The organism is Marinisporobacter balticus (assembly GCF_004345705.1).
GTDB classification, from domain to species: Bacteria; Bacillota; Clostridia; order Peptostreptococcales; family Thermotaleaceae; genus Marinisporobacter; species Marinisporobacter balticus.
The window spans coordinates 1-57,671 of sequence record NZ_SLWV01000011.1 but is presented as its reverse complement, the minus strand read 5'-3'; the positions used below and the strand labels follow the sequence as shown (position 1 = coordinate 57,671).

The window sequence follows — 57,671 nt, the reverse complement described above, 5'->3', positions numbered from 1 at the left end:
ATGCATCTTGATCAAAATCAGGTGCAACAACAATCTCTATAAAAATCTTATTAATCTCCTCAGCTGTTCTTTTATCCATGGTACGATTTGCAACAATAATTCCACCATAAATAGATGTTGGATCACTCTTATATGCTTTTAAATAAGCATCATAAATATCATATCCACTGCCTACACCACATGCATTTGTATGCTTTACGCCTACAACAGTAGGTTGTTCATATTCTTTTAATAATTCTAGCGCGCCATTTGTATCATTGATATTGTTAAAGGAAAGTTCCTTTCCATGAAGCTGTACCGCTTCTACCAAAGAACCTTCATTTACCCCTACTTCTTTATAAAATATTGCCTTTTGATGTGGATTTTCCCCATATCTTAAATCTTGTACCTTTTCAAAAGTCATTGTAAGTACATCTGGTAATGGTGCATCTATTTGTTTTCTCAAATACGCTGCTATTAATGCATCATAATGCGCCGTATGTTCAAATACCTTTAGAGCTAATCTATATTTTGTATCATTTGATACCTCACCCTTATTTTCTAATTCTTCTAATACCGATGTATAGTGATCTGGGTTGCAAATAACAACAACATCCCTATGATTCTTTGCAGCACTTCTTAGCATAGTTGGTCCACCAATATCAATATTTTCAATCGCTTCTTCTAAACTTACATCTTCTTTTGCAATGGTTTCTTTAAAAGGATAAAGGTTGATCACTATCAAATCAATCGGTGTGATATTTAGTTCTTCTAACTGTTTTATATGCTCAGGATTATCTCTCATTGCGAGTATCCCTCCATGTACCATAGGATGCAAAGTTTTTACTCTTCCATCTAAGCATTCTGGAAAACCTGTTATATCTGATATAGCGGTTACTTTTATTCCTTCTTCAATCAGTACCTTTGCCGTTCCACCAGTTGAAATAATTTCTACGCCCATCCCTTGTAATTTTTTCGCAAAATCAACAATACCACTTTTATCTGAAACGCTAATCAACGCACGTTTAATCACAATCAACACCCCTTCCAATAATTCATTATATTTCATTTTCCAACGTAACGCGTCTACCTATTACTTCCAATTTTCCTTCACAAAATAGTTCTACTGCTAATGGCAAAATCTCATGTTCTACCGCTAAAACTCTTTTAGAAAGAGACGCTACTGTATCATCCGCTTTCACTTGTACTGCCTTTTGTAAAATAACAGGTCCTGTATCCGTTCCCTCATCTACAAAGTGTACCGTAGCTCCTGTTACTTTTACCCCATAACTTAGTACAGCTTCATGCACTTTTTCTCCATAATATCCTTTCCCACAAAAACTTGGTATAAGGGAAGGATGTACATTTATAATTCTATTTTTATACATCTGTACAATTTCTTTATCTAAAATACTCATAAAACCTGCTAAAACGATCAAATCTATCTTTTTTTCTTTTAAAATTTCTGTAATTTTTCTACTTCTTTCTTTCAAATCAGGGTAATTTTTCTTTCCTATATAGCATCCTTCTATTCCGTGTTTCTTTCCTCGTTCTAATGCATAAGCATTTTCTTTACTAGATAATATAATTTTTATTTCCCCATCTATATTATCTTTTTCAATATGATCAATAATTGTCTGAAGGTTTGTTCCACCACCGGATACAAAAACGGCAATGCTTATTTTTGGCATAAGCTTACCCCATGGTTTTTAGCGACCTTTCCGATTATATATGCCTCTTCATCTAAACTTTCCAAATATTTCATTATTTTTTCTGATTCCTCTTTTGATACAACTAGAATCATGCCGATCCCCATATTGAAAGTAGCAAACATTTCTTCCGTTTTAATGTTTCCTAGTTTTTGCATCAGTTTAAAGATAGGTAGCACTTTCCAGCTTTCTAAATTAATTTCTACCCCTAATCCTTCTGGTAAAATTCTTGGGATATTTTCATAAAATCCCCCACCAGTCATGTGCACCATGCCTTTTACTTCATATTGTTCTATCACTTTACTACAAACATCCACATAAATCCGAGTAGGCTTAATGATTTCTTCTCCTAAAGTGCAACCTAATTCATCTATATACTGATCGATCTTATAGTCTAATTTATCGAAGAATAATTTTCTCACCAATGAATATCCATTGCTATGAATACCACTTGAAGGCAGTCCTATCAATACATCCCCATCTTTTATATTGGATCCATCAATCATTTTTTCTTTATCTACCATTCCTACTGCAAAACCTGCCATATCATATTCTCCATCACTATAAAAACCTGGCATTTCTGCTGTTTCTCCTCCAACAAGAGAGCATCTCGCTTTTACACATCCATCTGCTATGCCTTTTACAATATCCGCGATCTTTTCAGACTCTAATTTTCCTGTTGCCACATAATCTAAGAAAAACAATGGTTTTGCACCTTGACATAAAATATCATTTACACACATTGCCACACAATCTTGCCCTACTGTATCATGTTTGTCCATTAGAAATGCAATCTTTAATTTTGTACCTACGCCGTCTGTTCCAGATACCAATACAGGTTTTTTATATCCTTCTAAATCTAATTCAAATAATCCGCCGAATCCCCCTAAACCACATAATACATTTTTCGTAAAAGTCTTTTGTACATGTTTCTTCATAAGAGAGACTGCTCTTGCACCTTCTGAAACATCTACACCCGCATCTTTATAAGTTAGCATTGTCAAGTCCTCCCCTATCTTTTCTCAAATAGATATTTACTTCCTTGTTTTGGCACTTCCATCGGGTAATCGCCACTAAAACAAGCACTACATAGGCTACACTCTTCCATACTGGTTGACGCAATGAGTCCCTCTATACTTAAATAGCCTAAAGAATCTGCACCAATCATTTCTCTAATTTCTTCTACTGAATTGACTGCGCCTACAAGATTTTTTCTCGTTGGTGTATCAATACCAAAATAGCAAGAATATCTTACAGGGGGTGAACATACTCTTACGTGCACCTCTGTAGCTCCTGCTCCTTTTAATAGATCCACAATTTGTCTACTTGTTGTTCCTCTTACAATCGAATCATCCACCATTACAATTCTTTTTCCTGCTACATTCTCCTTTAAGACATTTAACTTTAACCTTACGCTTCTCTCACGCATTTTTTGATCTGGTTGTATGAAGGTTCTTCCTACATATCTATTCTTTATAAGACCTTCTCCAAATGGAATATTTGACTGCTGTGCATATCCAATGGCTGCAACAGTACCCGAATCTGGTACAGCGATAACCAAATCTGCCTCTATAGGATGTTCTTTTGCCAATATTTTTCCTGCATTTCTTCTACTTACATATACACTTTGTCCATCTAATACACTATCCGGTCTTGCAAAATAAACAAATTCAAAGGAACAAAGTGCTTTCTTTTCACCCACGCTATATTGAATGCTTTTGATCTCATGATTTTCAATAATAACCATTTCACCAGGTTCTACATCTCTTATAAATTCTGCACCAATTACATTAAAAGCACAGCTTTCAGAAGACAATACATATCCCCCATCCATCTTTCCTATACATAGGGGTCTAAGTCCATTCGGATCTCTAACACCAATAAGCTTTTCTCCACAAGTAATAACAAGCGCATACGAACCTCTAATTTGCTTCATCGTATTTTTTATTGCATTTTCGATGCCTTCTTTGTGTTGCCTAGCAATCATAGTCGCGATAACTTCACTATCAATAGATGTCTGAAAAATAACCCCTTCATCTTCTAGTTCTTCTCGAATCGTATTTGCATTCACAAGATTCCCATTATGCGCAAGCGCAAGCGCTCCCCCCTTATGGTGTACCACTAAGGGTTGCGCATTTGTTACATAGCTTTCTCCTGTAGTAGAATATCTTACATGACCTATTGCAATATCGCCTTGCAATCTTTCAATAATTTCATCTGAAAAAACTTCTTGTACCAATCCCATTTCCTTATAATAATGTACTTGTCCGCCTTTATTTATAGCAATCCCAGCACTTTCTTGTCCCCTATGTTGGAGTGCATGCAATCCAAAATAGGCCAATTGAGATGTATTTTTTGCATTGGGCGCATAAATTCCTATGACCCCGCATTCCTCTTTCAATTTATCTAAATCAAATCTGTTATACATAAGCTACCTCCTAAAGGTGTGTTTCTATTTATTAATTCTTTCTAAAACTTCCTGATACGTCTTTTCAACGTCTCCTAAATCTCTTCTAAATCTGTCTTTGTCCATTTTCTTATTCGTCTGTGCATCCCAAAGTCTACAAGTATCTGGTGAAATTTCATCTGCTAAAATCACTTTGTCTTCAAAGATCCCAAATTCTAATTTAAAGTCAATAAGCTTTAATCCTCTTTCCATGAAAAATCCTTTTAATACTTCATTTACTTTAAAAGCATATTCTTTTACCTTCTCAACCTGTTCCTTTGTCGCGAGTGACATAGCCTCTATATGATAATCATTAATCATAGGATCGCCTAATTCATCATTTTTATATGAAAATTCTAATACAGTTGATTTCATTTGAACGCCTTCTTCTATTCCTAAACGCTTCGACAATGAACCTGCTGCCACATTTCTTACAATTACTTCTAGTGGTAGTATTTTTACAGCTTTTACAAGGGTATCACGGTCATTTAATTCTTTCTCAAAATGAGTAGGCACACCTTTTTCTTCTAACATTGCAAATAATAAGTTAGACATTTTATTATTTACAATTCCTTTATCTGCAATAGAGCCTTTCTTCAATCCATTAAACGCTGTTGCATCATCCTTATATGCTACAATATATCTTTTCTCATCCTCTGTTTTATATACTTTCTTTGCCTTTCCTTCATAAAGCATCTCTAATTTTTCCATTTTCATTTCCTCCCTGTTTGATTTTATCTGTTTAAAAACATCTCGTCTTTTTCAATGACTTCTTTTTCTTGTTTTTCCCTAAATGCTTTTAGTTTTTCCCTTAAATCAACATACTTGGTAGATAATATTTGAATAGCAAGGAGCCCTGCATTTTCTGCACCATTTATTGCTACTGTGGCTACAGGTATGCCCTTTGGCATTTGAACAATAGAAAGCAGTGAATCAAGTCCATCCATTGTTGAAGATTTTATAGGTATTCCTATAACAGGTAGTAGTGTAAGCGCTGCCAAAACCCCTGGAAGATGTGCAGCCTTACCAGCAGCCCCTATAATTACCTCATAACCATTTGTTTCAGCATTTTTTGCAAATTCCATCGCACGGTCTGGTGTCCTATGCGCTGACATGACACGAACCTGTACTTCTACTCCAAAATCCTTTAGAATTTCCTCTGTCTTTTTAACAACCTCATAATCTGAATCACTTCCCATAATGATTGCAACCTTCATATGATATCCTCCTCTTCAAAATAAGTTTCTATTTTTATTAACACTTAAATATAACTATTTCCCATTACTTATTCTTTATTCTTTTTGAATTTTCAATCCTCTTTTTGTGAAATTATTGCTTCATTAACTTTATTTCTTTCTATACTAAATTTTACAGCAACTTTATCTATTTTGATATTTCCAACTTCAAAAGTTAAAAATATCAAAATGGATAAGAAAAGCCCGCTATAGACGCCTATCATCTATCTCGGGCTATTTAGTTTAACCAAGTACATGCTTTAATATAAATAGTGTTGTAATTACATACATCATCGGGTGTACTTCTTTTGATCTTCCTGCCATTACTTTTAATAACACATAAGAAATAGTACCAAAAACAAGTCCTTCTGCAATACTATAAGCTAAAGGCATCATAATAATTGTAAGAAATGCAGGAATTGCCTCTGTATAATCTTCAAAATTTATTTTTAGTATTGGGCTCATCATAAACATTCCTACTACAATAAGTACTGCTGCTGTAGCTTGTGGCGGAACAGTCGCAAAAATAGGTGCACATGCTGCAGATATTAAAAATAATACTCCTGTTGTAAGTGCAGTTAGACCTGTTCGTCCTCCTTCTGCAACACCAGATGCACTTTCTACATAAGTCGTAACAGTACTTGTTCCCATCATGGCTCCAGCTGTAGTCCCAATCGCATCTGCAAATAATGCTTGTTTTACTTTAGGTATTTTTCCATCTTTATCAATCATGTTTGCTTTTGTTGAAACACCAATCAATGTGCCTAATGTATCAAATAAATCTACAAATAAAAAGGTAAATACAACGATTACCATATTCCATGATAATACTTCTTTCATTGAAACAAATTGCCAGAAAATTGGTTTAATCGATGGAGGGGTACTAATAAATGTATCTGGTATTGCTGTTTTTCCTATAATTATACCACCAATCGTTGTAACAATAATCCCCATCAACAAAGCGCCTTTTATATTTTTAACAAGAAGTATCCCGGTTACTATAATTCCTACTAATGCTAACAGTACGCCTGGATCTTTTACATTTCCTAAGCCTACTAAAGTCGCTGGATTATCTACAATGATTCCAGCACTTTGAAATCCTATAAAAGCAATAAATAATCCAATCCCTACACTTACAGAATTTTTAATCACCATTGGCATTCCATTAATGATTGCCTCACGAACGTTTGTTAAAGTAAGTATAATAAATATAAGTCCTTCAATTAAAACTGCAGTTAAAGCAAACTGCCAACTATATCCCATTCCAATAACCACCGAAAATGCAAAAAATGCATTTAATCCCATACCTGGTGCTAATGCAAATGGTAGATTTGCCATAAATGCCATTAAAAACGTAGCAAACGCTGCTGAAAGGGCTGTAGCTGTAAATACTGCTCCTCTGTCCATCCCTGTCGCACTTAATATGTCTGGATTAACAATTAAAATGTAGGCCATTGTCATAAAAGTCGTAACCCCTGCAATGATTTCAGTTTTTATCGTTGTCTTGTTCTCTGATAACTTAAATAAGTTTGCAAGTACTCCTTTATTTTTGTTTGTAATTTCCACTTTCATCTTCCTCCTTTTGATTAGGGGATCTTGTTTAAAAACAAAAAAACAGACGGGAAGGTTTTTACTTTAAGTGAAACCTCCCCGTCCGGGTTTTTATCCCCACGGTGTAGTATTACATAGTAATACCCGTATCACTTGGACCAGTCATTAAAAAATCGGAACCCTAGATACGCTTTCACCCATAGCCAAGCAATTTACGGTTGCCTTGTAGAAACTTTCGGACCCTATTTCCGAAATTATATGAGTAGATGATTTAGTTGTCGTCTGTTTATCCTTGCACTATTATCATAACAAAGTAGCTTTTTTTCGTCAATACTTTTTCGAATGTTTATATGTGTTTTTTTAAATTGATTTGTATAAACACGAACATTAACTATTTTTATTCATTTTATAATTCCTGTTTTAATATATCTTTCATGATTTTTTCTTATTCATATTTTTACCATACTTTTTTCCTGTTCTCATTGTAACAATATTTGATCCTAGTAAAAAATTTTCGATCCTTTTTATAATGCTTTCCTTTCTTTTCATTAAATATTCTAATAAAATAAGCTATGCTATTTTCTTTATGCGTAAAGAAAAATAACATAGCTTATCATTTTATCTGTAGAAATAAAATAAAATTAAGGCACCTAATACAATTCTATAATATCCAAATACTTTAAAATCTTTCTTTTTTATATATTCCATAAAAAAGGATATCACAACCAAAGCCACTATAAACGAAAGTACCACCCCTACTAGTAGGGTAATCCATTCACTAGAAGTTATGTAGATCCCTTTCTTTAAAAGAGAATAGGCTGTAGCGCCAGCCATCGTCGGAATCGCTAAGAAAAACGAAAATTCAGCAGCTACTTCTCTAGAAGTGCCTAGCGCCATTGCACCAATAATGGTAGCAGCAGATCTTGATGTTCCTGGAATCATAGCCAAACATTGAAAAAACCCAATCACAAAAGCCATTTTATAGCTTATTTGTCCTATATGTGTAATTTTAGGTCTCTTTTCTCCTTTTTCTAAGATCAAAATCAAAATACCTCCTACAACTAATGCAACTGCAACCGTGATAGAATTAAATAATTTTTCTTCAATAAGATCATGAAATAATGCCCCTAAAACAGCAGCAGGAATAAATGCAGTCACTACTTTGCACCAAAGAGTAATCGTGTCTCTCTTTTTTAAAATACTTTTCCTTTTAGAAAAAGGGTACAATTTATCCCAATATAAAACGAGTACAGAAAGTATCGCTCCAAATTGAATAATTACATCAAAACTCTTTGCAAACGATCCTTGAAATTCAATCCAATGGTTTACTAAAATAAGATGCCCTGTACTACTTATTGGTAAAAATTCAGTAATTCCTTCTACTATAGAAAGTATCACTGCTTTTAAAAGATCACTCATCATGTTCCCTCCTTTAAAATAAATACTTTATTTATTATACATTATATAAAAATAAGTACAAGATAAAAATCAACAAACGGTATAATCTCCCTTTGCTATTACAGCATTTTGAAGTTTATACCGTTCATTGATTACAGAATTTTCTATAAAATAACCCTTTCTATCTTTTTATCACTTTGTCTAAATTCTATGTATTTTTCTATCTTTACACATTCAAATCATTCATTTGTTCTTTTATTACTTTGTTCATATCTATTTTGTTTATATCCACTTTATTTTTCAACAGATTTAACAAATTAATTCCGGTTGTCGCTTCCACAACTTCAGGCACTTGGGTGATCATATCTGTAACATACCCTGAAATTTTAGCGGCTCCTTTATTTTTTCCTTCTCCACCATTATCAATCACAACAATTTTTTCAGTTTTTGTCAGTGGTTCTGAAATGTTTTTTGCAATCTCTGGTAGTTTTTCAATAAGCATTTGAAGCACAGCAGCTTCATTGTATTGTTTAAAGGCTTCTGCTTTTTTCGCCATCGCTTCCGCTTCTGCAATCCCTTTTTCTGCTATAACTGTGGCTTCTGCTTGCCCTTGTAATCTTATCGCTTCAGATTTTGCCTCTCCTTCAAACTTAATGGCTTGTGCTCTTGCTTCAGCCTCTAATTTCATTGATTGAGATCTTTCTTCTGCTTCTTGAATCCCTTTGTATTTTTGTGCCTCTGCTTGTTTTTTCACACTTGCTTCAAGTTCTCTTTCTCGTCTTATCGCTTCTCTTTCTGCAATTTCAATGGATTTTTCCTTTTTAAGAAGTTCAACGGCCATTTCCGTTTCTGTCACTTCTTTTTTTACTTTATTTCCTTCGATTTCATAAGCAAGGTCCGCTTTTGCCTTCTCAGTTTCTTGCTCTTTTCTATATGATTGTACCTTCAATTCCTTATCCTTACTATACTCTGCTATTTCTGTTTCTGCTGCAAGTCTTGCTTTTTCTCCTTCTTTAAATGCAATCGCTGTATTTACTTTTGCTTCTCTTTGCGCCTGTGCTTTCTTAATATCCATTTCTGATTTTGCATTTGCTTCTGCGATTTCTGCATCTCTTTTCACTTCTGCAATTCTTTTCTTTCCTAATGCCTGTAAGTATCCATTTATATCAGATATATCTTTTATCGTAAATGCTTTTATTTCAAGTCCCATTCCTGCTAAGTCAACAGCTGCTACTTCTTGCACTTGTGCTGAAAATTTTTCTCGGTCTTTATGAATTTCTTCCACTGTCATTTTTGAAATAATTTCACGTAGCTTACCTTCTAGCACATCTTTTGCAGTTTCTTTGATAAAGCTAATGGTCTCAGCCTCACGACCTGTATTAAATTGCTCTACTGCTGAATAAATAGATTCTTCATCTGATTTTACTTTTAAAACCGTAACCCCATCTACGATAATTCCTACCCCTTCTTCTGTAAGTGCTGCTTCTGTTCTTACATCAATCTTCATATTTTCTAGCGAAATAATATCTGTTCTTTCAAACAATGGAATAACCAGTCCACCACCACCAGATATTACCCTCTTTTTCATACCTGTTACTACAAGAGCCTTGTCTTGTGAAACTTTTCTCCACATAGACAAGATACTGATCACCAAAATAAGAATCACGCCTACAATTGCTGCAGGTATTAAATAATCTATCATTATTTCCATCCCCTTTTATATTTTTGTTGTAATATCATAATAAAAATTCTTTCTTTCTACATAATAGACATGCTTCTTTATATCTACTATAAAAACTTTTGTTCCAGCTTCAATAAAATCGCCCTTTATATGCTTTGCAGGAGAATCATAGGTATTTCCTTTACTTACATAAGATATTTTTCCAAATCCATTTTCCATAATAGAAGACTTCACTGTTGCGTCTAATCCAATGATTTCTTTTTGTGATGCAGCACTTGTATTTTGTGCCTTATATAAAGGAACCACAACAAATCTGTAAACTAAAAAAGAAATAAAATAAGCGAATACCAAAGAAATCAATAGTGTAAATATAGTCGCTATCCCTCTTCTTGTACACATAATTCCGGCCCCCCCAAATACTGTAATAAACGTTACTACAGTAATCGGTTTAACAGGAAGTATTGTAAATAAAGGAAAATCTACATCCCCATCAAAATCTATAGCATCAAACAAATGCCCTAATATTAGTGAAACAACAGCATATAAAATACCTGTTATAAAAGTGATTTTATAGATGAGTATCATCTTCTTTATGATCACCTCCTTTTTGTCGTAACCTTACTAGAGAAGGTATCCCTCCTCCTTTAAAATTTAACTTTTCTTAGAACCACAAAATAGTTCCATAGGTAATATATTCATTATTTTTCTAATTATTCCTCTATTTTATCATAAATGTAATTTTTTTGTAATATTTTGTTCTATAAACAAATAGGTAAACACGGATATTTTTTCTTTCGTTTTGAGTTAATTGCTTTAAAAAAAGAGCTAATAGGATATCCTATTAGCTTATTCATTATTTCCTTCAAATGCTTCCATAGATTCTTTAAGATATTCATTAATCGTATTTTGTATATGTGAATCTTTAAGAATGATAGAAATTTCTATTCTTCTATTTTTTGCTTTTGCTCCCTCTGTATCACTACTAGAGATAGGTCTAAATTCTGAATATCCACTTGCAGCAAAATACCTACCATATTTGCTTTCTATCTTTTTATTGCTCTCCATAAGATAATTGACTACGGTTGTTGCTCTTTTAGCAGATAAATCTCTATTATAAGCAGGATTGCCCACATCATCTGTATGCCCTTGAATACTTATGGCATCAATATTAGCTCTCGTCTCTTTATCATCTAACACTCTTTCAAATGCATCTGCTAAATTTTTCAAAAGCGCTTTTCCTTCTGGCTTTAGCTTATAAGAGTTGTATGAAAAAACTACACCTTCATTGATTACAATATTTCCATTATCTCCAATGGATACAAGTTCGTCTCCCGCTTCATTTTTTTTCCCTAATTCATCTTCTATAGAACCTTTTACCTTTTTTAGAACATCTAATCTTAAAAGGGCAACCCCTTGTAATTTTGTTCTAAGCTGTCCTAGTTCTCTATTGCTTTGTGCAATAATCTTCTTTTGTTCTTCGATCTGCTCTTCCGAAAGTTTTAGTGCGATTGCCCCTTCTTCTACTTCAGCCATTGTCTCTTTGATTTCATCCTTTAATAGTTTTAGTTTTTTATCTGCACGCTTGATTTCCATATTCGATTCTTCAAGCTGTTTTTGGGTTTGTTGTATATTTTTCCCGAATATAATACTTTGCATATAAGCAAGCAGCATTAGAAAAAATAAAACCAAAGCAATGGTTGAAATCATATCCGTAAAAGAAGGCCAAAAGTTCTGTGACTCTTTGGTCTTTTTAAAATTTCTTTTTCTTATCTTCATCTACACATTTCTCCTCCCCCCCAAAGCTTTTCCTTATTCCTTTGTTTTATATGATTTTGATAAATCTTTAGAATACGTTTTTAAATCATTTGTTAAGTCTGCAAATCCTACATTCATTCTCTCTATATTTGTTCTAAGCTGATAGTTAAATTCAGAAAAATCTCTTGTATTCTCTTTAAAATCCTTTAGGGATTGATCAAATAATTGCACACTTTCAAGTAATGCTTTTGAGGAAAGTCCGATATCTCTTGTTGCTGCTGTAAACTGATTGCCTAGTCCATCTGCAACATATTTAATGCTGTTTTCCATTTTTCCTCCCAATTCCCTAAAAGTACCCTTTAAAGCTTCATCTAGTAATTCATATTCTGTTTTCTTTTCCTTTGAAAATGCTAATGCCACATGATTATCCAAATATTCTTCCAATACTATCATTACAGCTTCTCTTTCAGTCTCAACATCATAGATGATATTTAATATGGTAAATATGATAGAACCTGCAATTCCAAACAAAGATGTAACAAATGCAACAGACATCCCTTTTACAGAATTCATCAATCCTGAAACAATTGATTCCATACTATTCAGCATGTCCACATTTCCACTAGCACTAAGCATTTCTACAAGCTTTCCAATAGATAATGTTAGTCCATAGAAGGTTCCTAAAAGTCCTAATATGATCATCAAAGATACGGCATTCTTGATAAATCTTTCTCCTAAATTTAAACGACTTAACTCACTATTAAAATTTCTTTCGATAATGGCTTGTGTGTTTACTTCTTGATTTCCCTTTGCAGCCCTTTTATAATCTTCGATAATTAGATTTAATACCTTATAATCATATTTACTATTTTCTCTATTTTGTGCATCTAATAAATCCTCACGAATATTCATGTATTTTTTTCGAATCACAACAGTCGCAACAAATCCCACCATAAATACACCAATAATTGCTACGATTAAAACAATCGCCAATGGATTTAGTTTTCCTAGTACATTAAACAATGTAATTCCCCCTCTAAAAATAAATTTTTGCATACACAGAACGACCTTCTTAAAAAAACACCCTATCTATTGATCTCGAAACAATTTTTGATTATTTTTTAGTCAATCTTTCCTCGATCACAGTCCATATATCTTCTGTTTCAAACCCTCTTCTCCATGTTGCAATACCAGCGAGATCATACTTAGATACAAAATCAGCTCTTAATTGCATAGATTTTTCATCTTCAATCCATATTTTATGAAGAATATTATTTTCAACATATTCCACATAATTTTGTCCACTTTCTTCATCCCATACTTTTTCTATGCCATCTTTTTCTAGTATTTCATTAACAGCCTCCATCTTCACTGCTTTTGACTTCACATTCATTTTATTTGGATCTTCATTCGTTGGGGTTTCCATCCAGATTCTTGTATAAAAAGGAACGCCTAGTATAAGCTTCTCTGATGGTACTTCTTCAAGTAAACCTTTTATTCCTTTTTCAACCCATCCCATTGAAGCTACTGAACCACTTACAGGACTTGATCCCCAATGTTCATCATAGGCCATTAATGCGATATAGTCTACCACTTCTCCTAGCGCACCCCGGTCATAGCACTGTGACCAATTTTCACTACCTCCCCTTACGGTTACATCTATAGAAACGACCAAGTTATTTTCATGAAAAACAGAAGTAAGTTCTCTTACAAAAATAACAAGTCTTTCTTTATCCTTTAAATAAACATTTTCGAAATCTATATTGATACCATCCATATTGTTTTCTTTCACCAATTTGGCTAAATCGTTAATTACCTTTTCTCTTGTACCCGCATTTTGAAAGAATTCATTTGTCATATCTGGATTGAAATCATTTGTAAATAATGGCCATATCTTATAGCCTCTACTTTTTGCCCAATATATATATTCGTTGCTTATTTTGTTTTTAATCGTTCCAGAAGCATCTGTAAGCGTAATCCACGTTGGAGATATCACATTTACGCCTTCCAATGCTCCTATTTTTGAAATTTCAGGATTTTTGCTAAAAACATGCTCCCAAGTCAAAATAATTTTTCCACTTTCCGGCTTCCAGACTGGTTTGTTTTTATCTGCTAACCCTAGTACTTCTTGTTGATCTTTTAGTTCTTTTTTTTGTACATATCCAGTTTTCCCTCTAGGGGTTAATACTTTTACCCATTCGCCTTCTTCTTTTAAAACTTCTACTGCTTCATCTTCTTGCAAAAAATCATCTTCATGCGACCAAGAAGTTGCTTCAAATCTTACATTCACATTATTTTTCACTGCCTTTGCAATAATTTTTTTATCCATTTGATTTTCTAAAATAATAGAACCATTTTCTTCAACAAAAGTATATTTTATTCTTAAATTCTCTGCTATTTTATTTATTGGTATGAAAATCTTTTCATCCATCTTTTTCATAGGTGGGATATTTTCTACTATATTTTGATTCATTTTTACTTTTCCATCTTGATAGAATCGAATAATTTTATCCGTACTTGTGATCACTAAAACCCCATTATTCGCATCATAATCTGTGAGGATCTTCAAATGATTTGATATGGTATCTAAATCTATATAAACATTTTCATCTTGGCGCTTTACAACCTCATCATAATTTTCGTATGTGGTCATATTCTCCTCTTCTTTTATCATCAATACAGGGCCCTGATAGTCTTTGGATAGAGATGCTGCTAAAACATAATGCTTGGTAAGCATAAATCCAATCAATATAGCAAAACACCCTAGCACCATATAAATGTCTTTCTTTTTCAAAATATCACTCCTTTTACTGGATTTGAGAAAAGCTTTCATCTACTTTTTCTTCACTTATAGAAAGTAATCGACCTTACGGATTAAAAGGTGAGGCCTTGCAAACTCTTTCTTTAATTATACCTTATCCCCCTATATTTCTCTATGTACTATTACAAATTTCCAAAATATACTCTTTTCTACTTTTTTATATAATTATTCTATCATATACTATTTTTTGCTACTATTTCTATTTAATTACTTATTCATGACAGTTTTATGACAGAAGCATCTCTCTAAAAGATATCCTCCTATATAACCTATATAACCTACAAATTTCATTTAATTTTCAAATATCTGTTTTATCCAGTAAAATCATCATAAATATGCGCACATGAAAATAAGACATGCATAATGCATATCTCATTTTCATGACTCTTGATTATTTATATATTTATTTTTCGATCTATTAAATAACCTGTTATCATGAACAATGCACCTACAATACAAATCTGTAATAAAAAATATTCATTGGTGACCGTAGGAAAATGTGCATCTCCATACATTTCCACATACACAACCGTCTCTGTAGCTTTACCAATATAACTTGTAATCTTTCCTACAACTTGTGCAATCATAATAAAAAATATAAAAGATAATAATTTTCCATAGCGTACAGCCGAAAAAATACTTCTTGCCAATACCATCGCTAGATAGATCATTAATAACAATGTGATATACCCAAATAATATTAACATAAAAAATTTGAATAGATTAATCACTATTTCAGCAGGAATTTCAGAAGTAATCTCTATTTCTGGAAATCTATTCAAAAGGATTTTATAATCTATAAAAAAAAGTATCCCTCCTAAAAAAGTAATCCCTAAACACTCTAAAATAATTGTGATCAATTTACCCCCTAAAATACCATATCCACTTAAAGGTGTTGTAAATAAGAAATATCCTTCTTCTGTAAATAGACTTTTATACATCCTTCTTATATGGTCAATTCCTAAACCAATGCCAAAGGCAAATGCAAGCGCTATCAAAATACCTACATATAATATAGTCCCTTGATGCCCCTGATTTTTATTGATTATATTTCTTACAAGTTCTATATTCAGCAATATACAAACAACGAAACCCGCTAAGAAAAATTTAAAGCGGTGCATCCATTCATATTTGATTATTTTAAGCATCTTTATATACCTCCCTATATAACTCATCCATAGACATTCCTTTTTCTATTCTAAAATTTTCCGCATTTCCAGATAATACAACATTTCCTTTTTCTAAGAAAATCACTTCATCTAAAATCGTTTCTAATTCCTTAACCAAATGACTTGAAATAATCACAGTATTCTCTTCTTGACAAGCATTCAGAATCGTCTGCATGATTTTTTCACGAGATATAGGATCAATTCCATTTAAAGGTTCATCGAGTACATATAGTTTTGCATTTCTAGAAAGAACCAAACTTAATTTTAATCTCCCAAGCATTCCTGTTGAAAGAGCGCCTACCTTTAAATTTTCTTTTAGTCCCATAAAATCAATTAATTCTTTTGCCTTTTCTCGATCAAAATCTTCAAAGTAATCATCATAATACCCTATACACTGCTCAATTTTCATCCACTTAGGCAAATGGTTGCTTGTTGGCATATACGATACCATTTGTTTTGATTCTTTTCCTATTTTCTTTTCCATGATTTCAATTTTTCCACTACTCGGCTGTATGAGTCCTGCAATCATTTTCATAAGTGTAGTTTTTCCACTGCCATTGGGTCCTAGCAAACCATAGATTTTTCCTTCTTCTATGGTCATATTCATATTTTCTAAAGCTTTTTTAGTAATATATTTTTTTGTCACATTTTCGACTTTCAAAAGTTCCACGCTTACGCCTCCTCTATGTATTCATTCACATTTTCTATAATCCCTTCACGATCAAAGCCTAACTCTTTCATTCCTTCTACAAAACTTTTAATCAATCCCTGTGCCATATCATCCTTTATTTTCTGAATCATGCCATTATCCTCCGTAACAAAAGATCCCGTTCCTCTTTGTGTAAATGTAATCCCTTCCCTTTCTAATTCTTGATATACACGCTGCATTGTATTCACATTCACCTTCAGTTCACTTGCCATGCTTCTTACAGAAGGTAGTTTCTCCCCCCTTTGTAGCTTTCCTAATATAATTTCCTTTTTTATTTTTTCAATAATTTGAAAATAAATAGGTATTCTTGCATCAAAGTCCATTGATTCACCTCACTTTTGCAATTGTTATATTCAAATAGTACACTATGTCAGTATTTATGTCAAGATTCTTTGTTCAAACTTCTAATAAAAAAACACCCTCTTTTTTAAAAATCAGGTGCATGACATTTTTCTACTTACCATTTATCTACCATTATAAACAAATAAAACCGTCATCATCAAAAAAATATTCATAATGATATAATCTTTCCTTTTGAAATATATTTGTCCATAATAAGTCCGAACAGGTTGTTTTTTAAACCCTCTTAATTGTATCACATAAATAGTATCTTTCATTTCTCCCATAAAAACTAGTAAAAACAGGGTTGCTAACTGAATCATAAAACCAATTTCATAAGGTACTTTCAATTTTACTAATCCTAAAATCAATTCAGTTTCATTAGAATGGTATAAAATAAGTCCTGAAAAAAACATAGAGATAAATATCTTTACCCGAATATCAACATCTATCAAATGTAATTTTTCCTTCTTTCATCTTGATACTTCTCTTCCTTTCCTAAGAGAATCAAAACTGCTTCTAAAACTCCTCCTGCTATATTTCTCCCCTTATCACTAATGGAGAAACAGTTGTCTTTTTCTCCTCTTGGATCAATATCCCCTATTTTTTCATTTCTTTTAACAAACAATCCATGATGAATCAAGCCTCTTAAAACACCATCAATCGATGCTTTGATAACTTCATCTCCTACACATCCTATAGTTTCTCCCCTTTTTACCCGATCCCCTATCTTACGACTATTCTTTACAATCCCTTCACATGGTGCGCGTAACACTCTTTCAGATGTATATCCGTTAATATTTCCTGGAATGCCTGTGTTTGAAACTGCACATCCTCTAAAAATTACCCTTCCAAGATTATGCCCTCTCATTGTCTCTATCACTGCATCTACATCCACTTTTGCAGTAAATCCTGGCCCTAAACCTATAACGATCGGTGCATCATCTATCTTTGTTCCTAAATTTCTCTTTGCTAAAGTTGCATCGATAATAATATGTGGTTTGATTACATTTTTTATATTACAGGATGAATCAATGACTACTGGAATTTTTCTCTGCTTAACCATCTTCTCTACTGCTTCATCTTTTTCAACAAATACAGCCGTTACCCCTTCTACTGTCCATTCTTTTTCATAAATACAATTGGCAAAAGATACTGTACGCCTAACCATCATTGGCTTTTTTAATTCTGTTACTATCACTAAAAATCCAACTTGAAATAATTTATGGATCACAGCAGAAGCAAGATCTCCACCTCCTTTTACAATCACTTTTATATTAGAAAACATCCGTCTCACTTCCTACTTTATTTTTTAAAGATAAAACGTCTTTTTTGTATTTAATAGCTTGTTACTAGTCCCTCTCGGACTACTACCTTGCGCATTCACAATTGTAACCAAAGCTACATCTTCATTTTGATTTATTCTATGAATGAGCTCCTGTATAATAAATTTTTCCATCATTATTCCCATATCTTTTCAAAAAACATTTGATTTACTTAATAAGTTGCCCCCCAACAAATCTGAGGGGCAATGATTCCATATTTACTATTCATTTAATGATGCGATCACTTCAATCTCTAGTCTAGCATCTTTAGGTAATTTAGCAACCTCTACACAAGATCTAGCAGGATAATTTTGTGAAAAGTATGTTGCATATACTTCATTTACAGCTGTAAAATCATTTAAATCTTTTAAAAACACTAGAACTTTTACTACTTTTTCAATACTTGTTCCAGCTTCTTCTAATATGGCTTTAACATTTTCTAACGACTGTGCTGTAGCTTTTTTCACATCATCAATAAGCTCTCCTGTTTCAGGATTGATTGGTAATTGACCAGAAGTATAAACAAAATCCCCTACTTTAATTGCTTGTGAATAAGGACCTATCGCTCCTGGTGCTTTTTTTGTTGCTATTACCGTATTTCCCATAATAAATACCTCCTATATAAATTTTTTTCTACTATATGGTGTTTGTTTAATTTAAAGCAATTACTATGTCAAATCAAATTTTTATCCAGTATCTTTATGCTATATTTTAATATTTTTCTCTAGCTTTTGTATTTGATCATTTCTATTCTTTTCCTTATAAATTCCCTCCAGTCTACAACCCTTAATTTTTAAAACCATGACGCCTATTTTAGGCATACTTCTTTTTTAAATACGATCTTCTTTCTATTTTATTTAAACATATCCTTCTTATTGTTGGTCTTATAGCATAAATGCACCTTTTAAAAGTAGATTTTTCATACAGTAATGATCATTGTGATATTTATTTATCTAAACTTATTTATTTAAATTTCAGTATTGATCACAATGATCATTCATATTATTATTTTGATAACTATGCGCTGATATATAGCCCCATCTACTTTCTTAGTTTTTCTTAAAAGCCATATAATAATGTTTGTATTTGATACTACCTATAATGATCTTATCTATTTTATTTCTTTTTACTAGTAGCTCTACTAATTCCATTGCTAATTTTTTATATTTTTCATTTTCTACCTTGTTAATAAATAAAATTTTCTCTCCTAAAGCATTTTTAAAAAGTCCATCTGGATGATTCACCATAGAAACAAGATGCCCTATACAAATATCTTCATCTAAATAACTATCTGTAATTTTCGCAAATGCATTTACCCTATGTACATTGTTTTTATCAATTTTTTTGCCTATCACGCTTATATCTAGTATACCTATCGTTGTATCCGTTTTCTCACATACTACAGGTTCATATGGATTCCATCCTTTAATAGGTTTTTGTTTTGAGCCATCTGCTTCTACAATGGTTACATCAAAAAATCTATGACAATTTATCAAATCATTTTGATGCATTCCCATTAGTTTTCCATCTTTATTAATGCCATCCCCATAAACATAGATCCCTTTGTTTTTTTTATAATAAAACTGTGAAAATAGACTTTTATCCAAACATAGAAAATCATATTTATTTTTCTTAGGCATATATATCTTTGTCGTTGTCGTCACTAATATTTTTAATTCCTTTCTAAGTTCTTCTGCTAAAGTGAACATACAAGAAGTCTTTCCCCCTGCACCTACCAAAGAAATAATAGCATTTTTCTTGAAATCCATTAAGTTTTTCATAGATTATTCCTCTTGTAAAAAACAATTATATTTTTCTATCATTTTCTATACTTAAAAGCTTTTTCCTCTATCTTCTAGCAGTAGATATATTGTCAGTACACTGAACGAACACAACTTTCAAATAATTTCCTTCTCTAAATTCTTTTATAGTTCTAAAATCCTCTGGAAGTCTATATTCTTCTAATATTTTATATCCTTTCCCTAATTCTTCAAAGGCTTGATCAATAAAGCCTTTAAACTTCTTCATATCAAAACTAGCACAGTTTGTTGATGCAACAATAACCCCTTGATCCTCTGTAATTTTTATGGTTGATTTTAATAATTCTTTATAATCTTTTGCAGCACTAAATTTAAATTTCTTAGATTTTGCAAAACTTGGGGGATCTAAAATAACCAAGTCAAATTTCAATTCTTTCTTTCCCGCATACTTAAAATAATGAAATACATCTTCCACAATAATATCTTGTGTTTCATAGTCTATCCCATTTAAACTAAAATGTTCTATGGTCTTTGATAAACTACGATTAGCAAGGTCTACACTGGTAGTTTTTGAAGCACCTCCTACAGCAGCAAAAATAGAAAATGCTCCTGTATAGGAAAAAGTATTTAAAACTTCTTTTCCTTTTGCATATTTGTCTAAGATTTTCTTTCTTACGTCCCTTTGATCTAAAAATACACCTACCATAGCGCCTTCATTTAAGTAAATTGCAAAATTCACACCATTTTCTTTCACAATAATAGGCATCTCTGCTTCTTTTCCCCATACAAAACTATCTTCTTCTATAAATTTCCCCTGATTGTCAAACCTTTTTTTCTCATAAATGCCTATACCATCTGAAAGATTTTTTAGTGCTTCTATTACATAATCTTTAAAGTGATAGATACCTTTGCTATACCAATTAATCAAATAGTAACCATCAAAATAGTCAATTGTAAATCCTCCGATTCCATCTCCTTCTCCATTAAAAATTCTAAAAGCAGTTGTATTTTTATCCTTATAAAATTTTTCTCTACAGTTGATTGCATTAAATAGTTTTTTATTAAAAAAGGAATAATCTATTGTTTCTTTTTCATTTTGTGTTATAACCCATCCATAACCTTTATTCTGTATCCCATAATACCCCTTTGCGATAAATTTATTATTTTCCTCTACTAACCTTACAACGGTGCCTTCCTTTATCAAATCATCGCTATTTAATATTGTTTCTTTTTCTATAAGTGGATAACCACTTTTATACTTTTTTACAAACTTATTATGAATAATTAATTTCTTCTCCTTCATGATTTACCTTCCTTAATAAGAATTTAATCACTGTCTACTATTTTATAAATAGATTTTATCCTAAAATATTATATCATATGTAAATATTGTTATACAAAATATAAAATAACACCTATTACTTTTAACAGGTGCTATTGATAAACGTAAGATTTACTCTACTTGATTTAATTGTTCCATGATCATTTCTTCCATATTTATTAATTTGTCTTGTGCATTTTCTAACTTTTCTCCTTTTGTATAGAGATAAATTTTAATTTTAGGCTCTGTTCCTGATGGTCTAATTGCATACCATGATCCATCATCAAATATGAATTTTAATACATTGGATACAGGAATTTCAACAGTTTCTTCCTTCTGTTTTAGAAAATCGAAAGTGATTTGTTTTTGATAATCTATATATCTCGCTAATTTTTTCTCTCCAATTTCTGTAGGATAGTTCTTCCTATATTCTTTCATCATTCTCTCAATTCTATTTTGCCCTTCTATCCCTTCTAAAACCAAGGAAATAAGTTTTTCTTGATAAACTCCATATTTTTCATAAATTACTTCTAAAACATCTATTAATGTTTTGCCTATTGTTTTATAATAAGCTGCTGCTTCACAAAGAAGCTGAGACGCAATAACCGCATCTTTATCTCTTACAAATGTTCCTGCTACATACCCAATGCTTTCTTCATATCCAAATATAAACTGTTCTTGTCCTAACTTTTCTAATTCGTTGACAATTCCACAAATATTTTTAAAACCAGTTAGCGCTTCATAAGTCTTTACCCCATAAGATTTTGCAATCTGTTTTCCTAAATCTCCTGTTACAATAGATTTTACAATGTAAGAATGATTGCGCAATGTATTCTTTTCCTGCTTCATTTCTAATATATACTGGATCAAAATAGCGCCTGTTTGATTGCCATTTAGTGCAATATATTCTCCGTTTTTGTCTTTAACCATAGCAGCCACACGATCACAATCAGGATCTGTCGCAATTAATAACTCCGCATCTTCTTTTTTTCCTAATTTTTCTGCATAAGCAAAAGCTTTCACATCTTCTGGATTAGGATATCCTACCGTTGTAAAGTCTGGATCTGGTTTTTCTTGTTCAGGAACAACCATTATATTTTCAAATCCTCTTTCTTTCAATACCCTTCTTACAGGAATATTACCTGTTCCATTTAGCGGCGTATAGATAATCTTTATTTTTTTATCAATATCTTCTCTTAACCCTAATTCCTTTACTTTCTCAATATATGCATCATCCATTTCTTTCCCAATCATGATTAAAAATCCTTGTTCTAGCGCATCTTTTTCATCCATCTCTTTAACAATCGAAAAATCATTGATCTGATTAATTTTTTCCGTTACGCTATTTGCTATATCTGAAAGAATCTGGGCACCGTCTTCCCAATATACTTTGTATCCATTGTATTCCTTAGGATTATGACTCGCTGTTACCACAATCCCCGCAGCCGTATTCAGTTTTCTTACTGCAAAGGAAAGTTCTGGCGTAGGACGTAAATCCTCAAATAAATAAGCGCGAATTCCATTTCCTGCTAAAACTAACGCTGTTTTTTTTGCAAATTCTTTAGAAAAATGTCTGCAATCATACGCAATCGCAACACCACGATCCATATATTCTTTTCCTTTTTCAATAATAAAATCTGAAAGTCCTTGTGTGGTTCGTGCAATAATATATGTATTCATTCGGTTTATTCCTGCACCGATTTTCCCTCGAAGCCCTGCTGTACCAAATTCTAAATCTTTATAAAACCGGTCTTCAATTTCTTCTTGATGCTCTTTTATAGCCAATAATTCATTTTTTGTTTGTTCATCAAGATATTCATTGCTTAACCACTGTTCATATTTTTTCTGATAATCCATAAAATCACCTTCTCTTAAAAGATTTTTTGAAGATTTTTTTTTACTTTTTAATAAACTTCTGAAGATTTTTTATATGATTTTGTTTTTTTTCTATGATTTCACATAAAATTTTATACGTTTTCGTTTTATGATCTTCTTCTTTTTGTATTATTCTTCCTTGTATATCTATATAAAGCGCAACAACCTGTTTCTCAAAATCCAATGAAAATTTCAAAAGTTCTTCTGTATCTTGAATATCTGGACTTATAAACCTACGTTGAAATGTATTGATTAAAAATGAAATTTTATCATATATAAAAAAATCGATTTCTTCTTCATCCTTTTCAATTTCGATTTTCAATTGCTCATAGTAATCAATGGTTTTTTGCACATCTTTAACTAATATCGTGGCTACAACTGAAACTTTCATTGTTCTAGATGTTGAAAATCTAATTTTCTCATACATTTCTTTTCTTTTTTTTGCCACAAGTATTATTTTATTCATCAAATCTATTATGTTATATGCCAAATTTATCTCCTTTCTCCATTTTATTCTAATCAATTATTCATACTTTATCAACTATTTTAAAATATCTACCCTTATAGAAATAATTTTAAAACTCCTTTTATATTATATCAAACTTTCTCTTATTATCATTCCATAAAATGTAAAAAACAATGTATCCTATTATTATTTTTCGTATAAAAATCGAACCTATTCAATTATTCTCTTATACATGTCATATGAAATATAGATACCCATTTTTATAATTAGGTATTATTTATTGATAAAATACATTGTTCTATATTTTTTCAAAAAAAAGCTTCCCCTTTTTTTTGAAAAGAGGAAGCTTATATACTATCACCGTGTTAAGCATCTACTTTGTTTTTAATTCGTTGAACATGTCAAATGCTTCTTTGCTATCAATACCATCATGCACGATCGCACGTACAGCTTGAACCATTGCAAGAGGATCTTCTGATTGAAAAATATTTCTTCCCATATCTACACCAGCAGCACCCATTAATATAGCATTATAGCACATTTCAAGTGCATCTTTTTCTGGTATTTTTTTACCGCCTGCAATTACAATTGGAACAGGGCATGAAGCCGCTACACTATCAAAGTCGTCACAATAGTAGCTTTTTACAACTTGTGCACCAACTTCAGCAATGATTCGAGTCGCAAGTCTAAAGTACTTAGCATTTCTTTCCATTTCCTTGCCTACAGCAACAACACCCATTGTAGGTATTCCGTAAGTGTTACCAGCACAAATTACTTTTGAAAGATTATCGATTGATTTTGTTTGGTATGGTGCACCAATATAGACTTGCGTAGCCATTAAATCAGCGTTCATACGAATCGCTTCTGCAATATCAACTGAAACGATTTCATTGCTAAGATCATCATCTAAAATGGAGGAACCTGATGAAACACGAAGTGCAATGGCTTTATTTGCTGTTATTGCAGGATCAATGCAAGTTGTCATGCCACCACGCGTTCCCATAAAACAATCAATATAATCTACAAGCGATGGTATTTTTAAGTCTAATCTTTCTAATCCCGAAGTAGGTCCTAAGAAATAACCATGATCAAAAGCTAACATTAGAGATTTTCCACTCTTTGGGTTGAAAATTTTGCTAAGTCTTGATTTCATTCCCCATCCATAGTGGTTGCATCCTTTTACATGAAACCCTTCCGTTACTTGTGGTATACCAATACCAAATTCCTTTGCATCCTTGATTCCGTCTTTATCTGCCATTTTTGTTTTCCTCCTTTTATTTGTCTTCCACAATGAATTTATCTTGCAATTGGAAAGGTGCAAGCATAAATACTGCTTTTGCAACTTTGTTACTCGTGTTTACAATATAATGACTTTCGCCTGGTTCTGCTGTGATAAGATCCCCTTTGGCGCATTTTACAAGTTTATCATCAATATAAAAATCTAGTTCCCCTTCAATCATTAAAAAGCTTTCTTCCATAATTTTATGATGGTGCCCTTGAAAATCTTGACCTGGGTTAAATGCAACAATCCCTGCACTTAAGAAAGGTCCTTTGCGTAAATACTTTGGTCCACTATCTCCAAAACGATATTCTCTTTCTGATTCATTTACTTTTATCATGTTTTCACCTCATTTAAATTTTAAATTCCAGGAGCTCGCCACATGTGCTGTAAAAAACCATTATCACTGTTTTTAATTTGCGCTTCTGATAATTGTTTCCAGTTATTAAAAATTGCTTCATATAATGTATTATTTTCTGTATTCGGTATATATACATTTTCTATGTTTACATATTTTTCTGCAGCAGCCTCAAGACTAGGCACCCACCCGATACCAACACCAGCACAAAAAGCGGCGCCTAAAGCTGTAGATTCTTTTACAGTTGGTACCTTTATTGAGATGCCTAAAACATCAGCAACAATTTGACACCAAAGTGAGCTATTTGAAGCTCCTGATGCGAATATAATCGTATCAGGGAAACCTCCCGTGAGATCTTCAATAATTTTTTTATGTCCTAAAGTTACTAAGGCTGCATTTTCTAAAATTGATCTGTAAAAAGTTGCTTTGTTATATTTTTCAGGATCAATCCCGAAATTCGTAAAACATGGAGAAGGATGTTTCCACTGTTTATAGTCCATTATGCTTGAAAAGGAACAAAGAACACTATTTGAACCTACAGGGACATTTTCAGCTTGCTTGTTAAGTAAAGAATAGATACTTTCACCTGTTTTTTTAGCAAGGTCTGCTTCATATTGGCAAAAACAGTCTCTAAACCAACGGAGGACAAGTCCAGGATAAAAAGCAATCAATTCTTGTTGCCACATTTTGGGTATAGCATGGCAATTAACCCTAATACGACCCATTCTATCTATATTTGGTGATGATGTATTATATTCAAGTTGCCAAAAGCTTCCCCCTAAGAGTGCTGCTTGACCGCTCTTTACTACACCAACACCAACGCAGCCCATTTGAACATCGCCACCGCCTACAACAACAGTACAATTTTCACTTAGTCCTGTAATTTTTGCAATTTCTTTTGTAACCTTTCCAACAGGCGTACCACTTTCGTATATAGGAGGGTACATATCTTGTTTGAGCCCACATTTTTCTAAGATAGACATATCCCAGTTACGTTTATTGGCATCTAGTATTCCAGTAGTAGATGCATTTGAAGGCTCAATAGATAAAATGCCTGTTAACCGATAGATAATCCAGTCATTCAGCATTGTGATCGCCTTAGTCTTTCCATAGCTGTCTGGTAGATTATTTTTTACCCATAATAGTCTTGGAATGGCTCCCAACGCAAAAGTTTGACCTGAAATATCATAAATATCTTTTTCTATATTCTCAGAGATTTCTTTCAGTTCAAAAACTTCTTTAGAAGCTCTTGCATCAACGTTAGAAACAGCCCATATTTCATTCCCCTCTTCATCGTATAGGACAAAAGCCTCTCTCATGCTCGTTGTTGAAATTGCAAGAATATCTTCTCCATCAATACCTGAAGTCTTAATCACTTCTCGAATTGTATTAATCATTAATTTTGCATTGTTCTCAACATCAAAGTCAATCGCACCTTCATATCGTGAATCTTCTTTATGCGTCCATTCATGTTGCGCAACAGCAATTTGGTTAAAATTTTCGTCAAAAATAACAGAACGAACACTTCCAGTACCTGCATCTACTGCCATAACATATTTTTTCATTCTTTCACCTTCTTTACGATTTTTTTAAATAAATTTTAAAGGTGTATAAAAATAACTATTCATTTTTGAAATTTATTAAGCTATTAGCAGTATCTTCATCTGTAATTAAAACGTTGAGATACCCACCAATAAGAGCAGAATAAATAGCTTGAATCTTTTCTTTTCCACCTGCAACCCCAATTGTTTTATGAGAAGCTTTTAATGTGTCAAGTTTGATGCTTACAAGTTTTTTATGTAAATCAGATTGTAAAATATTACCATTTTTATCATAAAATTGACTTAGAATATCCCCAACAGCACCTTGCATTTCTAATAGAATACGATCCTCCTCATTAACAATGTGATATTTGAAAATGGTTGCATCATTTGAAACAGAACCAATGCCTACGATTGACATGCTCGACAATTCTGACATATTTATGATATTCTTAATACTCTTTTCATTTAAGAAGATGTTTGCCACTTCTTCTGATGAGGCCAATAAAGGAGCAGGAAGGATATGGATATTAGGTGTAATGCTTGTTGCAGTTCTTTTACGCGTGCCTGAAACAATAGAGGATGTATAATAGGAGACGCCCCCTGATAGTGTGACTAATGATATTGGCTTTTCTAAAGAATAAATTAGGTGATTAATTGTGCGAGAAACAGTGTTCCCATAGCCAATATTTATGAAAGTATTTGCTTCAACTTTTTCTTCTATATATTGAGCAGCACCTTTTGCAATATTGTGATTAACATTGCTTGGCGTAGATGGAACAACAAACACATCTTCTAAATGAAACTTTTCTATTAAATCACGTTCTAAATTAATATGTGCTTTCGCATCGGGATTCATCTTAAATTTAATAATACCATCGCTTTTCGCTTGATTCAGAAGCTTTACTACTTTCATTCTGGAAATACCAAGATGTTCTGCAATTTCTTTTTGAGTCATATTATCAGCATAATAGAACCAAGTTACCTTATAGATCAAATTGTCTTCGTACATAGTTTTTCTCCCTAATTATTGTAATTAATTATACAATATTGAATTGATAAGCATTAAAACAAATGTTCACATAAAAATAATTTGTTTTTATTTAAAAATATTATATCAATGCTTTAATTTGGTGTCAATAGGTTATTTAATATTGATTTCACTGCAAAAATCTATTGACAAATTGTGTAAAAGTGCACTATTATATAACTAACAAATGATTAATATCAACACAAAAGATTATAAACTTTAAGTAAATCATGAATTTTCAAAAATAATAAATTATAAAAAACAATGAGGTTGGGGGTATGATCAAATGAGTGAAAAAAAATCTCTAATAAGATTAAACGAGATATATAAATCATTTGCTGATAACGAAGTACTCAAAGGCACATCACTTGAGCTATCTGAAGGGGAGATTGTTGCTATTATTGGTGGTAATGGTGCAGGAAAAAGTACATTAATGAAAATCATTATGGGCATATATCCTCTTGATAGGGGCGAAATTTATATAGAAGATAAAAAGATCAATATGAGTTCGCCTTCGGTAGCACTTGAGAAAGGAATTTATCTAGTACCTCAAGAACCTCTCCTTTTTCCTAATATGACGGTTGAAGAAAACGTTGTCATAGGATTTAATCAAAATAAATCTGAGTTAGGGGAAAAGCTTAGAAATTTGATTAAGCAGCTAGGGTGGAATATCTCTTTAAGTAGAAAGGCAGCTACGCTTTCTATCGCAGAACAACAGCTTGTTGAAATTTTAAGAGGTCTACTGAGGGAAGCTAGAATTTTAATTCTTGATGAACCCACATCTACACTTACATTTAATGAAATTCAATCTTTCTTTAAATTGATGAAGGATCTTCAAGCAAAAGGTATAGGCATGTTTTATATCACCCATAGGCTAACAGAAGTTTTTGAAATTGCTACAGATGTTGTTATTTTAAGAGATGGGGAAATTACCATCAATGGTCCTGTATCTGATTTTACAAAAGAAATGTTGATTAAAGGTTTAATGCCCGATAGCGTAGAGAATGTAAAAGAAGATCTTGAAAATGATCTAGTAGGCAATAAAGAAGATCTTGTATTAAAAGTAGATTCTTTATCAGGTTACGGATTTCATGATATATCCTTCTCTGTTTATGAAGGTGAGATTTTAGGCCTTGCTGGAGTAGTTGGCTCAGGAAGAACAGAATTGGCTGAAGCAATATTTGGTATGGGAGAAATCACAGGTGGCGATGTGCTATTAGATGGAAAGAGTATAAAAGGTTATAAAACAAAGGAAATTATTGATTTAGGACTAAACTATGTTCCAGAAGATAGACATTTGAATGGTATCTTTTCAATGGCTGATGTAAGACTTAATACAACTTCAGCGATTTTAAGCCGAATTAGTAAAGTTTTTATTAATCATAGAAAAGAAAAAGAGATTACACAAAAATATATAGATGATTTTAGAATTAAAGTAACAGGACAAGACCAATCTTTAAAATCACTTTCTGGAGGTAACCAGCAGAAGGTTGTTATTGGAAGAATCCTTTCATCAAATCCTAAAGTAATTATTCTAGATGAGCCAACAAGAGGTATTGATGCAGGAGCTAGAGGAGATGTCTATAAGATTATTTATCAACTTAAAAAACTTGGTTTAGCTATATTGCTTATTTCATCTGACTTTGAAGAAATCTATGAACTTTCAGATCGGGCAGAAGTTATGTATCATGGTACCAATCATGTAGCGTTATCTAAAGAAGAGATTACGATGGATATATTAACGCTAGCAGCTTTTGGTGCATAATGAATGATTTTGATTAACTTTATTCTAATTAAGGGAAGGTGGCTTAACGTCTTATGACAATTATAAAAAGAATATTTGAAAAAAGAGAAATCACAGCATTAGCTTTTCTAATTATTCTCTTTTTAGGCGTCGGTTTAAGAAACCCAGATTTTATGAATACGCAAAGTATATCAACAGTATTAAAAGGCAGTGTTTTATATATATTCCTAGCAGTTGGTATGACGTTTGTTCTACTAACTGGTGGTATAGATGTTTCAGTTGGCGCAACGCTTGGTATTTCGGCCGCTATATCAGCGAGCATGATTAGAGATGGATCAAGTGTTGTGTTATCTATCTTATTGGCTATAGCAATTGGACTTATTATCGGTCTTATTAATGGTATTGGTGTTGCAATCATTAAGGTTCCAGCCATCATTATGACGTTAGGTGTTTTGGGAATAACAAGAGGTACTATGATTGTTTATACAAATGGTAAATGGGTTGAAAATCTACCAGATTCTTTCAAGGTAGCTTCACAAGCAAATTTGGGTGGATTAAATTTCTACTTTATATTAGCAGTGATAATAGTGGCTTTGGTTCAATTATATTTTAGTAGAGGAAAAACAGGTAGATTTTTTGCAGCGATTGGAGATAATGTTGAAGGCTCCATTTTAGTTGGGATTCCAGTTAAAAAGATAACAGTTATTGCATATGTCGCTTCTGGATTTTGTGCATCTGTTGCAGGTGTTATTTTTGCGTCACAAGTAGGATTTGTAACAAGTAATACAGGCCTCGATATCGAGATGGTTGCAATTGCTGCTTGTGTACTTGGTGGCGTGAGTTTAAGTGGAGGTATAGGCTCAGTAATTGGCGCAAGCATTGGCGCTATAATTATGACCGCGATTAATTCAGCACTGATCTTCTTAAAAGTCCCCTCATTTTGGAATAAATCAATTCAAGGATCGTTACTCATCCTCATTGTTGTATCAGATGTTTTGATTCATAAATATTTTCAAGATAAAGCTAGGAAGCAACGTCTTTCAGCTAGGTCATCTTTTGTAGGCGGTGATAAATAATGAAAAAGTGGAAGGCCTTTAAAGGAAAATGGGAGCTGTCTCTTGTTCTTTTCTTAATCATTGAAATTATAATGTTTGGATTAATAAATCCAAGATTTTTAAAGATTAAAGTACTTATGAATAGTGCGAATGACTTTGTTACTGTGGCTATTATTGCATTATTTATGACTTTAGTTATTATCACTGGTGGCATTGATATATCTATGGGATCAGTTGTAGGTTTATCATCCGTTGTAATGGGGCTTCTATGGCAAGAGTTGGGTTTTAATATCTGGTTTGCGCTTAGCATTGCCATTATAGTAGGTGCATTATGTGGCGCTTTCAATGGCTTTTTAGTAGGTTATGTTGGTGTGCAAGCTATGGTAGCAACGCTTGGAACGAGTTTTCTTTATGCCGGAATATCCTTAGTCATTATTGGATTTTCAGGTATTAGTCCCGCAGAAGGAATTACAGGATTCCCTGATAGTTTTAGGGCTCTTGGACATGGTAAGCTTTTCGGCGTTCCTAGTTCGTTGATTATTTTCGGACTACTAATTATTATTGCATATATCCTATTGCATAAAACAACTTATGGTAGAAGAGTATATCTTACTGGAATTAATAAAGAAGCAGCAGAGTTTTCTGGTATTAAAACAAAATTAGTGATTTTAAGCACACATATGCTTGTAGGGATTGGTGCTGCAATTTCAGGGATGTACATAACTTCTTATTTGAGTTCTTCTCGTGCAGACCACGGCGCGACGCTTACCCTATCTGTTATTACCGCTGTTGTTCTTGGAGGAACGGCAATAACAGGTGGAGAGGGTTCTATTGTAGGAACAGCATTAGCTAGTGTTATTATAGGATTGATGACATTAGGATTGCAAATGACAGGCCTATCTACACAATTTGTGGGTATAGGTATAGGACTATTACTTGTTATTTCAGTAGCCATAAAGAGTTCTTTAGGAGAAGGCAACCTTTTTTCAAATATTAAGAGAAAGATTAAATCAAATAATGGCTAAAAGCTGAATAAGATGGCACCATTCAATATAATATTACATAAGGATCAAATATCGTATATAGATTAGCTAGCTCTATACTGCATTAACCACAACGATCTATTCATTAATTCTTGATACACCTTATTAAAATGATACGTTCTGTGGTCTAATTATATCATCTGCTAGCTAATTAATATAAAAATACAAATTAAAGGAGGAGTAAATCATTATGAAAAAGAAGTATTTGTCACTAGTAGTAGTAATGCTTATGGTATTTAGTGTTATGACAGGGTGTGCAAAAGATACTGAGCCTGCTAACACTGAAACTCAAGGCGCAGCTGACACAACAAAAGTTGAGAAAAAAGCAGAAGATGTTTCTGTTGTTTTTATTCCAAAATTAACTGGTAATATGTTCTTTGAGTCAGCAAATGTAGGCGCACAAGCAATAGCTAAAGAAGTAGGCTTCGAGTGCAAATATGATGGTACAACAAATGCAACTGTTGCAGATCAAGTACAAGTAATTAATAGTGCAGTTAATCAAGGTTACAGCGCTATTGCAGTATCATCAAATTCACCTGATGGACTTAATGAAGCACTTAAATCTGCAGCAGATGCTGGTACTAAAGTTGTTACATGGGACTCTGATGTTAATCCTGAATATCGTTCAATTATGGTCAGCCAAGGAACACCAGATCAATTAGGTAGAATGTTAGTTGACATGGTTGCAGACCAAGTTGAAGATGCTAAAAATGCAGAAATCGATTTTGCTTTCTTCTATTCTAGTCCAACAGTAACGGACCAAAATTCATGGGTAGAAGCTGCTAAGAAATATATTGCTTCCGATTTCCCTAAATGGAATCTAGTAACAACAGAATATGGAGAATCTGACGCACAAAAATCTATTCAAGTTGGAGAATCCATTCTTAATACATACAAGGAAGTTGATGCAATTATTTGTCCAGATTCAACAGCATTACCTGGTATGGCACAAGCAGCAAAAAATCTTGGGAAAAATGCTGATGATGTAATTATTACAGGATTTGCAACACCTAGCTCAATGAGAGACTTTGTTAAAGATGGTACATTAAAACGATTTGGTCTTTGGGATTGCGAAGTTCAAGGAGCTATGGGCGCTTATATTGCATATTGGTTAGCTGCAGGTAACGATTTTGTTGTTGGTGATCAAATTGATATTCCTACAGTTGGTAAGGTAGAAATTATGCCTAACTCCGTTTTAGGACATAAATATGTAGCGGATGACTCAGGTATTGTTTTAATGCCAGAAAGAACAATTTTTGATATTAATAACATTGATGACTTTAATTTCTAAACATTTTTAAAAAGAGTTCGTGCCCTTTTAGGCATGGCTCTTTTTTATCTCATAATAAAATCCGCCTAAAAATTTTTCCCCTATTTCTTTTCTATCGTTAACTTTATGATTCATCTAGTTGACAATTATTCTTTTTAAGGTTATTCTATAAAAAACTCTTTCTTTGAAAAATCTGTAATTTCCACTTTATTTGCTAAATATCACTTAAAGATTCGAGGTGTACATATGTCTAAAGGAATTTTTATCGTTGGAACAGATACAGATGTAGGAAAAACAGTCGTTAGCGCAGGACTTATGCATCTTCTTCGTTCTAGCGGCTACAATGCATGCTATTTTAAGCCCGTACTAAGTGGCGCTGTTTTAAAAAACGGAAAATTGATTCCAGGGGATACCCATTTTGTAAAAACCATTGCAAATATCCCTCAATCCTTAGAAGATATGACCCCTTTTATGTTTCAAACCCCTGTTTCCCCTCATTTGGCTTCAGAAATAGAAAATATACCTATTCAAATTAATCGAATAAAACAACAATTCGAGTATCTAAAACAAAAATATCCTTATATTGTTGTAGAAGGGGCTGGCGGTCTTGTTGTTCCATTAAAAGATCAATATATGCTATATGATTTAATAAAAGATTTCAATTTATCTATCGTAGTCATTGCGCGTGCAGGCTTAGGCACAATCAATCATACTCTGCTTACAGTAAATTTTGCTAAATATATAGGAATTGAAGTAAAAGGAATTATTTTAAATGGCTATGATCCTTCAGATTTATGTCATGTTGACAATAGAAAAACTATCGAAAGTTTTATAAATATTCCCACATTAACCCTACCCAAACTAGAAAATATCGATGTTGAAAAAATACAATGGGGAAATTTAAAAACTTCAATAGAAAAGAATATTTCAATAGATTTATTTATAAAATGGATGAAATCATGTTAGGAAGGCTTCTTATGCATACATTACAAAAAGGATTTACAATATATCTGGATCCGGTGTATTAAAATCTGTGAATCAATATTTTCAGCGCTAGTCATTTTAAAAAAGTTTATAACCGCCACTCTGGTTATGAACTTTTCTACCATCCTAAGTGATCTATGATCGTATTGCAAAGTTTCACAATCGCTTTTGAATTTTTCCCATAAACCCTTTCAATAACAAATTGTTTTTCTTCCTCACTAATTCCTCCTATTTCTTTAGCAATATCTTCAAGCTTCTTTGCTAAAAAATACAGTTTTGTTCTATCTGATTCTGTAAGTTCCTTTATATTTTCTTTAGACATAGGGTTTCCTCCAATCCCAAGGAATTTTGTATGCATTTATAATATTATACAAACATATTCGAAATCCTTCAAAAAAATTCCGATACCCTTTTCTTATTTCATAATAATACTGTATTTTTATTTATTGTATTCTTTCTATTCCTTTGGTTTGGTTAAACTTTAAAATCAAATTGTAGTAAAACCGCCACTGTACAATGGCGTTTTTTATCTGCCAGTTCTTCCTTCTGACCTCTTTTCAATTTTTTCCATTGATCGATCATCCTATGCATACTTAAAAATATATTCCCCTCCAACAATGGTTTCTTCCACAGTCACATCTTTTATATATGCCTTATTTATCTTACATAAATCATCAGATAAAACTACAAAATCTGCATACTTTCCTATTTCAATGCTTCCTTTTATATCTTCTTCATGTGAAAGATATGACCCATTTATCGTAAACATATGGATCGCTTCCTTAATATTTAAATTTTCTTCTGGCATCCACCCGCCCTCCGGAAATCCATCTAAATCTTTTCTAGTAACTGCTGTATAAATGCCATAAAGAGGATTAAAACTTTCTATAGGTGCATCTGAGCTACCCACACATAAAATACCCATATCTATATATTTTCTCCAACAATAGCTGTATGTTAGTCTTTCTTTCCCCACTCTATTTTCGGCTATCTTCCAATCTGTATTTAGAAAGATTGGCTGAATATTTGCGATTATACTCAGTTTTTTAAATTGATCCAGTATTTCTTTGCTTCCTATTTGACAGTGAATAATAGAAGGTCTAAATCCTTTTTTCTTATAAACATGTTGATATTTTTCATAAATTTCTAAAATAACCCGCATAGTTCTATCTCCTATAGCATGGATTCCTATATCAAAGTTATGTTTAAAACTTTCATAGATCAATTGGTCTAATTCTTTTTCGTGCATAAGCATTAACCCAAAGTTCTCTATATCTCCTTCATAAGGCTTATCTAAAGCCGCAGTCATTGCACCAAGAGATCCATCCGCAATAATTTTAATGGGTCCAACAACCAAATTATTGATCCGTTCCCAAGATTGCATACCCATTTTTTTATATCTATAGATATCTTCAACCTCTGTAGCTCTCAATTGCAGTACAACTCTTATTGGTAACGCATCTTTTATTGCTAACTCTTTTAGTACCTCCCATAAAACTTCCTTATCCTCAACAAATGGAAAATCGTCCGTATGTACTGTAGTAACTCCTAGTTTGGCTAAATCTTCACATCCTTTTATAATGAGTTCTTTCATCCTCTCTTTATCCTTGATTCCATGAATAACTTTCGTAACCAACTCCATTGCATTTTCCCTAAGTATTCCTGTAGGGAACCCTTTTGTATCTTTATCAATTCTTCCACCATTTTTGGAAACTGTATTTTCATCAATATCTGCTAATTGAAGTGCTTTACTATTTACTGCACAAATATGATAGCAAGCTCTCGTAAAACAGATAGGATGCTCTTTTGAAATTTCATCTAGTAAATATCTATCGGGCAATTCTGTATCATCAAATTTATCTTGATTCCAACCTGAACCAATTATCCATTCTCCTGATTCTATGTTTTTTTCATGTATAAATTCTTTTACTTTTTTCATCATTGCTTCTTTGGATGTTATATCATTTAATGCCACTTCATACAGATTCTTTTGACTATACACCATTAAATGCATATGTGCATCTGTAAAACCTGGATACACATACTTTCCTTTAAGATCTATAATTTCCGCTGCATCGTCGTAGGGTTTAAGTTCATCTTTCCCCCCATATTTAACAATCTTTCCTCCTTTCACCCCGACAAAGTCAATTTTTGGTTCTTGGTAAGGTGTAAAAAAATTTCCGTTCATAAATAATTTATCAAATAATTTCCCCATCTTTCTCCCCCTTTGTTCAATCATTCTTTAAAAGCTACCCTTATACATTTAAATTTATATCACACCATTTAAAACTTCCCCTATACTATCCTAAATCACCAAATTAGCAGCGCTATCATAAGGTGTCGTACCAATGTATCTGATGTTCTAAAATCTAGTATATTGCTTTCTGTAGATGTTCCTACCCCTCCAAAAATATAATATTGTTACTTTCTGTAATCATCTTTTTAAATTTTTCAATATACAAATTAATACCTCCCATTATTTTATCCATATTTTTCATGTTTTCATTATACCACAAACCTTCTTTTTCTAATCTTACCAAGCCATTTACAAATCTATATTTTATTTATGAAATTGCCTTTTAATTTATTTTTGTATGATTTTAGATATCTATGTAAAAATATACGAAAAAAAGTATTATTTGGGAGGAAAAAAATTTTCAATGGAGAATATAAACATCAAACTTAAAAAGGAGTGTTTCATATGAGAATATTAAAAGAAAATACCGTGGCAATAATTATCGATATGCAAGAACGCCTCCTTCCACATATGGAAAAAAGCAATGTATTACTGGACAATTTAAAAATTCTTATTAAAGGCTTAAACGCACTAGATATTCCAATTTTAGTCTCTGAACAATATACAAAAGGACTAGGCCCTACAGTAAATGAAATAACCCAAGTACTCGAACAATATACCCCTTTAGAAAAGATGTCATTTAGCTGTTTTGATGAATCTATGATTCAAGAAAAGATTGATTATATGAATAAAGAATGGATTATTATCGCTGGAATTGAATCCCATATATGTGTCCTTCAAACCGTAATTGATTTAATAGATAGTGGGTACATACCTATTATCATAGAGGATTGTATTGCTTCACGGAAAGCAAATGACAAACAAATTGCCATTGGAAGAATGCAAAAAGAAGGGGCTATTATTACCACCTATGAATCCATCTTGTTTGAATTATGCAGACATGCTAAGTCAGATGCATTTAAAACAATTTCTAAATTAATAAAATAAAAGTAAGTCATTGTTTTGACTTGCTTTTACTTTACTAATATTTTATATGATTTCTGCTTATAAAGACCAAAAATCTTTTTCAATGATTCTACTAGCAACAGGCTGATTTTTAAATTATTTCTACTATATTCTTATATAATGGTACTTTTTGGAGGAATCTAGCGTTTTTTTGACAATTGATTTGCATCCTTTTGCATTATATAATAATATTTGTATGTTTTATAATGTTTGTTCTGTTTGTATAGAATATTTTATTTTAATTCATTAAATGGATCGAGGTGTATCATGAAATTATTCGGACAATTTATCATCATTGTATGTATCTGGCAGCTAGGAGAATGGTTAAGCAAAGTCTCTTCTCTCCCTATCCCGGGAAGTATTTTGGGCATGTTTATTCTTTTCTCTTTGTTATTCTTTAAAGTCATTAAACTAAGTTGGGTTGAATACTGTGGGAATTTTCTTTTAAAGCATCTAGCTTTTTTCTTCATCCCTGCTGGTGTAGGTTTGATCGCTTCTCTTGATCTATTAAAAGCAAACTGGTTATCTCTTTCTATTATTATTCTCTTAAGTACTATTATTGTTATGGGAGTAACCGGATACGTTGTACAAAAATTTATAAAGGAGTAAAATATATGTTATTAGATAATGCTTTATTTGGAATCATCATCTCTTTACTTGCCTTTAATTTTGGATTGTTTATTTATAAAAAAACAAAGCTTTCCGTTTTTAATCCTATATTAATAAGTATTTTTATCATCGTTTTTATTCTATTACACTTTGATATCCCTTTAGAGACTTATGATAAAGGTGGAAAAATAATTTCTTTCTTTTTGGGTCCTGCTACGGTTGTTTTAGCGATCCCAATGTATAAACAACTCCCACAACTAAAAAACCATGCAAAAGCTATTTCTATTGGCATTATTACTGGTGTGATTACTTCTATCACTGTTGTTTTTCTATTATCAAAAATTTTTCGATTAACAGATAGTCTCCTACGCTCTTTAATCCCTAAATCTATCACAACACCTATAGGTATTGCTGTATCTGAAAGTGTTGGCGGAATACCCCCCATTACAGTAATCTGTATTATCATAACAGGAATCCTAGGCGCAATCATTGCCCCTTTTGTATGCAAAACTTTTAAAATTCATCACAAGGTAGCAAAGGGTATTGCCATAGGAACAGCATCTCATGCTGTTGGCACATCAAAAGCTTTAGAAATGGGAGAAACAGAAGGTGCTATGAGTAGTTTATCCATTGCACTAACAGGTTTCATCACCGTTTTATTTGCTCCTTTATTTGTTCATTTACTTCTTTGATGAACCTATAAAAAAATGGTATCCCTAAGGATACCATTTTTTTATGCCCAAATTTCTTCGTCTGTTGGAACTTTCTTATCAACAACCATTCCTATTCTTGATACATTGATTAAATGTTTGTAATCAAGGTTTTCAGAAATTACATTATTTCCCCAAGTTCCACATCCGAGTGTAGTCGTTGGTGCAAAACCATTTGTAAGTGATCCACCTGCAGTTGTTGATGATGGTGCATTTACAACCAATCTACTTACTGTTAAGTATACACCCGCTTTTTCAATATGCTCTGCTGTATTAGAGTGAATAGCAGTTGTATGTCCTCTTCCTTCTAAATCTAGGTTTGTTTGTGCAATTTTAAGTGCTTCATCAAAAGTATCATATTTAAATGCTGCCATTACAGGACACATTTTTTCTTTACACAGGATATCTTCTTTTCCGATTCCATTGGTTTGTAATAAGATTACTTTTGTATCTTGAGGAACTTCAACACCAGCTAATTTTGCTACTGTTTGTACAGATTGCCCTACTACATCCTTATCGATCATTCCAGTTTTATTAAAGATTGTTTTTCTAAATTTATCAACGACTTCTTGATCTTTAATATAGTACGCACCATTTGCTTCCATCGCTTTAATTACTTCGTCGTATTTATCTGTTGGTGCAATAATTGTTTGTTCTCCTGAACAGATGATACCATTATCAAATTTTCTCCCAGCAATTATTTTTGCTGTAGCATCCATATAGTCTACGTCTCTATCCAATATAACTTGAACATTTCCTGCCCCTACTCCAAAAGAAGGTTTTCCACTTGAGTAGGCAGCTTTTACAACTCCCATACCACCAGTTGCAAGTACTACATCTGCCATTTTCATCAATTCATTTGTACGCTCAATTGAAGAGTCATGAATAATTTGAATTAAGTTTTTTGGTGCATTTAATTTCTCAAGTTCTTTATTGATTAACTCTACAGTACGTCTACTACACATTTCTGATCTTGGATGTGGTGCAACAATAATTGAATTTCTTCCCTTTACAGCGAACATTGCATTACACATTGGTGTAACAATTGGGTTTGTTGTTGGTGTAACAGCTCCTATTACACCTATTGGTTTTGCTACATACATAAGTCCTTTTTCTTCATCTCTGTCAATAATACCAACCGTTTTTTTATCTTTCAAGTTGTTCCAAATAACTTTTGATTTTCCTTTGTTTTTTCCAACTTTATCTTCATATACACCCATTCTTGTTTCTTCAACAGCCATTTTTGCTAATTCTTCAGCATTGTCATAAACAACTTTTGCAATAATTTTTACAACTGCATCCACTTGTTCTTGTGTATAGTTTTCAAATTCCTTCTGTGCAATTCTTGCTTTTTCCATTAAATCTACAATATACGCTTTATGTGTCATTGTTATGGCCCCCTTTTAAATTATGTAAATATATTTGTTTGTTAATTAACTAACATTTCTTTTTTCAGAATAATACGATCTACCGTATACTTATTCTTATCTTACTACTTCATTTTGCAATATCGTATATTTTCACATTTGTATACAAAAATACAGTTTACCTCTCATTCATTACCTTCCTATTGCGAAAAAAACAAGTGCATATTCTTGCTTCTTTTATTGTAATAGATAAATTTAACCGTTAATAAATTAACTATATACACTAAAAAATAATATGCTATCTTATATCATCTCATGCTAGAAACATATTTTGCCATAAGCATGTTAATATATTAACACTTTTGCATCCATTATTCAATCCTTTTCTAAAAATTTTTTATCGTTTTTTTATATAGATTTACTACTTTAGTATTAACGATCCCACTAGCAAATCTATATAGATTTCCAAAATTAGAGATAAAATTCAATCCATCTTCATACTGATGTTCTCTATGTCTGTATTACGCCAGTATGTAACAGGATGCCTAAATAACCAGTTGTGTTTCATTAAATAAAACGCTTTTTAATTTTTCTAACAACATAATATATAGAAAGTCCAATACAAAGACTTAAAAACATAAACAAAGTGAATTTATGGAAATTGCGAGACCAAACACACCATCTTTTTCCTACAACGATACCCATTGTAATAAACGTCGTAACCCAAATAAACCCCCCAAAATATGCATAAATCGAAAACTGTTTATAAGACTTTTTAGTAATCCCTGCATAATAAGCATTTAACTGCCGTACACCTGGAATAAAATAGCCTATGATAATCGCATATTTTCCATATCGCTTATACCATTTTTCAACCTTACTAAAGGATTTTTGCTTTATGTGGAAGTATTTTCCATATTTCTCTAGAAATGGCCATCCCAAGCAATACCCAATAAAAAAACTAGTGGATATACCAATAACACTGCCTATAAAGGAAACTATGATCAACAAAAAATAATCTAGTTTTCCTTGCGAGACTAAAAAACCTGCAAAAACTAATAATATTTCATCTGGTATGGGTAAACCCACAATGCCAAATACTAAAGCAAAAAACATCCCTATATATCCATAAATTTCAATTAACTGTAATATTTTATCTTGGACCAAGGCCCTAGCCCCCTCTTTAGTCAACCATCTATTTCTTTTTTTGTATAAAAATAAAAGTCCCTATTAAAATTTAGCAAACATTATCAAAACTTGTCAATGATAATTTCAAAAAAAAATACTAATAACCTTTATTAATATTATTATAGTACATGTTCTCTATGGAAACCAACTGTTTCTTAATCAAAAAATGTAATATATAATTTGAGATTCCCTACAATTGTATAATTTTCCACATTTTCTAAAACGAGTATGACTTCTATCACAAAATCATCTATTCTCCTTTAAAAGATCTATTACTGTAAACTATTTCCTAAAACCGATTATCTTCATCTATACAACATGATAGAATTATGTTACAATCATACCTAGGATATCTATGTATTGTTTTACTAGGTATATACTATTTTTCTCCATAATCAAGGAGGTACTTATATGCATATTAATAAAGAGTTACTCAAAGGAAGTACTGTAATCCTCATTTTAAAACTACTCGATCAAAATCCCATGTATGGTTATGAAATGATTAAAGCTATTGAAGAGAAATCAGGTGGTATTTTTTCTTTTAAAGAAGGAACACTCTATCCTATTTTACACAATTTAGAACAAAACGGGCTTTTGGAATCCTACTGGGATGATGAAAATGGCAAAAGGAAGAGAAAATACTATAAGATTACGAAAGACGGAAAATTCTCATTAAAAGAAAAGAAAAAGGAATGGACATTATTTCGTTCTGCTGTAGAAAAAGTATTATTGGAGGGATGTATATGTCAGTAATAAAATCACAAATAAATGACTATCTCTCACAAGTATGTTCTTATATAAAATATAAAGAAGCGCACGAAGAAATCAAATTGGAATTAAACTCCCACATACAAGATATAGCAGATGAATATATAGAAGATGGTTTTTCACAAGATGAGGGGATTAAAAATGCCATCCATCGTATGGGAATCGCTGAAGAAGTTGGCAAAAAGCTTCATCTAGCACATAAGGGTACACCTGAAGAAAATAAATCTACCATCAAATTAGATAAACATACATCCACGATCAACATAAACAAAAAAAGCATATCGATTTTATTGATGGCTTTTTTCCTTTTATCATTAATTGCTACCTACTTCTTAAGAATGTTCCACATTACAAAAAATATTCATGACCCATATGGAAAGTTATTAGTAAATGGGTTAATGAGTATTCTTGCTATTGAGTTTATATTGAATATTCTCATGAATATGAACTGTATACCTCTCGTTGGCATATCCCTTCCTTTTATGAGCTATGGTGGTACATTGTGTGTATTTCATACGCTCTCCATAGGACTCATTTTAAGTGTATACAGAAGAAGAAGTTTATCTGTGATTAACAGCTAGCATTAACAACCCCACGATTTTTGATCGTGGGGTTATAGCTATACGCCTTCAATCTCCAACTTCCTTTGCTGATTTATTTACATTTTTATTAAATATTTTCTTTCGTTTTTCTCGACTTTATACACTATTTCATATATGATTAAGAAATAGAAAAAAATACGAATCCGCTATTAAAACAATTTATTTCAAAATAAACGAAAAATGGTGATAAAAATGATTCTATTCACTTTATTTATTTCAATGGGTGTTACTTTACTTTTAGTAAATAAAAAAGTAAATATGGGCTATTCTTTAATGACAGGCGCTGTATTATTGGCACTTCTAAATGGAAGAAGCTTACTTTCTATTCTAAAAATATTTTCAAATACATTTTCTGAGTCCACAACCATTAGTCTTGCTCTTACAATAGGACTGATTACTATACTTGGTCATTTAATGGATCAATACTTGATTTTAGATAGGATGATTGTGGCTTTGGAAAAAATGTTGCGGAGTAGTAAGGCTACCATACTCATCGCCCCTGCAATTATTGGGACCCTTTTGGTTACAGGTGGTGCGCTAATGTCTTGTCCCGTTGTAGAAAATCTAGGAGAAAAATTAAATATTTCAAAAGATAAGCGAGCCGCTATCAATCTTATTTTTCGCCATGCCTTATATTTTGTATTCCCTTTATCTCCTACTATCATATTGGCTTCCGAGTTAGGTAATTTTAATATTTGGGACTTTATAAAGCTTCAATTTCCTATTGCTTTATCTATGTATATATTTGGATATATTTTTTATCTTAGAAAATACACTGAACCATCCCTTGAAAAACTAAATATAAAGCAGTATCTTAAGAGCATTTTGGAATTCTTATTCTACGCATCGCCAATACTTGCCAGTCTCCTTGGGGTTGTCTTATTTCATTTACCTTTTTATATTTCTTTAGTTTTCGGCATCATTCTAAGTATTATTATAAATTTATATGACAAACAAAAAGATGCCCAATATAATATAAGCGAAAATCTATTTAAAACCATATATAAAGGTATCAGACCACCTATGGTAATTGCCATCATAGGCATTATGATTTTTAAAAATGTTGTAAATGATATTCATGAAATATATATCTATCTCAATAGTTTGTTAGATAAAGGAATTCCTTTAGAGCTATTGATAATTATTGCTAGTGGCATGATCTCTTTTCCATTAGCCTCTACACAGCCAAGTATCGCGATCCTTTATCCTATGATCCTACCCCTCGCACCAAATTATCATATAAAGCTTTTATATGCTATGTTTATCTATACAAGTGGATTCATGTTTTATTATATTTCACCACTGCACATGTGCCAGGTACTGACACTTGAATATTTTGGTGTAAAAATAAAAAATTTGTATAATCATTATATATATATACTACCACTGATCTATGGTATGATGCTTATTATATACATTCTTAACAAGCTATAGATAAAATTGATCAAAAACAAATCTCTATTAAATAAAAACATACCTCCTCCTGCTACTATCATTGGTCAAATTCCGTAAAATCCTTTAATACCCTCACTTCTTTTTCAACGCTTCTAGTGGCACATAATATTTCATATAACGATTTCCTTTTTTATCTGCATAGCTACCTTTTTTATCTAGCACCATCACAGTCGCTCTTTTTTTGATTCCATGAATAAATCCACTTAATTTCTTATTTTGATAATCAAATATAATATGTTCTCCAACATGAAGATCATATTTTTTACGTGCAATTTCTTTTTTCGTAGGAAGGGAATGATAGATTCCTGTATGCCCAAAAATGTTGTTGGCCAGTGTTTTAAATCTATCTTGTTTACAGCTTGATGCTTTGAAAAGATAAAATTCAATCAAATGACATAACTCATGCTCAAAAACAATCTGAAAGGCTTCTAATGCATCTTTCGTTTGGATACCACTTACGTTTTTTTCACCTTCTATTTCATTATACGCAAGAAAAAAGTTGACACCCATTCGGATTTCATACTTTTCATCTTCTATTTTTAATGCTCCTAAATTCTTTAGTACAATTGTTTTTCCTGCAGCATAGGTCATTCTTGTAGATAAAGAAAATAGCAATGTACCTCTAAAATACTTTTTAAAATAATCATCCAAAAAATAGGTATCATACAGATCAAAGAGTACTGCGACATCATCATTTAAAATACGTACAATCTCACCACTATTGATGTTCTTGGATTTCTTAATTAAAAGATTCCGTACCACTAATCTTTTTTCAATAATTGTCTGTGCGCTAAATTTTATATTTTTTATATAAAATGGTTCCATATAGATTCTCCTTCATCACAAAAAAATATAGGTGCAAAGCACCTAATTAAAACATTATTTTTTTTAGCTTTTCTAGTGATTTTACTGCATTGTCTCTTGGTCTTACTTCAATGATATAGTAAACATCAAGCGATTTCATTTTATCTATATGCCAATTAAAATCTACATTGCCACTGCCTATAATCTGATGATCACTTTCTCCATTATGATCATGTAAATGACACGTTTTTATTTTATCAATATGCTTCAAAAAAAATGTAACTTCTTCATACTTATTTGTATAAGAATGACCTATATCCCAAGTCAAATACAAATGCTCTTCCTTCAAAAGTTCTTCTAATGTTTCTTGCACGACACTTTTAGGAAATCTTCCTGAATTTTCAACACAAATCATTATTCTATCTTTGGCATGATTCATCAACTCTATTAAGCTTTTCTTTAATACTTTTTTATATGCTTCACAATAATCTTCATCAAGATAAGATTTTCTATCCGTAAGCGTAAAACAAACAGCGCTGCCTACATGCATGGTCATTCTACTTGCCCCTATATCAACACCAAAATCTATCACCTCTTTTAATCGATCTATAGAAGCCTTTCTTATACCTTCTTGAAGCTGAAGCAATGTCATATCCTCTGGTGCATGCATAGTAATTTCTATCGCCAGCTCTTCTTTATATTTTCTTATCTTTTCTCTATCTTCCTTTGTGAAATTTTCAGGGAAAAAAATAGGCATATTTATATTGATCTCCACACAATCAAATCCATGATCATATGTATATTTGAGTGTATCAAATAATTCCGTCTCTCCACTAGATGCTGCATACCCAATCTTCATATACTTTCCTCCTACTATCATAATCTCTTGTTCATTTTTAGTTTTCTTTTATCTTACCATATTCATATCATTTTCGCTCAATTGATTTTATAAGTTTTATCAATATTTACAGTAAACTGTTTCAAAATTTTATTAGCGTATTCACACAAAAAAGCGTTGTCTTATATCTTAAATTTTTGGTTATTTCAGCGATTTTTAAGAACTAAAATTTTTTTGTATCTTTCCGCTATATCTGCTAGACTATAATCATAAATAGTTATACCATAGGAGGTAAATTACATGCTCGTTGAAATGATGAAAAAATACAGAGATAAAAGTAAATATGATTTGAGTTGCTCTGAAACAATGGTTTATGCAGCAAATGAAGCCTATGATCTTCATTTAGACCCAAATACCTTTAAAGCTTTAGCCCCTTTTAGTGGAGGCATGTGGATCGAAGATGTATGTGGTGCACTCACAGGTTCATTAGCTGTTCTTGGTATTATTTTTACAAATCATGTAGCACATGAAAGTGAGCATTTAAAAGCGCTTACTTTAGAATTCATTGAAAAATTTGAAGCAAAACTTGGATCAAGAAATTGCGCCAAGTTAAAAGAAAACTATCGAACAGAAGAAGAAGGCTGTAACAGTGTCATCTATGCAGCTGGTGAAGTTTTAGATACAATCGTTGTTAGAGAATTGAAAACAAAAAAATAAAACTTCGCATCATAAAAACTCCCTGTAGTATAAAGACTTCTACAGGGAGTTTCTTATATTTTTATGAATGATAAAAATCCTAATTTATTACTTCTTACTTGCAGTTTTTATCATTGTTGCAGAAGTATAGAATATTACTGCAATTACTAGCCATTTTAATATGTCTAGTGGTAATGATTTAACGATATAAGCTGCAATAAATACACCGATTATTCCACCGATTGTAACACCCATTGCTGCTCTTCTACTATAAGCCCCTTCTTTAACGAATTTAGCTGATGCAACTGGCATCAAGAATGCACATGAACCCATCATGATTGGGAATGCAACCCTTGGAGACATACCAAGTAGATATATTAAAGCCATACAAGGAGCATATAAACCAATACCTGCAGTCATTAAAGCACCAAGAATAAAGTTAACGATCACACCGATAATCAATTTTCCACCAACAATACCGATTGGAACCCCTAACATCGTACCATCAACATCCATTGTTTTGTATATCAATCCATTTTTAACACCATCGAAGGCCTCACTTAATGCAGCACCGCCTCCTGGCATCCATTTCATTTGTCCAGCTAACATTAAAAAAGCAGTTATAAATAATGCAATACCCATTGCAAACTGGACTTTCTTTTCAGGAAGCTTCGCAACGATTCCTGCACCTACCCATGCACCAACTGTTGCAGCAACAAGCATTGCAATTAGTGTTGTTGTATCAACCTGTACAACTTTTATGAATATAAAGGCTTCCACAATAACAGGTATTGTACAAGAAATATTTAAAGTTCCTGGTAATAGCCTATCTTCAATCTGTTTGAATCCTCTTAGTAATGCAGTTGTCGGCGCAAATGAGCCAATCCCTAACGTATCAAAAAAGTTTGTTACAAATCCAATAGTAGTAACTTTACCCCATGAGTTGTTTTCTAGATTATCCTTATGTTTAGTAAAATCTTTTAAAAATACTACAGCGAACCATGCACCCATAGCACCTAATACCCCTAACATTGCTGTTACCATAATGCCATCTCCCCTTTTTATTAAGATTTTTTAAAGTAAGACCCTAAAATGATTTCTCGTTGTTATTTTTTTATCAACTTTATTTATTATAACACAATTTTCTACGTTTTTCTACGCTTTTCTACACTTTTCTACATTTTTCTATTTGAAAGAGAAACCATATTTTACCGGATCTTCTGGATCAATGACTAATTGATTAAAACCTGTAATATATGCACTTCCAGTGATCTCAGGAATAATTGCATCAAAATCTGCAACCTTTGTTGTTCTTAGTACGCGTCCTTTGAATTTTGTTCCGATGATACTTGCATAAACAAATGGCTCATTTTCCTTAATTTTACCCTTTGCAAATAATGTAGCAAGCTTTGCACTTGTTCCTGTACCACATGGTGAACGGTCTACTTGCCCTTGTCCAAAGATTACAACATTCTTGAAGTTTGCCTCTGGATCTTCAGATTCATCATAAATTTCTACTAAATCTACAGTCTTAATGTGTGCTTCTGTAGGATGCTGAATTTCAATTTCCTTATTTATAATATCGCGGATCATAAGACCTAATTCTGTAAGTTTATTAACATTTTTAGGTTCAACCGCTACCCCTAGTTGTTTTGCGTTTACAATTGCAAAGAAACTTCCACCAAAAGATATATCTAAAGTAACCTTTCCTATTTCAGGTACTTGGATTTCTATATCTTCTTTATATAAAAATGCAGGTACATTTTCAACAGAAACTTCTTTTGCTTTTCCATTTTCTACTTTTACTGCTGCTTTTACTAATCCTGCTGGTGCCTCTAGTGTAATTTTCGTGATTGGCTCAGTTACTTCCACCATCCCTGTTTCAACAGCCACTGTAGCAGCACCAATCGTCCCATGTCCACACATGTTTAGATACCCGCCACCGTCCATAAAGATAATCCCTAAATCCGCTTCATCACTCGCTGGTTGTGTAAGAACTGATCCAAACATATCGTTATGTCCTCTTGGCTCAAGCATACAAGCAGTTCTAATATGATCTAATTTTTGTTCTAAATACGCTTTCTTCTCAGGCATTGTTTTCCCTGGAATCATAGGTACGCCACCTACAATAATACGTGTTGGTTCTCCCATTGTATGCGAATCAATTACATGAATTGATCTATCAAATTTCATTATTTAGCACCCCTCATCTTTAGTTTTAGAAAAGCTAACGCTTTTCTACAGTCTAATTGACTTACGTTGTTTTCACCTACCACTTCTGTTTCAATCCCCGCCGGTGATTTATTAAAATCAACGATGGTATCCATATACTTATTGGTCACAACAAATTTTCCTTGTGTCCCAATAAAGCTTAACCCTACTAAAGGAATATTTCTTTTACCGATTTCTTCTATGGTATTGGCATAATCTACATGCGAATTACCCCATCCATCCACAGAAAGAATCACCCCATCTGCGCGCATTGATTCTGCAAGCACAGCTGCTCTTTTTCCTACATAATACTTTTCACGATTTCCCTGAGGCGTCCCTACTACCACTACCCCTAGTAAATCTACGTCCTTATCATTTGCCACTACATCTAAAAGAGGATCTCTAAAATGATGTAGGGTCGTTTCTTTTGTCGATGGTCCGATTCCCATAACTATCACCGATCCTTTTAGGTCATTGCTCTTATTGCACCGTCTCTATATTCATTAGGCGATATGATTACAGGTACGTTTCCTAGATCTATAATAGACCTTGCGCCTTCAACGCCACTTGGTTCATGAGGCATGATAAAATTATCATAATTTGCACCTTGTCCTGCAATCTGTTTGATGATAAGCACCTTTTTTTTTCCATGTCTAACCCTATCAAAATACTCATGTGTTTCCGTAGCTTCTCTTCCGTTTTTTTGTTTCAATATTTTTCTATATCCATCAATAAATCTGTCACAAGCTCTATGGGCTGCCATTGGTAGTTCTCTAGAAAACGGTAAACCACCCTTTAATATCACGTCAAAATGAATAATATAGTCCTGTTTAGAAGGGGTTCCTGCCCTATCAAAGATCATTTGTTCTTTGAGATTTCCTTCTGAAGAACCAAATTCACCCATTTGCCTTCCATCTGCATCTACACCTGTTAGCATTACATATACACCCGTTACTGTATGGGTAATTCCTTCTCCCATATCCCCTAGAACCTTTGTAGATATAGGAATCACATCCATTATGGTATTTACATATCGATCATAATCGCCTGGTTTAATAATGTCAATTGTAATTTTTTCAATTAAATCTTCTGATTGCTCAAGTTCGATATTTTTTTGACAATCTATCGTAAAAATATTTGACTTTATCGTTTCTTGATTTCCAAATGCTACATCATTTATATGAAAAGATTTTATTGCTAATTTCCTCAAGATCGTTTCTTGTCCCATATTTTTCACCTACTCAATTACCTGTTTGAAAACGTTTTCTTGTTTGAATATAATATTTTAAAAGTCTCCCACTTATAGAAGTGGGAGATTGAAACTTTCTGATTTGCGTAGAAAAGCATCTCTACCTAAAGTTTCGATGTTTTTCTTTCGCAAAACAAGTTCACTATATTTCTGCTACATATTCATATGGAAGATTTACAATTCTTCCTGGCGTTTGAATAGAAACCAATGCTTCTAAACTTTCTTTTGTGATCGCCGTTTGCATTTCTTTATCATTTGGCGCTCCAGCATTTGCACCCATTGGAACCAATGGCGCAGATACTCTAGGAGATCCACTTTGTCTTACTACAGGAGGTAATGCTGCAATAATAATTGTAGGTATTCCAGCTTCCTCGATCGCTCTCTGCACAATCACGGCAGAGCGGTGGCAAGTCCCTCATCCAGCTGTTAGCAAAACAGCGTCTACGCCTTCTTCTTTTAATTGCTGTGCAATTTGAGGACCTGTTTCTTCAGTGAAAACTTTAACGTCTCCACCACCACCCATAAATCCAAAGTTTACAGGAGCAAGTGCCTTGATTACACCTTCTTGCGCTAATTCTTTCATTCTATCGATTGGGAACATGCAGTTAATATCTTTATTTACATCTGCATTATCATATCCTCCGTGAGATACCATTAATTCACTACTTGGCGCATCTCCAGGAACAACTCTAAAGCTTGTATCTCCAGCTAAATTAAATCTTTTATCTGATTTTAAATGTACGCCAGCAGCAGTTGCTAATGCGACAACCATTTCATTTAATGGTTTTGTTACAGGAGTCCATACTACCGGAGGTGTATTTGGTACAAATATTTCTGATTGTAGTCCTTTTAATACAGTTAAACTCATATTTTCCCCTCCTCTTTTTTTTCTATTTTCCTTTTTATTTCTTGTTGTCTTTTTGCAAGGGTTGCGTATTCTTCATCAACCTCTGGGCCTAATATTTCTGGATAGCTCATCATAAAACCAACCTCTTGACCTATCAGTATTTCATATGCTGTTATGACTAATCTTCTAGGCACTTTCAGTTGGCCCATTCTTCCTTTAAGATCCATCGTAACAGAACAATCATCTACATCTACTACAATGCCTTCGAAAAACCTTTCGGAAGAGATGTATTTTAATCGATCCATCCTTATCACCCCATCTTATTCTTCTACTTCGTAGATTTCTCTTCTCTTCTTGCTTTTTTCTAATGATTGCTCATTTGCTTCTAACTCAATTTTTCTTCCTGTTCCATTTTCTATTACATCTATATTATTAAGCTTAACATTTGGATTCCATTTTCTTTCAGCTTCCTTGATATCTTCTCCGCCCATTCTTGCTTTTAACATATATACTGCACGTACTGCATCTTCTGGCGCAAGACAGTTGTTCTCAAGAACTTCATTTTCAATGCCTTGTGCTGATTTGTTGTTATCAACGAGTGAAGTCATATATGGATTTCCAACAACTAACTGACCTTGAACAGCAGAGAAAGTAACACCCACTACTGAAATTCCTCTCATACCAATTTGTTCAATATGGCTTGCAAAGTCAATATGATTGTTTCCAAAACCTTCTGTCGTTACGATCGCACCATCTACATCCATTGCTTCTACTGTCATCCCTAATATTTTTGATACATAGAATTTTTCAGCATTTACTTGTGGTGAACCAACAAAAATGATTCCAGCTAAATCTAGTTCTTCATCTTTCATGGTTTCTATTACTAAAGGCTCTCTCCAGTAATGTCTTGTTGTTTCCTTAGAAGCAGGTCCGATACAAGTAATTGCATGGATGCATCCATCTAATACTTGAAGCGGTGATACAGTGATCGGTACATTTCCTAGGTCAACATTTGGCTTCGCGCCTAATGTTCCTGCTGGTTCTACTGGCAAGATGAAGTTATCATGCATTGCACCTTGTCCCATGATTTCTTTAACGATTACAACTTTCTTCTTCCCTGGGCGACGTACTTGCTTAAATTCTTCTGTATCTACAACTAAGCTATCATCTGCTGCTTTAAGTGCTTCTCTGATTTCTTGTGTAATCACATCCGTCGCTTCATGCGCTGCCATAGGTCCTGGTCTTTCCATGTTCGTACCAGCTTTAACCTTTACTTCTGTCTTGATAAAGATTTCACCTTTATCTGGTGCACCTGGTCTTCCCCACATAATGTTTCTATCTAGGATTCCCTCTGAAGAACCAAATTCTCCAATTTGAACACCATTTTCATCTGTCCCTGTTACCATGACAATCACACCATCAATGACTCTTGTGATTCCTTCACCTAGCTCTCCCTCTTCTTTTGTAGCAATCGGTTGAACATCCATGATTGTTTCACTATATTCATTGTATCTTTCTGGTGTAATGATTTCTAGCTTCATATCTACTACTAATTCTTCTGAAGCAATTGCATTTTTTAAAATATCTTCTCTGATGTAGAGCGTAGTTCCATCAACTTTTGTCTCAGATCCCATCTCTACTTTTTCTATTTTAAAATGCTTTCTTGTTAAAGTTCTTATCACTTTTTCTTCTAATTTTTCAACCTTATTTTCAGCTACTTCTACAACTGAAGATGCTTGTTCTTTAACAGGCACTACGCTTGATCCTGTTCCAATTGGAACTTCTATATCAATTCCTTTTCCTTCTGCTATTTTGATTTTTAATAGCCCACCAACTATAGTTGATTGTACAGCTTGTGCTGCTTGAACTTCTACTGCTTTTTCTGGTACAAAAGCATCAAATCCTTCTAGCATCTCTCCTGTAACAACACTAAGTGCAGGTGCATCTTTTAAAAGCTTTGCTCCTATTACTTGTTTTCTTGTTAAAACTGCATCTGTAAGCTTAATTAAAAGTGAATCCTCTAGCTTCTCAAAGTTCATTGGATTTTCAAGGTCTATTGCTTCAATCACAGCTCCTGCTTTTAGGTTGTTTTTTAATACAGCCTTTTGCTCTGGTTGTGATATTTCTTTAGAAGCATGCTCCTCTTTCATCTCTACTATGCCTTCAAGTAAGTCTGATGTTAAAGGTGTTAATGAATCGATAGTTTTCATAAGCTTTGCACCAATAACTTGACCAATTTTTAGGCAATTTTCTGGAATTTTCATTAATCCTGAAGCTTCTAGATCCGGAAAAATATTTGGGTCTTCTAGATTTGCTGCGGATATGATTGTTCCTTCTTCTGTTCTACAGCATACAGCTGCAACCTCATTTTTGAGTTCTGCTGCGTGTTCTGCACTCATTGACATAGTTTATACCCTCCTTTTGTTTTTATTGATGTAATTAAGATGATTCTTATTTATATAAAGGAGCGTCTTTTTTTAAAAACTCTCTTTATAGCTTAAATTTCTAATTCAATATAGATCCCTTTTCCTTCTTCAATATTTATCTTAATTGTTCCATTTTGCATATGCATGCATTCTTGCTGTGCTTGATCTTTTTCTATAACCATATTTTCTTCATCTTTTTGTTCTTCTACTGCTTCCTCTTTTAATTCTTTTATTCCTTCAAGTAAGTCAGCTGTTAAAGGTGTTAATGAGTCAATGGTTTTCACAAGCTTTGCACCAATAACTTGACCAATTTTTAGACAGTTTTCAGGAATATTCATCAATCCTGAAGCTTCTAGATCTGGAAAAATATTTGGATCTTCTAAATTTGCTGCAGATAGGATTGTTCCTTCCTCTGTTCTACAGCATACAGCTGCAATCTCATTTTTTAATTCCTCTGCATGTTCAGCACTCATTGACATTTTAAAATCTGCCCCCTTAAATTAATATAATTTCTACCGTTAAAATTCGATATCCCTTATATTTCAAAATAAATTTCTTTTTATTACATAGGAAGTCTTCTTGTTAGTTCGTGATCAACTGTTCTAAATACATGATCTGTATGATGGTATACAGGTATTCCTAAGTTTGGTGCACAGCACATTACTGTATTTGAACAATCACTACAATTTGATATCAATATCCTCTTTGCGCCATCTTTTTTAAGTTGTAAGATTCCTTGTGCTTGTCCTGGACAATCTCCAGGTGTTTCACATTTATTTGCACCTCTAATGACTTCTACATTTTTGCATGCTGTAACACCTACAACTTTTGATTTCATTTTTGCTGCGATATCTCTTAATCTTTCCTCATCAGCACCACAAGCACAGACTAATAATCCTAAGGGTCCATCATATTCTGGCAATGGAATCGTTACAATTGCACCGCCTGAAATCTTTGTAACGGTTGATATATTTATATCTCCTGCTTTTCCTGTATAAGGTCCACCCATTACAATTTCACCATATTCTCCATCAATTCCACCACATTTTTCTATCAATTCACTAATTGGTGTTCCAATTGGCATTTGGAAAAATATATTTGATCCTGTTCCGTTTTTAACTTTTCCACCAATCGTAATATCCTTATCGATTACTGGTTTTCTATCTTCTACAGCTCTAGTAATATTCGCAAGCGTTTCTGTATTTAATACGACACAATTTGCTTCAAGAGGTAATTGATTTGGTGTTAACCAATCTCCAAAAATTTCATGTATTATGGCTCTTTCTTCACCCATTGGATACATATCTCTTAGTTCTTTTACTTCTATATTATCTATTCCATCTAATGCTTTTTTTATTGATTCTATTGCTTTTTTATTTTTTACTTTAATTGCAATACAAGCACTTTTTGCCTTTGTCGCTTCCATTGCATATTTAATTCCATTAATAACAATCAAAGGATTTTCTTCTAATAACTTAATATTATGAGAAAGTACAGGCTCACACTCAACACAATTTGCAATAATATAACCGTCCACTAGTTCTGTCTTAAGCTTTATATGTGTTGGAAAACCCGCTCCTCCAGCACCCACTACACCAGCTTCAAAAACAGAATCTACAATGCTTTCACATTCTTTTATTTTCACATATTCTTCACTTTGTACAGCATCTGCATCTATGATGATTTCAGTTTCTGTAATCTTTGCTACTTTTCCAGTAACACTTGTATGCAGTTTCGCCCCTAATCCAGATGGTTCTGCTATACATTGTCCTCTCTTTACTGCATCTCCTTCATGTACAATTGGTACACACGGTGCACCTACATGTTGTTTTAATAGCATTACACGCTTCACATTTCTACCTCCTTTATCATGAATACTTGATTTGCTCATTAGACAAACTTTTCACAAATTAACAATGCAATATATGTGCCAACTCAATATATTATTTGTTTTTTTATTTTTTTTATGCAAACATGCTCGCTTTACTACGCTATAAAAAATATATGTTTTTTGTTCCCATAAAATCTTTTGTTTAAAAAGCCACAGTAAAAAGTCAATTTTCGACGTTTTTCTGTGACTTTTTATTAAGTAATTATTCTAAAATTTCATTTCCGTTGTAATTTCAATGCTTTAGAACTGTTAAATACCTAAATATTTTTTTGTCTTAAATTCGTACTTTGTCTAATTTTCGTCAGTCCATCTCATAGTTTTTTATTTTCGAATATAATGTGGTTCTTGGTATATTTAATAATTTTGCTGCTTGCGCTTTATTGCCCTTTGCCAATTTTAAAGCTTGCCTAATTAAATCGATCTCAAACGCTATAAGCGATTTATTTAAGTCTAGTGGTCCGCCTACTTTATATTTTTTCTTCTTGGTTTCTTCTATTATATAGTTAGGAATTAAATCTGTCGTAATCGTATCTCCTCTACACAATACAACTAAATATTCAACCGTATTTTTTAATTCTCGAATATTTCCTTTCCAAACATACCTTTGTAATACTTCCATAACTTCTGGATCAATCTTTGTAATTTCTTTATTATTTTGTTTCGATAATTCCTTTAAGAAATAATTTATTAATAAAACAATATCCCCACCTCTCTCTCGAAGTGGCGGTAATTGAATTTGTACTACATCAAGGCGATAATATAGATCTTCTCTAAATATACCTGATTCTACCATTTCTTTTAAATTTTTATTGGTAGCTGAAATGACCCGCATATTAATATCTGTATAATGCTCTCCACCAATTCTTCTCACTACTTTATCTTGAAGTACCCTTAATAGCTTTGCCTGCATAAACATAGGCAAATCGCCTATTTCATCTAAAAAGATAGTCCCTTCGTTAGCCATTTCAAACAATCCCATTTTTCCTTTTTTATTAGCCCCTGTAAAAGCCCCTTGCTCATATCCAAACAACTCACTCTCAAATAATTCATTTGGAATAGCACTACAATTAATAGGAATAAACAGTCCCTTTTCTCCACTATAATCATGTATAGCTCTTGCAAATACTTCTTTCCCCGTTCCACTTTCCCCTGTAATTAGAATATTGACTTTTGTTTTGCCCACTTGTCTAGCAATCTCAATTTTTTTTAGTAATTCTAAATTTTTTCCGATCACTTTTCCAAATCCATCATTTGCATATCTTTCTACTTCTTTTTTTAGAAATACAAGCGTATCATTTGCTTTTTGTAACTCTTTGACCAATTTTTGTAGTTCACTAACATCTTGCTCTGTACTCACTACACCTAAAAAACTTTCATCTATAAAAATAGGTACCGAGCTAATCACGATATGACAATTTTCCCTTGGAGAATGATAAACATTTTCTACAGGTTTTTTCGTGTGAAAAACTTTTACATTCATCGCTTCTGGAAAAAAATCCGCCAAGGGTTTTCCTATTATTTCAGATGCAGCAACATTATGTAATTTTTCAGCACTTTTATTCCAAAGGATCACTTTTCCATTTTCGTCAATTACACATACTGCTTCATGAAGAGAATTCACTACATGTTCTAATTTTATTCCAGCCTTTTCAAGTGCCATATAGAAAAAATTCATAATTTCTTGTTTTCTTATGACCCCTACTAAATATGTATCTCTTACTACAGGCAATGTACCAATTTCATTTTCTATCATAACGTTTCTACATATTCGTAAAGATTCATCTTCACAAACCGTTATGAGTTTATCCACCATATATTCTTTCATTAGCATTTCTTCATTCACTTTTTGTTTCATAAATCTTGAAATATCTGTTGCTGTTATAATTCCCTTTAGATTTTTTTTTTCATCTGTAATAAATATTTCCTTCATATTGTTTTCTAGTAAACTTTTAATGCCATCCTTTATCTTACAATTTTCACTAAGCATAATATAATCCTTACGCATTACGTCTTTTACCAAGATTTCATCATAATTATATAGCATTCTTTCAACTCCTTGACTAAATCAGCGACATATTATACATTATATTATCATGAAATGCGTAATCTATGTAGCTTAATAAATTTTATTCTATGATCTATCAAATACTTTTTCACCTATAGACTAAATACAACAATCAAGAGCATTTTGAATTTTTCCTTAGCGACAAGTCCATGTGGAATGTTGGCTGGCATTGCAATCGTTTCTCCTTTTTTCACATGAAAGTTTTCTTCGCCGATAGCAATCTCAGCCTCTCCATCAAGTATATAAACAAGCGCATCTCCGCCTGACACATGGGTACTGATTTCTTCTCCTTTATCAAAGGCAAACAACGTTACACTCAAAGGCTTTCCTTGTGCTAATGTTCTGCTTACAACTCTTCCTTCTTGATAGGTTACTAGCGACTCCATCTCAATCACTTTGGAAAAGTCTATATTCTTTAATAACTGTTGATTCATAAAAATCGCCTCCTCTTTAAAGATAATGGCATACGAAACTTCTAAATTTTATTTTACCCATTCTCTATGCTTCTTAATCTTTTATTCATTCCTATAGATAAACCATTATGAACTATAAACATAGAAGAACCTTTTTCTGATGATAACATTCTTTTTATATTTTATTTTCAAATATCTTTCCTATATCCTACCATTCATTTATTTGGAATTCTGTGGCTTATGTTACAACATACTCCCTTAATTTATTTTCATCATTTTTTTATCTCTTACTCATGCGTATATCCCTATGATATAATATAATCGATTATCATAGAGTAGTCACAGAAACTAATGTATAAAATTTAATTTTTATGCAATCCATTAAAAATCTATAAATTTTATCATTAGAGCTCATTTATATATGAAA

57 protein-coding genes and 1 riboswitch (1 of these 58 running past the window's edge) are annotated in these 57,671 nt (G+C 32.6%); of the genes, 12 read left to right on the top strand and 45 right to left on the bottom strand.

The window, feature by feature from the left end:
* From purH to EV214_RS09330, 28 genes are all read right to left on the bottom strand, one after another.
* Positions 1–1,048, bottom strand: the 5' portion of a protein-coding gene (purH, locus tag EV214_RS09465) for a bifunctional phosphoribosylaminoimidazolecarboxamide formyltransferase/IMP cyclohydrolase (protein ID WP_334295683.1). 527 nt of this gene lie to the left of the window's left edge; only the first 1,048 of its 1,575 coding nucleotides appear in the window; its start codon is at positions 1,046–1,048; its stop codon lies beyond the left edge, outside the window.
* A complete protein-coding gene (gene purN, locus EV214_RS09460) occupies positions 1,038–1,670 on the bottom strand; it encodes a phosphoribosylglycinamide formyltransferase (protein ID WP_132245104.1) in 633 nt (210 codons plus the stop codon). The genes purH and purN overlap by 11 nt, the downstream gene beginning before the upstream one ends.
* Positions 1,658–2,686: a phosphoribosylformylglycinamidine cyclo-ligase gene (gene purM, locus EV214_RS09455; protein WP_132245102.1), complete on the bottom strand. Its 1,029-nt coding sequence runs from the start codon at positions 2,684–2,686 to the stop codon at positions 1,658–1,660. The genes purN and purM overlap by 13 nt, the downstream gene beginning before the upstream one ends.
* 14 nt (positions 2,687–2,700) lie before the next feature.
* Positions 2,701–4,116 carry an amidophosphoribosyltransferase gene (gene purF, locus EV214_RS09450; RefSeq protein WP_132245100.1) on the bottom strand — a complete coding sequence of 472 codons (1,416 nt, stop codon included), beginning with the start codon at positions 4,114–4,116 and terminating at the stop codon, positions 2,701–2,703.
* Between the two features lie 24 nt (positions 4,117–4,140).
* A complete protein-coding gene (purC, locus tag EV214_RS09445) occupies positions 4,141–4,845 on the bottom strand; it encodes a phosphoribosylaminoimidazolesuccinocarboxamide synthase (RefSeq protein WP_132245098.1) in 705 nt (234 codons plus the stop codon).
* A 23-nt stretch (positions 4,846–4,868) separates the two neighbouring features.
* Positions 4,869–5,351, bottom strand: a complete 483-nt coding sequence (gene purE / locus EV214_RS09440; protein WP_132245096.1) for a 5-(carboxyamino)imidazole ribonucleotide mutase — start codon at positions 5,349–5,351, stop codon at positions 4,869–4,871.
* 261 nt (positions 5,352–5,612) lie between these two features.
* Positions 5,613–6,935: an NCS2 family permease gene (locus tag EV214_RS09435; RefSeq protein ID WP_330571288.1), complete on the bottom strand. Its 1,323-nt coding sequence runs from the start codon at positions 6,933–6,935 to the stop codon at positions 5,613–5,615.
* A 165-nt stretch (positions 6,936–7,100) separates the two neighbouring features.
* A riboswitch (purine riboswitch) is annotated at positions 7,101–7,202 on the bottom strand.
* A 336-nt stretch (positions 7,203–7,538) separates the two neighbouring features.
* Positions 7,539–8,339: an undecaprenyl-diphosphate phosphatase gene (locus tag EV214_RS09430; RefSeq protein WP_132245092.1), complete on the bottom strand. Its 801-nt coding sequence runs from the start codon at positions 8,337–8,339 to the stop codon at positions 7,539–7,541.
* Between the two features lie 205 nt (positions 8,340–8,544).
* Positions 8,545–10,020 carry a flotillin family protein gene (locus EV214_RS09425; RefSeq protein WP_132245090.1) on the bottom strand — a complete coding sequence of 492 codons (1,476 nt, stop codon included), beginning with the start codon at positions 10,018–10,020 and terminating at the stop codon, positions 8,545–8,547.
* 15 nt (positions 10,021–10,035) lie between these two features.
* On the bottom strand, positions 10,036–10,584 hold the full coding sequence (locus EV214_RS09420) for a hypothetical protein (protein ID WP_165916321.1): 549 nt from the start codon (positions 10,582–10,584) through the stop codon (positions 10,036–10,038).
* A 261-nt stretch (positions 10,585–10,845) separates the two neighbouring features.
* Positions 10,846–11,775, bottom strand: a complete 930-nt coding sequence (locus EV214_RS09415; protein ID WP_132245086.1) for an OmpA family protein — start codon at positions 11,773–11,775, stop codon at positions 10,846–10,848.
* Between the two features lie 33 nt (positions 11,776–11,808).
* Positions 11,809–12,777 carry a MotA/TolQ/ExbB proton channel family protein gene (locus EV214_RS09410; RefSeq protein WP_165916320.1) on the bottom strand — a complete coding sequence of 323 codons (969 nt, stop codon included), beginning with the start codon at positions 12,775–12,777 and terminating at the stop codon, positions 11,809–11,811.
* Positions 12,778–12,868: 91 nt separating this feature from the next.
* The gene (locus tag EV214_RS09405) at positions 12,869–14,548 is read right to left on the bottom strand and encodes a glycosyl hydrolase family 18 protein (RefSeq protein ID WP_165916319.1); all 1,680 of its coding nucleotides are present in this window, start codon (positions 14,546–14,548) and stop codon (positions 12,869–12,871) included.
* Positions 14,549–14,970: 422 nt separating this feature from the next.
* Positions 14,971–15,723, bottom strand: a complete 753-nt coding sequence (locus EV214_RS09400; protein ID WP_132245080.1) for a hypothetical protein — start codon at positions 15,721–15,723, stop codon at positions 14,971–14,973.
* Complete coding sequence (locus EV214_RS09395) at positions 15,716–16,414, bottom strand: ABC transporter ATP-binding protein (protein ID WP_243116608.1); 699 nt, start codon at positions 16,412–16,414, stop codon at positions 15,716–15,718. The genes EV214_RS09400 and EV214_RS09395 overlap by 8 nt, the downstream gene beginning before the upstream one ends.
* 2 nt (positions 16,415–16,416) lie before the next feature.
* Complete coding sequence (locus tag EV214_RS09390) at positions 16,417–16,776, bottom strand: GntR family transcriptional regulator (protein ID WP_132245078.1); 360 nt, start codon at positions 16,774–16,776, stop codon at positions 16,417–16,419.
* 141 nt (positions 16,777–16,917) lie between these two features.
* A complete protein-coding gene (locus EV214_RS09385) occupies positions 16,918–17,247 on the bottom strand; it encodes a hypothetical protein (protein WP_132245076.1) in 330 nt (109 codons plus the stop codon).
* Positions 17,244–18,080 (bottom strand): selenium-dependent molybdenum cofactor biosynthesis protein YqeB, encoded by an 837-nt coding sequence (gene yqeB / locus EV214_RS09380; protein WP_132245074.1) that lies wholly within the window; start codon positions 18,078–18,080, stop codon positions 17,244–17,246. Before yqeB ends, EV214_RS09385 begins: the two co-directional genes overlap by 4 nt.
* Before the next feature lie 24 nt (positions 18,081–18,104).
* Complete coding sequence (locus tag EV214_RS09375) at positions 18,105–18,251, bottom strand: XdhC family protein (protein ID WP_165916318.1); 147 nt, start codon at positions 18,249–18,251, stop codon at positions 18,105–18,107.
* An 87-nt stretch (positions 18,252–18,338) separates the two neighbouring features.
* Complete coding sequence (locus EV214_RS09370; RefSeq protein WP_132245070.1) at positions 18,339–18,722, bottom strand: RidA family protein; 384 nt, start codon at positions 18,720–18,722, stop codon at positions 18,339–18,341.
* Positions 18,723–19,166: 444 nt separating this feature from the next.
* On the bottom strand, positions 19,167–19,898 hold the full coding sequence (gene yqeC, locus EV214_RS09365; protein ID WP_132245068.1) for a selenium cofactor biosynthesis protein YqeC: 732 nt from the start codon (positions 19,896–19,898) through the stop codon (positions 19,167–19,169).
* A gap of 67 nt (positions 19,899–19,965) precedes the next feature.
* On the bottom strand, positions 19,966–21,180 hold the full coding sequence (locus EV214_RS09360; protein WP_132245066.1) for a class I SAM-dependent rRNA methyltransferase: 1,215 nt from the start codon (positions 21,178–21,180) through the stop codon (positions 19,966–19,968).
* A 150-nt stretch (positions 21,181–21,330) separates the two neighbouring features.
* Positions 21,331–23,055: a phospho-sugar mutase gene (locus EV214_RS09355; protein ID WP_132245064.1), complete on the bottom strand. Its 1,725-nt coding sequence runs from the start codon at positions 23,053–23,055 to the stop codon at positions 21,331–21,333.
* Between the two features lie 40 nt (positions 23,056–23,095).
* On the bottom strand, positions 23,096–23,563 hold the full coding sequence (locus EV214_RS09350) for a hypothetical protein (RefSeq protein ID WP_132245062.1): 468 nt from the start codon (positions 23,561–23,563) through the stop codon (positions 23,096–23,098).
* A 349-nt stretch (positions 23,564–23,912) separates the two neighbouring features.
* The gene (gene lsrF / locus EV214_RS09345; RefSeq protein WP_132245060.1) at positions 23,913–24,797 is read right to left on the bottom strand and encodes a 3-hydroxy-5-phosphonooxypentane-2,4-dione thiolase; all 885 of its coding nucleotides are present in this window, start codon (positions 24,795–24,797) and stop codon (positions 23,913–23,915) included.
* A gap of 16 nt (positions 24,798–24,813) precedes the next feature.
* Positions 24,814–25,158 carry a cupin domain-containing protein gene (locus tag EV214_RS09340; RefSeq protein WP_132245058.1) on the bottom strand — a complete coding sequence of 115 codons (345 nt, stop codon included), beginning with the start codon at positions 25,156–25,158 and terminating at the stop codon, positions 24,814–24,816.
* A 20-nt stretch (positions 25,159–25,178) separates the two neighbouring features.
* Positions 25,179–26,741 (bottom strand): autoinducer-2 kinase, encoded by a 1,563-nt coding sequence (lsrK, locus tag EV214_RS09335; protein WP_132245056.1) that lies wholly within the window; start codon positions 26,739–26,741, stop codon positions 25,179–25,181.
* A 55-nt stretch (positions 26,742–26,796) separates the two neighbouring features.
* A complete protein-coding gene (locus EV214_RS09330) occupies positions 26,797–27,729 on the bottom strand; it encodes a sugar-binding transcriptional regulator (RefSeq protein WP_132245054.1) in 933 nt (310 codons plus the stop codon).
* A 304-nt stretch (positions 27,730–28,033) separates the two neighbouring features.
* On the opposite strand from EV214_RS09330, the gene EV214_RS09325 reads away from it, so the two are divergent.
* From EV214_RS09325 to bioD, 5 genes are all read left to right on the top strand, one after another.
* Entirely contained in the window at positions 28,034–29,512 is a 1,479-nt protein-coding gene (locus tag EV214_RS09325) for a sugar ABC transporter ATP-binding protein (RefSeq protein WP_132245052.1), read from the top strand.
* A gap of 53 nt (positions 29,513–29,565) precedes the next feature.
* Entirely contained in the window at positions 29,566–30,567 is a 1,002-nt protein-coding gene (locus tag EV214_RS09320) for an ABC transporter permease (protein WP_132245050.1), read from the top strand.
* Positions 30,567–31,571, top strand: coding sequence for an ABC transporter permease (locus EV214_RS09315; protein ID WP_132245048.1), 1,005 nt, complete (start codon positions 30,567–30,569; stop codon positions 31,569–31,571). Before EV214_RS09320 ends, EV214_RS09315 begins: the two co-directional genes overlap by 1 nt.
* 208 nt (positions 31,572–31,779) lie before the next feature.
* Entirely contained in the window at positions 31,780–32,880 is a 1,101-nt protein-coding gene (gene lsrB, locus EV214_RS09310) for an autoinducer 2 ABC transporter substrate-binding protein LsrB (protein ID WP_132245046.1), read from the top strand.
* Positions 32,881–33,105: 225 nt separating this feature from the next.
* Positions 33,106–33,825: a dethiobiotin synthase gene (gene bioD, locus EV214_RS09305; protein WP_132245044.1), complete on the top strand. Its 720-nt coding sequence runs from the start codon at positions 33,106–33,108 to the stop codon at positions 33,823–33,825.
* A 136-nt stretch (positions 33,826–33,961) separates the two neighbouring features.
* On the opposite strand, the gene EV214_RS09300 is transcribed toward bioD, so the two are convergent.
* Together EV214_RS09300 and EV214_RS09295 are read right to left on the bottom strand one after the other, a co-directional pair.
* On the bottom strand, positions 33,962–34,165 hold the full coding sequence (locus tag EV214_RS09300; protein ID WP_132245042.1) for a hypothetical protein: 204 nt from the start codon (positions 34,163–34,165) through the stop codon (positions 33,962–33,964).
* A 261-nt stretch (positions 34,166–34,426) separates the two neighbouring features.
* A complete protein-coding gene (locus EV214_RS09295) occupies positions 34,427–36,058 on the bottom strand; it encodes an amidohydrolase (RefSeq protein ID WP_165916317.1) in 1,632 nt (543 codons plus the stop codon).
* Between the two features lie 486 nt (positions 36,059–36,544).
* Between EV214_RS09295 and EV214_RS09290 the strand changes: the two genes are divergently transcribed.
* The 3 genes from EV214_RS09290 (at position 36,545) to EV214_RS09280 (ending at position 38,406) form a co-directional block, all read left to right on the top strand.
* Positions 36,545–37,087, top strand: a complete 543-nt coding sequence (locus tag EV214_RS09290) for an isochorismatase family protein (RefSeq protein ID WP_132245038.1) — start codon at positions 36,545–36,547, stop codon at positions 37,085–37,087.
* Positions 37,088–37,372: 285 nt separating this feature from the next.
* The gene (locus EV214_RS09285) at positions 37,373–37,714 is read left to right on the top strand and encodes a CidA/LrgA family protein (protein WP_132245036.1); all 342 of its coding nucleotides are present in this window, start codon (positions 37,373–37,375) and stop codon (positions 37,712–37,714) included.
* 5 nt (positions 37,715–37,719) lie between these two features.
* A complete protein-coding gene (locus EV214_RS09280; protein WP_132245034.1) occupies positions 37,720–38,406 on the top strand; it encodes an LrgB family protein in 687 nt (228 codons plus the stop codon).
* 41 nt (positions 38,407–38,447) lie between these two features.
* On the opposite strand, the gene EV214_RS09275 is transcribed toward EV214_RS09280, so the two are convergent.
* Together EV214_RS09275 and EV214_RS09270 are read right to left on the bottom strand one after the other, a co-directional pair.
* Complete coding sequence (locus EV214_RS09275) at positions 38,448–39,812, bottom strand: aldehyde dehydrogenase family protein (RefSeq protein WP_132245032.1); 1,365 nt, start codon at positions 39,810–39,812, stop codon at positions 38,448–38,450.
* A 546-nt stretch (positions 39,813–40,358) separates the two neighbouring features.
* The gene (locus EV214_RS09270; RefSeq protein ID WP_207669664.1) at positions 40,359–40,958 is read right to left on the bottom strand and encodes a DedA family protein; all 600 of its coding nucleotides are present in this window, start codon (positions 40,956–40,958) and stop codon (positions 40,359–40,361) included.
* Between the two features lie 432 nt (positions 40,959–41,390).
* Here EV214_RS09270 and EV214_RS09265 point away from each other — a divergent pair, with 432 nt between their 5' ends.
* The 3 genes from EV214_RS09265 to EV214_RS09255 all read left to right on the top strand — a co-directional run bounded on the left by EV214_RS09265 (position 41,391) and on the right by EV214_RS09255 (position 43,783).
* A complete protein-coding gene (locus tag EV214_RS09265) occupies positions 41,391–41,732 on the top strand; it encodes a PadR family transcriptional regulator (RefSeq protein WP_132245030.1) in 342 nt (113 codons plus the stop codon).
* A complete protein-coding gene (locus EV214_RS09260; protein ID WP_132245028.1) occupies positions 41,723–42,328 on the top strand; it encodes an FtsW/RodA/SpoVE family cell cycle protein in 606 nt (201 codons plus the stop codon). The genes EV214_RS09265 and EV214_RS09260 overlap by 10 nt, the downstream gene beginning before the upstream one ends.
* Positions 42,329–42,541: 213 nt before the next feature.
* Positions 42,542–43,783, top strand: coding sequence for a DUF401 family protein (locus EV214_RS09255; protein ID WP_165916316.1), 1,242 nt, complete (start codon positions 42,542–42,544; stop codon positions 43,781–43,783).
* A 93-nt stretch (positions 43,784–43,876) separates the two neighbouring features.
* Here EV214_RS09255 and EV214_RS09250 read toward each other — a convergent pair whose 3' ends face one another.
* Both EV214_RS09250 and EV214_RS09245 read right to left on the bottom strand, forming a co-directional pair.
* Positions 43,877–44,629, bottom strand: coding sequence for a hypothetical protein (locus EV214_RS09250; RefSeq protein ID WP_132245024.1), 753 nt, complete (start codon positions 44,627–44,629; stop codon positions 43,877–43,879).
* A gap of 46 nt (positions 44,630–44,675) precedes the next feature.
* Positions 44,676–45,467: a sugar phosphate isomerase/epimerase family protein gene (locus tag EV214_RS09245; protein WP_132245022.1), complete on the bottom strand. Its 792-nt coding sequence runs from the start codon at positions 45,465–45,467 to the stop codon at positions 44,676–44,678.
* A 279-nt stretch (positions 45,468–45,746) separates the two neighbouring features.
* Here EV214_RS09245 and EV214_RS09240 point away from each other — a divergent pair, with 279 nt between their 5' ends.
* Complete coding sequence (locus tag EV214_RS09240) at positions 45,747–46,163, top strand: C-GCAxxG-C-C family (seleno)protein (RefSeq protein WP_132245020.1); 417 nt, start codon at positions 45,747–45,749, stop codon at positions 46,161–46,163.
* Positions 46,164–46,250: 87 nt separating this feature from the next.
* Here EV214_RS09240 and EV214_RS09235 read toward each other — a convergent pair whose 3' ends face one another.
* The 11 genes from EV214_RS09235 to EV214_RS09185 form a co-directional block, all read right to left on the bottom strand.
* Positions 46,251–47,186 (bottom strand): sulfite exporter TauE/SafE family protein, encoded by a 936-nt coding sequence (locus tag EV214_RS09235; RefSeq protein WP_132245018.1) that lies wholly within the window; start codon positions 47,184–47,186, stop codon positions 46,251–46,253.
* Between the two features lie 141 nt (positions 47,187–47,327).
* Positions 47,328–48,335 (bottom strand): proline racemase, encoded by a 1,008-nt coding sequence (locus tag EV214_RS09230; protein ID WP_132245016.1) that lies wholly within the window; start codon positions 48,333–48,335, stop codon positions 47,328–47,330.
* Positions 48,335–48,802 (bottom strand): glycine/sarcosine/betaine reductase component B subunit, encoded by a 468-nt coding sequence (locus EV214_RS09225; protein WP_132245192.1) that lies wholly within the window; start codon positions 48,800–48,802, stop codon positions 48,335–48,337. Before EV214_RS09225 ends, EV214_RS09230 begins: the two co-directional genes overlap by 1 nt.
* A gap of 17 nt (positions 48,803–48,819) precedes the next feature.
* Positions 48,820–49,581 (bottom strand): proline reductase cluster protein PrdD, encoded by a 762-nt coding sequence (gene prdD / locus EV214_RS09220; protein ID WP_132245014.1) that lies wholly within the window; start codon positions 49,579–49,581, stop codon positions 48,820–48,822.
* Between the two features lie 163 nt (positions 49,582–49,744).
* On the bottom strand, positions 49,745–50,470 hold the full coding sequence (gene prdB, locus EV214_RS09215) for a D-proline reductase (dithiol) protein PrdB (protein WP_132245012.1): 726 nt from the start codon (positions 50,468–50,470) through the stop codon (positions 49,745–49,747).
* A complete protein-coding gene (locus EV214_RS09210) occupies positions 50,467–50,754 on the bottom strand; it encodes a CBO2463/CBO2479 domain-containing protein (RefSeq protein WP_207669663.1) in 288 nt (95 codons plus the stop codon). Before EV214_RS09210 ends, prdB begins: the two co-directional genes overlap by 4 nt.
* A gap of 15 nt (positions 50,755–50,769) precedes the next feature.
* The gene (prdA, locus tag EV214_RS09205; RefSeq protein WP_408631302.1) at positions 50,770–52,599 is read right to left on the bottom strand and encodes a D-proline reductase (dithiol) proprotein PrdA; all 1,830 of its coding nucleotides are present in this window, start codon (positions 52,597–52,599) and stop codon (positions 50,770–50,772) included.
* Positions 52,600–52,946: 347 nt separating this feature from the next.
* Positions 52,947–53,354 carry a sugar transporter gene (locus tag EV214_RS09200; RefSeq protein ID WP_132245006.1) on the bottom strand — a complete coding sequence of 136 codons (408 nt, stop codon included), beginning with the start codon at positions 53,352–53,354 and terminating at the stop codon, positions 52,947–52,949.
* 83 nt (positions 53,355–53,437) lie between these two features.
* The gene (gene prdC, locus EV214_RS09195) at positions 53,438–54,715 is read right to left on the bottom strand and encodes a proline reductase-associated electron transfer protein PrdC (protein WP_408631301.1); all 1,278 of its coding nucleotides are present in this window, start codon (positions 54,713–54,715) and stop codon (positions 53,438–53,440) included.
* A 352-nt stretch (positions 54,716–55,067) separates the two neighbouring features.
* Positions 55,068–56,810: a sigma-54 dependent transcriptional regulator PrdR gene (gene prdR, locus EV214_RS09190; protein ID WP_132245002.1), complete on the bottom strand. Its 1,743-nt coding sequence runs from the start codon at positions 56,808–56,810 to the stop codon at positions 55,068–55,070.
* A 113-nt stretch (positions 56,811–56,923) separates the two neighbouring features.
* Positions 56,924–57,265 carry a cupin domain-containing protein gene (locus EV214_RS09185; protein WP_132245000.1) on the bottom strand — a complete coding sequence of 114 codons (342 nt, stop codon included), beginning with the start codon at positions 57,263–57,265 and terminating at the stop codon, positions 56,924–56,926.
* Positions 57,266–57,671: the final 406 nt, after the last annotated feature.

Coding starts and splice junctions, on each gene's coding strand:
- purN (WP_132245104.1), bottom strand. CDS start 1,670: ATGCCAAAAATAAGCATTGCCGTTTTTGTATCCGGTGGTGGAACAAAC.
- purM (WP_132245102.1), bottom strand. CDS start 2,686: ATGCTAACTTATAAAGATGCGGGTGTAGATGTTTCAGAAGGTGCAAGA.
- purF (WP_132245100.1), bottom strand. CDS start 4,116: ATGTATAACAGATTTGATTTAGATAAATTGAAAGAGGAATGCGGGGTC.
- purC (WP_132245098.1), bottom strand. CDS start 4,845: ATGGAAAAATTAGAGATGCTTTATGAAGGAAAGGCAAAGAAAGTATAT.
- purE (WP_132245096.1), bottom strand. CDS start 5,351: ATGAAGGTTGCAATCATTATGGGAAGTGATTCAGATTATGAGGTTGTT.
- EV214_RS09430 (WP_132245092.1), bottom strand. CDS start 8,339: ATGAGTGATCTTTTAAAAGCAGTGATACTTTCTATAGTAGAAGGAATT.
- EV214_RS09425 (WP_132245090.1), bottom strand. CDS start 10,020: ATGATAGATTATTTAATACCTGCAGCAATTGTAGGCGTGATTCTTATT.
- EV214_RS09420 (WP_165916321.1), bottom strand. CDS start 10,584: ATGATACTCATCTATAAAATCACTTTTATAACAGGTATTTTATATGCT.
- EV214_RS09415 (WP_132245086.1), bottom strand. CDS start 11,775: ATGAAGATAAGAAAAAGAAATTTTAAAAAGACCAAAGAGTCACAGAAC.
- EV214_RS09400 (WP_132245080.1), bottom strand. CDS start 15,723: ATGCTTAAAATAATCAAATATGAATGGATGCACCGCTTTAAATTTTTC.
- EV214_RS09390 (WP_132245078.1), bottom strand. CDS start 16,776: ATGGACTTTGATGCAAGAATACCTATTTATTTTCAAATTATTGAAAAA.
- yqeB (WP_132245074.1), bottom strand. CDS start 18,080: ATGTTTTCTAATATAAAAGTGATTGTAAAAGGAGGTGGAGATCTTGCT.
- EV214_RS09375 (WP_165916318.1), bottom strand. CDS start 18,251: ATGGAAAAATTTATTATACAGGAGCTCATTCATAGAATAAATCAAAAT.
- EV214_RS09370 (WP_132245070.1), bottom strand. CDS start 18,722: ATGGGAAATACGGTAATAGCAACAAAAAAAGCACCAGGAGCGATAGGT.
- yqeC (WP_132245068.1), bottom strand. CDS start 19,898: ATGAAAAACTTAATGGATTTCAAGAAAAATGCTATTATTTCTTTGGTA.
- EV214_RS09360 (WP_132245066.1), bottom strand. CDS start 21,180: ATGAAGGAGAAGAAATTAATTATTCATAATAAGTTTGTAAAAAAGTAT.
- EV214_RS09355 (WP_132245064.1), bottom strand. CDS start 23,055: ATGGATTATCAGAAAAAATATGAACAGTGGTTAAGCAATGAATATCTT.
- lsrF (WP_132245060.1), bottom strand. CDS start 24,797: ATGGCAGATAAAGACGGAATCAAGGATGCAAAGGAATTTGGTATTGGT.
- EV214_RS09340 (WP_132245058.1), bottom strand. CDS start 25,158: ATGATAAAAGTAAATGAATCAGAAAGAGAATATCGTTTTGGAGATAGT.
- lsrK (WP_132245056.1), bottom strand. CDS start 26,741: ATGAAAAAATATGTTATGGCAGTAGATGCAGGTACTGGAAGTGTTCGT.
- EV214_RS09330 (WP_132245054.1), bottom strand. CDS start 27,729: ATGTACGAAGACAATTTGATCTATAAGGTAACTTGGTTCTATTATGCT.
- EV214_RS09325 (WP_132245052.1), top strand. CDS start 28,034: ATGAGTGAAAAAAAATCTCTAATAAGATTAAACGAGATATATAAATCA.
- EV214_RS09320 (WP_132245050.1), top strand. CDS start 29,566: ATGACAATTATAAAAAGAATATTTGAAAAAAGAGAAATCACAGCATTA.
- EV214_RS09315 (WP_132245048.1), top strand. CDS start 30,567: ATGAAAAAGTGGAAGGCCTTTAAAGGAAAATGGGAGCTGTCTCTTGTT.
- lsrB (WP_132245046.1), top strand. CDS start 31,780: ATGAAAAAGAAGTATTTGTCACTAGTAGTAGTAATGCTTATGGTATTT.
- bioD (WP_132245044.1), top strand. CDS start 33,106: ATGTCTAAAGGAATTTTTATCGTTGGAACAGATACAGATGTAGGAAAA.
- EV214_RS09300 (WP_132245042.1), bottom strand. CDS start 34,165: ATGTCTAAAGAAAATATAAAGGAACTTACAGAATCAGATAGAACAAAA.
- EV214_RS09295 (WP_165916317.1), bottom strand. CDS start 36,058: ATGGGGAAATTATTTGATAAATTATTTATGAACGGAAATTTTTTTACA.
- EV214_RS09290 (WP_132245038.1), top strand. CDS start 36,545: ATGAGAATATTAAAAGAAAATACCGTGGCAATAATTATCGATATGCAA.
- EV214_RS09285 (WP_132245036.1), top strand. CDS start 37,373: ATGAAATTATTCGGACAATTTATCATCATTGTATGTATCTGGCAGCTA.
- EV214_RS09280 (WP_132245034.1), top strand. CDS start 37,720: ATGTTATTAGATAATGCTTTATTTGGAATCATCATCTCTTTACTTGCC.
- EV214_RS09275 (WP_132245032.1), bottom strand. CDS start 39,812: ATGACACATAAAGCGTATATTGTAGATTTAATGGAAAAAGCAAGAATT.
- EV214_RS09265 (WP_132245030.1), top strand. CDS start 41,391: ATGCATATTAATAAAGAGTTACTCAAAGGAAGTACTGTAATCCTCATT.
- EV214_RS09260 (WP_132245028.1), top strand. CDS start 41,723: ATGTCAGTAATAAAATCACAAATAAATGACTATCTCTCACAAGTATGT.
- EV214_RS09255 (WP_165916316.1), top strand. CDS start 42,542: ATGATTCTATTCACTTTATTTATTTCAATGGGTGTTACTTTACTTTTA.
- EV214_RS09250 (WP_132245024.1), bottom strand. CDS start 44,629: ATGGAACCATTTTATATAAAAAATATAAAATTTAGCGCACAGACAATT.
- EV214_RS09245 (WP_132245022.1), bottom strand. CDS start 45,467: ATGAAGATTGGGTATGCAGCATCTAGTGGAGAGACGGAATTATTTGAT.
- EV214_RS09240 (WP_132245020.1), top strand. CDS start 45,747: ATGCTCGTTGAAATGATGAAAAAATACAGAGATAAAAGTAAATATGAT.
- EV214_RS09235 (WP_132245018.1), bottom strand. CDS start 47,186: ATGGTAACAGCAATGTTAGGGGTATTAGGTGCTATGGGTGCATGGTTC.
- EV214_RS09230 (WP_132245016.1), bottom strand. CDS start 48,335: ATGAAATTTGATAGATCAATTCATGTAATTGATTCGCATACAATGGGA.
- EV214_RS09225 (WP_132245192.1), bottom strand. CDS start 48,802: ATGGGAATCGGACCATCGACAAAAGAAACGACCCTACATCATTTTAGA.
- prdD (WP_132245014.1), bottom strand. CDS start 49,581: ATGGGACAAGAAACGATCTTGAGGAAATTAGCAATAAAATCTTTTCAT.
- EV214_RS09210 (WP_207669663.1), bottom strand. CDS start 50,754: ATGGATCGATTAAAATACATCTCTTCCGAAAGGTTTTTCGAAGGCATT.
- prdA (WP_408631302.1), bottom strand. CDS start 52,599: ATGAAAGAGGAGCATGCTTCTAAAGAAATATCACAACCAGAGCAAAAG.
- EV214_RS09200 (WP_132245006.1), bottom strand. CDS start 53,354: ATGTCAATGAGTGCTGAACATGCAGAGGAATTAAAAAATGAGATTGCA.
- prdC (WP_408631301.1), bottom strand. CDS start 54,715: ATGCTATTAAAACAACATGTAGGTGCACCGTGTGTACCAATTGTACAT.
- prdR (WP_132245002.1), bottom strand. CDS start 56,810: ATGCTATATAATTATGATGAAATCTTGGTAAAAGACGTAATGCGTAAG.
- EV214_RS09185 (WP_132245000.1), bottom strand. CDS start 57,265: ATGAATCAACAGTTATTAAAGAATATAGACTTTTCCAAAGTGATTGAG.